The sequence below is a fragment of the Pedobacter glucosidilyticus genome, assembly GCF_002483235.1.
GTDB lineage: Bacteria > Bacteroidota > Bacteroidia > Sphingobacteriales > Sphingobacteriaceae > Pseudopedobacter > Pseudopedobacter glucosidilyticum_B.
Map to the genome: position 1 here is coordinate 57,672 of NZ_DLHN01000009.1, position 57,671 is coordinate 115,342.

Here is a 57,671-nt window from a genome sequence, read left to right on the forward strand (position 1 = left end):
ATAATGATTAAAATAGCAGCTATCAAAACCATGTGTTGAGGTAAAAGATAAACCTTAGCATTGATTTCTGTAAGAGTATGACTACTGGATTGAAATGCTAGTAAAAGCACACCTGCACTTAAGAAAATACCTCCGGTAAAAAAATATTTCTGAGCAAATTTTGAAGCCTCTTTAGCCTCTCTCCAAGAAGTATTTACACCTATCAATTTTGCCATAAAGATTCCCATAACAAACCATGAAACTAATAATAAAGCAATGTGATTGGAGGCAATAAAAAGCATTACCGAGAAGGTGAATCCCGTACACAACATCATAAAACGATTTTGATACCTAAAACCTTGAAGGTAGTTACTTGCATAGCTACTTAAAATAGCGCTAAAGAAAGTTACAGTGGTCCAAATCACCAAAGTGAAACCATTTATACGAATGAAGTTTTGATAGTCCCATTTTGGCATATTAGGAAATTGATACGCCAAATAGCCTAAATTTCCTAAAAATAAAAACCAAAATAATAAGCTGATGATGATTGGTAAATTGAATACTGATGTTTGATGAGGTTGTTTGAGGTGTTTATCCAAGATCATTTTTTTAGAGATATTGATTTTAGCGTTAAAGAAGTATCAGTACTTCTAATACGCTTGCAAATTTTAGGATTTAGATTCATAAATTTTTATTTATAATTTATATGAGAATCATTAATAGTTTTTATGATAATATGATGAAATTCAGAAAACGTCAAACGGGTTTGGATGGCTGTTAATAGGGGAGTAATAGTCTTGCCTTTTATGAAAGAGGTTATAAGAAAGCCAGAGATATATGATTATCGAACTGTAACCAAAGGAAGTTTATTAGTTTAAGAGCTTTATCTATTAAAATGACAATGAAATAGAAAGGTTGAACCCTGTGGTCCAGCCTTTTTTTGTTATTTTTGTAGCCGAGAAAATCCTCACAAACAACAAACAAAAGCACAAATAAAATCTTTATTTAAAGCAGAAAGCTTTTTTATGAGTAAGAAACCTATTGACCTTGGCGAACAAACAGAAGTAGAAGTTTATGGTGCCAGGGTTCATAATTTAAAGAATATAGATATTTCATTTCCGCGTAACCAACTGGTTGTTATTACTGGTTTAAGTGGTTCGGGAAAATCTTCTTTAGCATTTGATACCATTTATGCCGAAGGACAAAGGCGTTACATGGAGACTTTCTCTGCTTATTCTCGTCAGTTTATGGGGGGGATGGAGCGCCCTGATGTGGACAAAATATCAGGCTTAAGCCCCGTTATCGCTATAGAGCAAAAAACTACTTCTAAAAATCCTCGGTCTACGGTAGGCACCATTACAGAGATTTATGATTTTATGCGTCTGTTATTTGCCCGTGTTGGCGATGCATATTCTTATAATACCGGTGAGAAAATGGTTAAGATGTCTGAGGATCAAATCTTAAATCAGATTTTAACCCAATTTGATGGCAAGCCCATTAACATTCTAGCACCTGTTGTAAAGGGAAGAAAAGGTCATTACCGCGAATTATTTGAGCAAATTAGAAAGCAAGGCTTCTTAAAAGTGAGGGTAGATGGGGAGATTATGGACGTAACACCTAAAATGCAGGTAGACCGTTATAAAATCCACGATATTGAAACTGTTGTAGATAGGTTAATTGTTTCTCAAGATGATAAAAAGCGCTTATACGCATCCATACAACAAGCACTAAAAATAGCCAAAGGCATCATCAAAATATCAGATAAAGAGAATAATGTATATCATTTCTCTAAATATCTAATGTGCCCAAGCACAGGTATTTCTTATGACGAACCACAACCTAATACTTTTTCTTTTAACTCTCCTTACGGGGCTTGTCCGGAGTGTGATGGTTTGGGTTACGTTTTTGATGTTGATGAAGAATCTGTTATCCCTAATAAGAAATTAAGCATTTTAAATGGTGCTTTAGCTCCTTTGGGCGAGTATCGCGAGACTTGGATATTCCAAGTGATTAAAGCTTTAGGCAAAAAGTATGGTTTCTCTTTATCACAACCTGTAGAAAAATTAGGCGATGAGGCTATTCGTATTCTATTACACGGAACTGATGAATTGGTTACCGTACCTGTAGAGTACAACAAATGGAATGTTGAGAATTACCAAATAGCGTTTGATGGCATTATTAAAATGCTTGAAGAACAAAATGAAAAAAAGGGAGATGCTGCAATAGATTTAGAAGGTTATCGTATTCTGAAAACCTGTCCGGAGTGTGATGGTGCTCGTTTAAAAAAAGAATCACTCCATTTTAAGGTTGATGAGAAAAATATCTTCGAATTAGCTTCTATGGATATCAAAAACTTGAAAACATGGTTTGATGGTATTGAGGAACGACTTTCTGAAAGACAAAATGTTATCGCTAAAGAGATTTTAAAAGAAATAAGAGCCAGAATTGGCTTTTTATTAGATGTAGGTCTAGAATATCTTACCCTGGATAGAACTGCAAGAACACTTTCTGGTGGTGAAGCACAACGTATTAGATTGGCTACACAAATTGGTTCTCAGCTTATGAATGTGATGTACATTTTAGACGAACCTTCTATTGGCCTACACCAAAGAGATAACGACCGTTTGATAAAAGCTTTAAAAGATCTTAGAGACTTAAGCAATACCGTTTTGGTTGTAGAGCATGATAAGGATATGATTTTAGAAGCTGATTATGTGATTGATATGGGGCCATCTGCCGGGGTACACGGTGGTGAGGTTGTAGCACAAGGCACTCCTCAAGAGCTTTTAAAAACGCATACACTTACAGCCTCTTACCTTAACGGAGAAAAAGGTATTCATATCCCAACAGAACGAAGAGCCGGAAATGGACATGTTTTATCCCTTAAAAAAGCATCAGGTAATAACCTTAAAAATGTAAGTGTTGATTTTCCTTTAGGTAAATTGATATGTGTTACCGGTGTTTCTGGAAGCGGAAAATCTACCCTGATAGGCGAAACACTTTATCCTATTTTAAATAAGCATTTCTTTAGGGCTAAAAAGCATCCCATGCCTTACAAAGAAATTAAAGGTTTAGAACATATAGATAAAGTGATAGAAATAGATCAAACACCTATTGGGCGTACACCACGTTCAAATCCATCAACTTATACAGGTGTTTTTTCTGATATCAGAAATCTGTTTGTGGCTTTGCCAGAAGCTCAAATTAGGGGTTATAAGCCTGGGCGTTTCTCTTTTAATGTTAAAGGAGGAAGGTGTGAAGCTTGCCAAGGTGGAGGTATGAAAGTTATCGAAATGAATTTCTTACCCGATGTACAAGTGCCATGTGAAGAATGTGGAGGAAAGCGCTACAACCGCGAAACTTTAGAAGTACGCTATCGTGGTAAATCTATTTCTGATGTGCTGGATATGAGTATTGAAGATGCTGTTGATTTCTTCGAGAATATTCCATCCATATACAGAAAAATAAAAACTTTAAAAGATGTTGGCTTAGGCTATATCACCTTAGGGCAGTCTTCTACCACACTTTCTGGAGGTGAGGCGCAAAGGGTTAAATTGGCTACCGAGCTTTCAAAAAAAGATACTGGCAATACTTTCTATATTTTAGACGAACCTACAACCGGCTTACATTTTGAAGATATCAACGTTTTACTCGGCGTTTTACAACTTTTGGTTGATAAGGGGAACACCGTTTTAGTAATAGAGCATAATTTAGATGTTGTAAAAGTTGCTGATTATGTTATCGATTTAGGCCCAGAAGGTGGTTCAGGAGGTGGAAATATCGTTTTTGCAGGTACACCAGAAGGATTGGCTAAATGTAAAGAAAGCTTTACAGGTAAGTTTTTAAAAAAGGAGATGGTTAGCAACACGTTTAAGGTATCGTAAATTTTAGTAATCTTTAATAGGATATAAACTGTATGTTGTATGGAGCAAAAGGAAAAAGATATTGATAGAAATTCAACATCAGATTTTGAAAAAGCAGAGTTGGATTTACTAAGGAATGCGTTAAAAAAGTCTTATACTGAAAGATTCTTCGTCATGACCTCTTTAATGAAGTTAGATAGTATGTTTAGAAATGCTAAGATTTCTCATCAAGTCTATTTCAAAGCTGATAAAGTTTCCTAAAACCATACAGTTTGAGTAGATAAATGCTAGTAAACTATCGCCCTAAAATTATAATTACAAACATTTATAAAGAGATAGCGTTTTAAAAATAAAATCTTTAACTTGATTTAAAGATTTTTACATTACAACTATTCGCTCATGCTGAAACTGTTAAATGCTGTTCAAATAAGAGAGGCAGATAAATATACCATAGAAAACGAGCCTATCAGCTCATTAGACTTAATGGAAAGAGCTGCTCAAGCTTTTCTAAAAGTTTTTACAGAGCGCTTTACCGATAAGAAAATCAATCTAGCTGTGTTTTGTGGAAAAGGTAATAATGGTGGCGATGGTTTAGCCATAGCCAGGATGTTACTGAATGAAAATTACACTTCTGTACAGGTTTGGATAGCAGATTTTACCGAGAAATCGAGTCCAGATTTTAAATATAATTTAGAGAGTTTACAACAGCTGGATGCTCAAATATTTTATTTAACACAGGCGGCAGAATTAGAAATACAAGCTACCGATGTAGTTATTGATGCTTTGTTTGGGATTGGATTAAATGGTCCTTTAACAGATGAATATGCTAAATTGGTAAAAAAAATCAATCAATTTCCTGGATTTAAAGTGAGTGTTGATATTCCATCTGGCTTACCTGCAGAAGGACAAGTACTTGGCGATGCTATTTTTAAATCAGATTGGGTCATTACCTTTCAAAGACCCAAACTTAACTTTTTATTGCCACCATCAAGTCCTTATGTTAAAGAATGGAAGGTGGTAAATATTGGATTGGATGAAAATTTTATCGAAAGTACCTCATCTCCTTATTATTGGTTTTGGAAAAAAGACGTTCAGAAATTTATCAAACCCAGACAAGCCTTTGAACATAAAGGTTTACTGGGTAGCGCACTTATTATTGCCGGTGAGGATGAAACTATGGGTGCAGCTTTATTATGTGCCGAAGCTTGTCATAAAGCAGGTACAGGTTTAACTACAGCCTTGATACCTAAAAGTGGTTTAGCCGCTCTAAATGCTCGCGTTCCAGAGGTTATGTATGGTAACAGAAGTAAGCTTGCAGAGTTAAACTGGGAAAAATATAATGTTATAGGTATTGGTCCGGGTTTAGGTACATCTGCCGAAGCTGAAGAACTTTTGATACAAACCCTCCAGAATTTTAAAAAACCTATAATTCTGGATGCTGATGCTTTAAATATCTTAGCTAATAGGCCAGAATTATGGAAAAATATACCCCTAAACTCTGTTATTACGCCACACATGAAAGAATTTGATAGGTTGTTTAAAATACATCAAAATTGGTGGGATAGAATTGCAACGGCTTTTGAAGAAGCTGTAAACAAAAAAATATTTATCGTGTTAAAAAACAGGTATACGATGATATTTAGCCCACAAGGGATGTGCTATTTTAACTCCTCAGGCTCGCCCGCTATGGCCAGTGGGGGCATGGGTGATGTTTTAACTGGGATAATAACTAGTATGATAGCACAAGGCTACTCCGTAGATAAAGCCGTATTATTAGCTGTTTTTACTCATGGTTATGCTGGCGAACAGTTAGCTCAAAATATGTATGTTGTACCAGCAACCAGCTTAATCAAGAAGATACCCACTGTTTTAAGAGAATTGATGTAATATAAAATATGTTTCAGCAAGCCGATACAGATTTATTTTTAAAAATTGAGTTAGACCAAGTTATTCCAGATATATTAAAACGATTAGATGATGCTACCAGATCTTCTAAGGCCGCTTTCCATGAAGGATATATTGCTACCATCAACGAAAATTCACCTGAAATAAGAACGGTTGTTTTACGAAGAGTTCTTTTGGATGAGGAAGCCTTGATTTTTCATACAGATATGCGCTCGCCTAAGGTGCATCAAATCAGACAAAATCCTTACCTAAGTTGGCTATTTTATGATGCTGCTTTAAGAATTCAGGTTAGATTTAAAGCTATAGCAGAAATTCACCATCAAAATGAACTCACACAGAAGCAGTGGGAGGCCTCAAGATTAGAAAGTAGGAAATGCTATTTAGTGGAGCCTGCTCCTTCTACGCAAATTCAAAAAGTTTGGGAAGGTATTCCCGATATCGCACATCAAGATTTAACAGAACAGCTGGTAAGCAATGGTTATGATAATTTTGCTGTTATTAAAACAAGACTTATTACTTGTGATTGGCTCTTTTTAAATAGAAGAGGTCATAAAAGAGCTATTTTTAGTAAAAATATAGTAGGAAATACTTGGGAAGGTAAATGGGTGCAACCTTAAATAGCGCCCATTACCATCATTTTTTCTAAGGTTGGATTTACACTACCACCTTTAGGTTCTAAAGTAACGGCAAAAGCTTGAGCTTTATCTATCGCTTTCATTTTCTTCATGACAGCTTCTGGGTTAACTCCATCAAAAACACCTAAATCAACAGGCTTGCCATCCACCAATGCCCATAATTGATATTGATGATTTTCATCATGAGCAGGCATAGACATATTTTTCATATCTATCATAACCTTTTGTTCCTTTGGATTAAAGGCTACCAACATTTTAGATTCTGGAGAATTTGCAGTACCCTTTAGTTCTACCAGTTTAAAATCAGGATTGGTATAAATGCTTAATATTTCATTAGTGCTTTCTACCTTTTTATCCAGATAATTTACTTGGTTGGCATAATCCTGATTACTGCTTTGTAGCACAGCTAATTGCTCTTTAGATTCTTGCAAATTATTATAAAGCACAAATAAAGCAGCTATACTCATGATAAGGAGTGTAAAACAAGCCGCAAAAGAATACTTATAAAAGTTAAGTTTAGAACTGTTTAAAGGAATAACTTTAGCATTGTTATGACTAGAAAAAGTTTGCTGCTTATTATTTAAGTTAACATTAGAAATAGAAGTATTGGTATCTTCTTCGTTAAAAGTTAGTTTACTTAAGAAATTGTCTCTTAAACCTTCAGAAGGCTCAATAGCATAAGAATCTGCCAACTCTCCTAACGTTTTCTCTATTTCGGCAAGCTCAGCTTTAACCTCTGGGTAAAGCGTAGCCATCTCCTCAACCTTAAGTTTTTCCTCAGGTGAAAGATCTCCTAGAACATAAAGTTCTAGAATGCCAGATTCCATGTATGTTTTAATATCTTCCAATTATTTAAAATATTTTCTAAGTTCCATAATACCCATTCTAAGTCGGGTTTTAACGGTACCCAAAGGAATTTCTAGTTCATCTGAAACTTCTACGTGAGTATATCCCTGGAAGTAAACTAATTCAACAATCTTTTTTTGTTCGGGCTTAAGTTTCTCTACCAAATCTTTTACACCTAATAGCTCGGGCTTATATGTTGTATTCCTTTGCTCGTCTATAGCATTTACGTGGTTTTCAATATCTTGGTTTTTAGAATGATTTCTAAAATCTTTAGATCTTAGTTTATCAATAGCCAAATTCCTAGCAACATTTACCATCCATGTAAATAATCGACCTTTGGTGGCATCGTATTGGTGAATAGAATTCCAGATTTTTACCAACGTTTCCTGTAAAACATCTTCTGCAATTTCTCTATCAGCAACTATTTTAAATATAACACCAAGCAAAGAGGCGGAGTACATATCGTACAAAGCTTCTGCACCTATTGCCTTGTGTTGCTGTAGGGCTTCAATCAGTGCTGGTTCTTCCAGCGTTATTTTTTTAGTCTTAATCAATTTACCTAAGGTAGCGATGAATTTTTACAAATCAAACAAGTGTTTTTCTGCATGGTAAGACGATCTTACCAATGGTCCACTTTCAACATATTTAAAACCCATCTCCATACCAATTTGTTTGTATTTTAGGAATTGATCTGGATGAATCCAATCTACAACCGGATGATGATTTTTGGTAGGCTGTAAATACTGCCCTATAGTAACTACATGTACACCATGAGCTTTTAAATCACTCAATGTCTCAATTACATCTGCCTCTTTCTCGCCTAAACCAAGCATAATACCCGATTTAGTTCTTAAACCGAAATCAGAAATGCGTTTTAAGCACTCCATACTACGGTCATATTTGGCTTGTATTCTTACCTCTTTGGTTAATCTTCTAACCGTTTCTATATTGTGAGAAATAATTTCTGGTTTTTCTTCGCAAACTCTGTAAAGATTATCCCAAACTCCTTTAAAATCTGGAATTAAGGTTTCCATGGTGGTTTGCGGACTTTCTCTTCTGATAGCCTTAATGGTTTCTGCCCAAATGATAGAACCTCCGTCTTTTAAATCATCTCTATCAACAGAAGTGATAACAGCATGCTTAACGTTCATCAACTTGATAGAGTTGGCTACGCGGTTTGGCTCATCTGTATCCACAGCTAAAGGCCTGCCAGTTGCAACCGCACAAAAAGAACATGAACGGGTACAAATATTGCCTAAAATCATAAAAGTAGCAGTACCAGCACCCCAACACTCGCCCATGTTAGGGCAATTACCACTTTCGCAAATGGTGTGTAGTTTATGCTCGTCTACCAAGCTTCTCACATGAGCATACTCTTTTCCAACAGGAAGCTTCACTCTTAACCAGTCTGGTTTTCGTTGTACTTGGTTTGCAGGTATCACCGGTAACTCTATCATGGTTACAAAAATACATATAGTTTAATTAAAAGTTGTGTTGTTGTTCTGTAATTTATTTAAACAAATGGTGCTTTTCTTGTAAAATAATCAAAGTAAAAAGTAGTATTATTGTTTTAAAGAGTCCAATTGCTCTTATGTTTAAACGATATTGAATTTTAGATATGGCAACTTCAAAAATTATTTATAGTGGTTCATTAAGAACTACATCAACACATGTACAATCAGGCAAAGAAATTATTACAGATGCACCTATAGATAATAAAGGTAAAGGAGAGGCTTTTTCTCCAACAGATTTGCTGGCTACTTCTTTTGGTAATTGTATGATGACGATTATGGGAATAGCAGCAAGTACACATGGTATTGATTTAACAGGCTTGAGCGCCGAGGTTACCAAAGTAATGGCAGCCGAGCCTAGAAGAGTTTCAGAAATTCATGTGAATTTCGATTTCCCTTTAAAAAATCAATACTCAGATAAAGATAAAAAGATATTAGAACATGCAGCTTTAACTTGCCCAGTGCGTTATAGCCTACATCCTGATATCAAAAGAGAAGTAAAATTTAATTGGTAGATGGTTGGTTAGGTGGTAGTTTGTTAGGTTGTTGGTTGGTTAGGCGGTTAGGTCAGTGCGACGAGGAACGAAGAAGCAATCTTTTTAATATTGATTGATTTTTGAATGAGTGAAGGATTGATTTTTTAATTAGCAAAGGTTGTTGGTTGATTAGTTTATCTTTTTACTTTTCTAGGTTATTAAGCCTAAATATCGGTTAAGTCTGATATTTAGGCTTTTTTTACTTTCAACTCTGTACTTTCAACTTCCCCACTTTATTTCTCAATTCTGTTCTCCCATCTTTGCAGCATATCGGGCCCCCATTCTAAAACACCTGCTTTTTGTTCCCATTTTTGATGTTCTTGTATAAGCAGTGCAACTACTTTTGGGTGTTTTAAACGTACATCCGTAAGTTCAGTAGGGTCTTTCTTGAGGTTAAAGAGCTGCCACTCTTTGGTATTTTGTTTTACCAATTTCCAGTTTTTATACCTTACAGCTTTATTTCCTTCATGTTCCCAAAAGATATATCTTTCATGCTTATCTTTCTTTTGAAATAAAGCAGGTATTAAAGATTTTCCTTCTAATGCTAAAATCTGATTATTTTTATAAGTTTTTGGATATTGGGCATTTGCCAGCTCAACAATGGTAGGCATAATATCCATAATATGACCATTGTACGGAGATAAAGTATTAGCTTTGATTGTTTTTGGATGATAAGCTATAAAAGGACTGGTTATACCACCTTCTTCAAGATATGATTTATATAACCTAAAAGGAGTATTTGATAGGTTGGCCCAAGGTTTTTCATAAGATTGCCAACTTAAACTATCTCCGGCAGCATATTTACTGGTGTTAATTTTAAAAATCCGATCTAACAATACCCTATCTTCTGCACAAGCGCCATTATCTGATAAGAAAAAAATATAAGTATTTTCAAGCTGATTTTCTTGTTTTAAAGTCTTGATAATTTCTCCAATTCCTTTATCCATCCTATCTATCATGGCAGCATAAACAGCCATCCTATGTGTCCAATCTTTTTTTTCTGTTTCATTTACACTTTCCCATGAAGGTATTTCAGCATCTCTTTCTGGAAGCTTCGTTTTAGGCGAAATGATATGCTGCTTTATCATCTTATGGTACCTTGCTAGGCGTAAAGTATCCCAGCCTTTTAAATAGGTAGTTTCGTATTTTTTAATGTCTTCTAGCAAAGCATGTAAAGGCCAATGTGGTGCTGCATGAGCAACATATAAGAAGAATGGTTTATTAGCCTTGGTATTTTCTTTAATAAAGTTACTTGCATATTCGTTTATAGCATCTGTAAGATAATAATTTTCTCCACTTGGGTAGATGCGTTGGCTATCAATAGCAAAGGAAGACTCGTACCAACTCCCATAAGCTTTGGTACCAAAATAATTACTTACACCATTGATTAAGGAAAACGAACGATTAAAACCACGGTCTACAGGCCACTGTCCTCTGGCATTTCCGATATGCCATTTTCCGCTCATATAAGTATTATAGCCTGCATCTTTTAAAACTTCAGCTATGGTAACAGATTGATGGTTTAAATATCCTTGATAAGCAGGTATTTTTAAATCAATATCCATTTGTCCTATACCTGCTTGGTGTGGATACAATCCGGTCATTAATGAGGCTCTGGAAGGGCAACACCGGGCATTATTGTAGAACTTATTAAATTTCATTCCATTTTTGGCCAGCCAATCTAAATGAGGAGTTTGTATTTCTGAGCCATAAGCTCCTAAATCACTAAAACCCATATCATCAGCCATGATTACTATGATATTGGGTTTTTGGGCTAAAATTTTAGATGTTAATGCTACATTCAAAAAGAAAATCAAGCTCAATTTGAGCTTGATTTTAAACTTCATTATATTCATATTAAGGATTTATAATTATTTTTTGCTGATGTATTTGAACACCATCTTTGCTAATGGTTAAAACGTAAGTACCAGCTGCTAATGATGACACAGTAATATAATCGCTATTTCGGATCTTATTTTTCAGTACGATTTGTCCGGCCATATTGGTAATTTTAACCTCATGTACTTTAACAGCATCGGCTAAGTTTATAAAAATACTATCTTTTGCAGGATTAGGGCTTACCACTATAGTTGTGGTCTTTAATTTGATGCTTGTAATCTTTGAATAAGAGCTTTTCTCATCAAAATCAACTTGTTTTAATCTGTAATAGACTACATCACCAAGTACGTTACCTTTGTTAAGGTTAACATCGGTATAAGTATAGTTGTTAACAATATTACTATTTCCTGCGCCACTTATTCTTGCAACATCTTCAAAAGTTTTACCATCATAAGAACGTTGAATGATAAAGTGGCTGTTGTTTGCCTCGCTAGAAGTTTTCCAGTTGAGTACGGCTTCATTATTTAAAGATAGTTTTGCGGAGAATGAGGTTAGAGATACAGGTAAGGTAATCAAAGCGGTAATATCTCTTTTCCATCCGCCATTACCTTGAGTAGAAGTGTAAAGCCAGATATTCTCGTCTGTACTGTTTTTGGTGATACGCATTCTTCTAATTCTAGGGAAATGTATATCATCAGAAAAATCACTCCAAGTTACCGCCGTAGAAGTATTATCAGGAATGGTACCCATGAAAACACCAAATCCTTTATTATAACCAAAGGTATGCCAGCCTATAAATAATTTATCTTGATAACCTACCATATCGCCTGGATTCAAATCAGTTGTAGAGGCGTTATGCCAATTAAGAACCCTTAAACTTTCTACTGTAGCCTCAGACATGATAATATTCCAGTTGGTACCTCCATCTTTTGAGATAGCAATAGAAACACCTGTAGGCGCACCGGCAACAACATTTTCTAAATGCCCCTTTAGTGCCATATAGGTTACGCCATTGAAATCCCAAACTGTTACCTCTGGACTGTTAAAAAGTACCGGGGATGGGATACCTACGGTCAATTGCGTTGTCCAATTCCAGTTAGCGTCTATTTTTTCACCACGATAAAGCGCTCCCGGTGCCGTAGCATAAATTACATTTGAGTTATTAGGGTCTACATTAAGTGAAATAATTGAAGCAACATCAATAGCAGCTTGTGCTGGTCCGGTGGCTAAGGGCGCAGCAGTGATATCTATAATGGGTACAGTGGTAGCAGCAGTGGTACCATGCCCTCCTCCCACAACAGCATTACCTGTATAAAAAGCTTCAATATCATTGATGAGCATTACCCCGCCACCAATATTTCCGGTTGTACGGAATAAACCTAAATAAACTCTTTCGGTATTATTAGGGTCTACGGCAATATCTCTGATGGTGGCATTTGGTAATCCAGCTCTTGAGCTAGTTCCACCAGCTACATGTGCCCAAACATCCGTATTGGATGAGTTTACCAAACGTTTAGCAAACAAAGACCCTCCTGTACCTGCACCACCAAAAGCATTTGGTTGTCCATGTGCCACCACAACAGGTGTTTTGCCAGTTCCAATATTAGCAATTTCTACAGCCTCGGTTTGTGTTGTTGTTGGTTTACTGCGTGTAGCCCAAGAGATACCGCCATCCCAGCTTTCTAAAATGCCGTTATCTGCCTGGCCCTGTATGCTATAGTTATTATATCCGGTACCGTCATAATTAACGGTACAAGCTGTGCCTAAGGTTTCATAAGTTTCACTGTTAGTACCGGCATTAGAAATGGTTCTGGTGTACCTGTTTTGCCAAGCATTATTATATGGGAAGCCCGGGGTAGCTGTATTGGCATAATAATAGTTTTGTAATCCTGTAGCCCATATCCCTCTCTCGGCCCATGTGCTAGGGGTGTAATTAAAAGCCTGTACGCCAGGTATAAAATCTTCCCATCCAGGCTCATACGTAAATGCAGCTGTTGGTCCTGGGTTTACAGAACCTCTGGCATAAAACACCCTTAACCAATTATAAGAATTTAAAGTGCCACTGCTATAGTTAAAAGTTCCTTCATACAAACCTTGTCTGGCGTTTGAAGCTGTGCCGATAATAATTTTATGCTGAGTAGGGGTAGACCTTGGATCCATTTTAGGTGTCCACCAGGCGCCATTAAAAGCCGTTGTGGTAGCCCCTGTGGTAGCATTGGTTTGTCCCAAATTCCAACCATTAGTATCTAAAACCGTCCAACTACCAGAAGTTATGTTAGCAGTAGGACTTACATATAATTTTGTAGTGGTAGTAGTTTGGCTACCAGAATTATTAGGATTATCTACAGTTGCAAAACTGGCATAAATAAATTGTCCATCAGGACTAATACAAGCTCCATAGCAGTTAAAAGTACCTGTTGGCTGTGCTAGTTTAGTCCAATTTGTGCCGCTATTGGTAGATTTATAAAGCCCTGCTGCTGCACCCAAATAAAGTGTATTATTATCATTAGGATCAAAATCTAAAGAATAGGTATTTCTATAACCTGTTGCAGGCTCATATTCTAAAGAATCCCATGTTAAACCTTTGTCATTTGATCTAAAGATAAGTCTTCTGCCAGTAATCAATGAATTAGATTGTGCATTCTGAAAGCTTACTGGCACTTGATTCTTATATCTAAATCCAATGCCTGCAAATACCTGATTGACATTTGAAGGATTAACATAAGCTCTGGACAGCGGGTAGCCTGCCAGTGTTAAAGTATGCCAGTTATCCCCTTTATTATCAGAAATATGTAAGCCTCCGCAGCCTGCGGAGTAAATGCGGTTAGCATTACCGGGCTCAACGGTTATCCCAAAAGTCATGTTAAACCTCAGCTCGTAACCTATGTAAGTCCAAGATAAACCATTATTATCACTACGGTAACAGCCTTCCACATCTGATGAAAAATATACCGTACCATCAGTATTGGGGTCGGGGTCTAAACTTTGCACCTGCCCACCTGCACCGGGGTTCTGGTTAAGCCATTGTGCTTGTACCATTTGAGTTAATAGTAGGACGACAATGAGTAGTTTGAATTTAATCTTCATGAGTGTATTGTTTTAGGGTTTTTGAATGATGATTTATAAAATATATAGAGGGTCAAAAGCTAAGGTTAACTTCGGCAGATTATTTCCCAAGTTTGGTCTATAGAAATAAATAGTAATGATCGTTTAATCATAATTTAATTTTTAGATTTATTTATGGTCTTGTTTGAAGAGACCTTTAATTAATTGGTTAAATCAAAATTATGATTGTCATACATTCTCCTACTAGAACTGGTTATTAAAACACTCTCATTTGGCAAAATCTTAGTAGAATTATAAGACAAACTTTTGTAGGGAGAAGCTATGTATAAAAGCGAAATGATATTTTATGTACATATTTGATTCTAAATTGTGACAACCTTCTAAAGCTTAATTGCCTCATAAAGACACGGCATACAGTAAAAATACCCTGTTTTTTGAAAGTATGTTCGTTAATAATTAATCCGTTATCATATTTTTTTCTGATGTATTTGAATACCATCTTTGCTAAATCAATTCTTGGATTATCTCCATAGTTTAGATCCGTAAATAATTTTAATTTCTTTTCGATTTTTCATAAAATCATTATATAAATTAGGGTCATCTAGATTTAGTTTAGTGCCATCACAGTAATACTGATGTTGATTTCTAGAGCTAAATTCTGAGCCTTGAATCTCAATGATTTGTTGTTCATTATATTCATATAAAACAATACCATTCATTTCTGGGCCACCTATAAGAGACTTAAACTCCTTATTTAACCAGCTTAAGTTATTTAGAGGATTTTCGATACCACAAATACCTTTATTTTCTGTAGATTTTTCACAGGCTTGGATAGGTAAAATGAAAGAATAGGCTAAAATTATCATGTTAAGTTTAATGGCTTTCATAATTTTGTAGGATATACTGAGTATTTAAATTCTGCATGATGAACAGGTAATACTTTTTTTCATATTATATAATTTAAGGGTTAAAATTTTCTGCGAAACTAAGTTGTTGCTTATTGCTGCCATCAGCATTCATCAACCATAACCTGCCGTTTACTGCTCTTGAGTCTGTAAAAACTATTTTACTTCCATCAGGGCTCCAGTCACTGGTATAGCCACCTGTTTGGGTTAATTGCTTTTGGTTGCTTCCATCTGCATTCATTGTCCAGATTTGGGGTGCACTATTTACAGGTTGAGAGGTATAACTTATTTTATTATTCACAGAGTATTTAGGGTAATTATCTAATGCAGAATTATTTGTTAATCTTTTGGAATTACTTCCATCAGCCTCTATTGAAAAAATTTCGGAGTAATAATTCCCTACTATATATCTTGTATGATAAATTTTATTGTCTACGCCCCAGTAAGGCTTTCGGATTTCTCCGTTTAGAAGATCATAGGCTATGCGGATTTTTGTATAGTCTAATAATGAAACTTTCCATAGAAAATTCCAATTATTAGGATTCTCAATATTTGAATCATAAGCAATCCATTTACCATCCGGACTCCAAGCCGGAAAAAAATTACGGCCTTCATTAGTTATTCTGATAAGGCTATCGCCATTTAGCTTTTTCTTCCATATTTGTTCACCTTGCGAAAAAGCTATCCATTGCCCATCCGGAGACCAGGTTGGTGTTTCTGCACCTAATCCCGAGTGCCATAAACGGCTTTCTTTGCCGTCTGGTGTAATAAGCCAGATGCCATTTTTAGCAATTTCTTTATCTATGTGGTAATAAGCAATGTATTTTCCGTCTGGGCTCCATGCGGGCTGGTAGTCTATCAAACCGAAATCAAAGTTTTTACAAAAGCCTGGGCAAGGTTCTTCTGCATTGCTATTCTTGGTTTTTTTACAGGATAGGGTTGTAATACCAACTATTAAAAAAACAATTATCAGGTATTTGTTTTTCATGAGGTTTGAGGTTTATAATCTCTGACTTTATTTAAAAGCCTAACAATTCACTGGTTAAATCAAAATTATGATTGATGTCTGTTCTCCTACCATTACTCACCTTTAAAACACTATGATTTCGCAAAACACAAGTAGAATAATCTTTCAAGGTAAGCAAGCCTTAGAACTTTTATAAGCGTTAATGCGAGCCTCTATTTTAATATCTGCTAAATTCTATCAGTTATGAAGTATTTCTTTAAACTATATCGGCAAACTTTTAAACTTAGTTGTCAAGTTTCGTTTTTTTTAACATTTAAGGCGCATTTTTTGAAATAAATTTATTATTAGTTAACAACATAGAAATAGGATATACTTATTACTCGTGTTTTACAAATCCAAAGTTGATTGTTGAGTAAGCGAACTGATAATAATTTACTATCCAATAATTTTAGTTAACCATTTAATAATCAAAATCAAATGAAAATGAAAAAATTTACTTTATTGATTTACCTGTCTTTAGTGGCCGGAATTTTAAAGGCCCAAAATTGGGAGAACCTCAATCCTGGAGGTGGGGGTCAAATTCAAGGTATAACCTGTGATCCAAACATGCCGGGCAGGATGTTTTTAAACAGCGATGTTGAAGGAAGTTATAGAAGTGATGACTACGGTCTGTCTTGGACTTATACCGGGAAAGATTTGATACACCACATGTCTTTTATTACAGCCGTAGAACCCGGAAACAGCAATAGGGTTTATACAGGCGGTATTTATGGCTTACATTATTCTGATAATGGTGGGCTAAACTGGACAGTACCCAATTGGCCAATGAAAGGTTTTGCTGTAGCAACTTTAGTAGTAGATCCCTCTAATGCTAATAACATTTATGCAGGTAATAGCTGGTACATCAAAGACACACAAATTGGAAATCAAAAAGTACCAACAGAAGCTACTACAGGTACACGTAATATTTGGTTAACAAAAGATAAAGGTGCTACTTGGCAAACCATTAATTACGAGCCTGTGGATGGTTATAAGCAATGCTATACCATTACTATAGATCCAACCAATAATAATAGGCTTTATTTAGGCGCACATTCTGGTTTATATCGAAGTGTAAACGGAGGAACATCTTTTACTAAAATTTCTTTCCCATCAGGAATGGCAAGTTGCCGTGGCTTCGATATTACCCCTGATGGAAAATTTGCTTATGCGGTTTTTAGTATGGATGAAACCGTAACACCTGCACAACCTAGTGTTTATGTTGCAGAAGTTAATAATGCTTCGGATACTTGGTCTTGGACCTTAATAGCTTCCCCCTCATCTCCTAATGGTTTATATTACGGAACAGGTGTAAACACTTATTATTGGAAACCTATAGTTGACCCTAGAAGCACTGCAAGTCAGCATAAAATAATTATAGGTTGTATGAGTAGTAATGCTAACAGCTCTCAAGGTTTATTTGAATTTACCGGAACTGTAGCGGGTAGTAATGTTACTGGAGCCTGGGCTATGGTCTTTGGACAATCTGGCACCAATACTTTTAATTTTGATATGGGCTGGAATGATATAGCTCCACAAGTTAGACAATACACTTATACACCAACAACTTGGCCTGATCGTAAAGTGCTTTTAGCCAGTCAGCAGTCTTTATACTATGGCGATCCTGCCCTGCCTAACAATACCCTAGGTAAATATCAAGTTTTAAGTACGCAGTTTATTGGAACTTTTGGCAGTTACAGAACTTATAAAACAAGAGGCTTTCAATCAACCGTAAATTTTGATGGTTCTGGATATAAAAATTATGTAGTTCAGGCTATGGCCGATAACAGAGTGTTAGAAAGCTGGGATAGTGGAAATTCTTGGACACAAGAGAGTCGGCCAGGCGGAGGGCAAAATGGAGATTATGTAGAGATTATCCCAGCCAATGGGAGTAATCCAGCATTAGTTATTACAGCAGCAGGTGGTGGTTTTGGAGGTGTAAATGATGCTGCTGATGCTTCTCATTGGGGCAAATATTTATCAGACCCTGCATCTCCTAATGATACTTGGGTAAATTTAGAAGCAGGTACAAGCGGAGTAATTAGTAATACAGCCAATACCAGAGCTTATGGAGCAGCTTATAACCCACAAGACTTTAAAAATGTAGTTATTGCTACGCAAGATGGTTTAATGGAGACTACCGATATTTATGCCAGAATGGCTAATACTGGCGGGGCATTCTCTTTTATAGGCCCTCCACAAGGTACCATTTTTAAAAACGGAGACGTTTTCTTTGACCCTGATAATGGTAATGTTTTATATGCCCATACTGCAAATACCATTTATAAATTAACACGTACAGCAATTGGTCAGCCTTGGACAACCACCACCCTAACACAAGGAGCAACCAGTATGCAAGCCGGTAATTTTTATTATTGGAAAAATAATGGAACAAGCTATATGATATATTCTAATAATTCTACAGGAGGCTTGGGTCCAAGATTATTTATGTCTGTTAATGAAGGGGCATTTACCGAAATCTTAAATAGAACAGGCGTTTTGGCTGTAAATGTTGAGCCTTGGCTATCTACATGGACTAATGGAACAACCATGCATATTACTTTTAGTGGTGCTGCAGGGTTTGAAAACCAAATTTTCTTAGGTTCGCAAGTAGAAGACGGTAAACATGGTTATTGTATTCTTAAAGGTACCATAGGAACAAATAATACCGTGACATGGGAGAACTGGAGCGGCACTTTTGGTACACCAGAATTTATGGAAGTTGCCCGTTTATGGGATGGAAAAATAGTAACCCAACCTAAAGCAGATAATACACCTGCTACTTATTATTACGCAGCAACTAGAGGTGCTGGTTTGTGGAGAAGAGAAATCATTAATACTGTACCGGTGCGTTTTTCATCATTCAATCTCGAGAACTCAAATCAAGGTGTAAATTTATTATGGCAAACTTCTTCTGAAGCAAATAGTAGCCATTTTGAAATAGAAAGAGCTGGAGCAGATGGTAATTTTGTTAAAATAGGTACTGTATCTGCAAGTGGAAACTCAAACAGAATCATTAATTATCAATATCTGGATGCTAACCCTTTACAAGGAGTAAATTATTACCGACTTAAACAAATTGATTTAGATGCAGCATTCTTGTACAGTGAAATTAAAAGTATAACAGCTGGTATTGCAAAAGAAAACCTTATCGTTTATCCTAATCCTGTAGAAGATAGATTAAATGTTAAGATAGCATTAGAGCAAGGTATAAGTGCCGTAAAGATTAATAATTTAGAAGGTAAGCGAGTTTTTTCTAAACAAATAAATTTATCTAATGGGTCCATATTCAATGCTGATGTCTCTTTCTTAAAGCCAGGCATTTACTTTATAGAGATTAAAGAAATGAATGGAGAAGTAAAATTCATAAAATTTATAAAGAAGTAAGATAATTGCTTATTCATATTAGAAAGCCTTGGTAATTTATTTTCGCCAAGGCTTTTTTTATTAAAAACTTGGATGGAATATATCATGCTAAGAGATAAGAAATGAAACCAACAAAGAGTGTTCTTGCCATAAATTAGGTACTATTATCAACTCTTATATTTAAAGTTAGTAGTTGTTCTTTGTAAATCCGTAGTATCTAACCTCATGGTTTATATACCTTGATTTCAACTAATTATAAACAATTATGAAAAAATTATTATCCTCTTTGATGATGGTTTCCAATCTTGTTTTTGTATCACAAGCACAAGAATGGGAGAACCTAAACCCTGGTGGCGGAGGCCAAATACAGGGTATTACGCTCGATCCGAATACTCCAGGTCGAATGTTTTTGAATAGTGATGTAGAAGGAAATTATCGCAGTAATGATTATGGACTTTCTTGGACCTACACTGGCAAAGATCTCATCCATCACATGTCTTTTGTAACGGCCGTAGAACCTGGCAATAGTAATAGGGTTTACTGTGGTGGTATTTACGGTTTAAGTTTATCTACTAATGGTGGTTTAAATTGGTCTATTCCTAATTGGCCAATGAAAGGTTCAGCAGTAGCAACTTTAGTAGTTGACCCAAGTAATGCCAACAATATTTATGTTGGTAACAGTTGGTATATCAAAGATACTCAGATTGGTAACCAGAAAGTTCCTGTTGAGTCTACCACTGGCACACGTAATATTTGGATTACTAAAGATAAAGGTAATACATGGCAAACCATCAATTACGAACCTGTGAATGGTTACAAGCAATGTTATACCATAACTATAGATCCAACTAATAACAGTAGGGTTTATTTAGGAGCGCATTCTGGTTTATATAAAAGTACTAACGGTGGCACATCCTTTTCAAAAATTTCTTTTCCCTCAGGCATGGCAAGTTGCCGTGGTTTTGATATTACACCAAATGGCCAATTTGCTTATGCTGTTTTTACTACCGATGAAACAGTATTACCCGCACAAACAAATGTTTATGTTGCACAAGTTAACAATAGCTCAAATACCTGGGCTTGGTCTTTAATTGCCTCTCCAGCATCTTCTAATGGCTTATATTACGCTTCAGGAGTGAGTACATACTATTGGAAACCTATGGTAGATCCTCGCAGTACAGCTACACAGCACAAAGTAATTTTAGGATGTATGAGTAGTAATGCGAATAGTTCACAAGGATTATTTGAATATACAGGAGCAGTAAGCAGTAATAGTGTATCAGGAAGCTGGGCAATGGTTTTTGGACAAAGTGGTACAAATTCTTTTAACTACGATATGGGTTGGAATGCTATAGCGCCTCAGGTAAGACAATACGCTTATACGCCAACTAGTTGGCCTAGCCGTAAGGTTTTAATTGCCAGCCAGCAATCCTTATATTTTGGAGATCCTGCTTTGGCAAATAATACCTTAAATAAATATCAAGTACTAAGTACCGAATATATTGGTACATCAGGCAGTTACAGAACATATAAAACCAGAGGTTTTCAATCTACTGTAAATTTTGATGGAACTGGTTATAGAAATTATGTAGCGCAAGGTATGGCTGATAACAGAATTTTAGAGAGCTGGGATAGTGGTAATAGTTGGACGCAAGAAAGCAGACCTAACGGTGGTCAAAATTGTGATTATGTAGATATAATTCCTGCCAATGGGAGTAATCCAGCATTGGTTATTACTGCCGCTGGAGGTGGGTTTGGAGGTGTAAATGATGCAGCAGATGCATCTCACTGGGGTAAATATCTATCAAATCCGGCTTCTCCTAATGATGCTTGGGTAAGTTTAGAAACAGGTATAAGCGGACTTCCAACAGCTAATAGCCGTACTTATGGCTCAACCTACAATCCTCAGGATTTTAAAAATGTGATTATTGCCACCCAAAATGGACTTTATGAAACCAAAGATATTTATGCTCGGATGGCAGGAACTGGTGGAGCCTTTACAGCAATAGGTCCTGTCGCAGTTTCTTTTAAAAGTGGTGATGTTTGGTTTTCATCAAATGGAAACGTTTTATTTGCCTGTACAAATAATACCTTATATAAAGCAACAAGAAGTACGATAACTGGTTCTTGGTCTTTTAATACCGTCACAACTTCTCCTGCAATTACAGGTAATTTTACCTATTGGGTAGATGGTAGTACCACGTATATGTCTTACTCAAACGGAGAAAATGTGTATTTATCTGTTAATGAAGGACCATTTAGCTTAATCTTAAACAGGTCACAAACATTAGCTATAAATACAGAACCTTGGTTAGGAACTTGGACTAATGGTGATGTAATGGATTTAACTTTTAGTGGTATAGCAGGTTATAAAAAGCAAATAGTTTTAGGTTCACATGTTGAAGATGGAAAGCATGGCTATTGTATGTTAAGGGGGACAATCAATGCTAATAACACAGTAACCTGGGAAAATTGGAGTGGTACATTTGGAACACCCAATTTTATGGAAGTTGCCCGGTTGTGGGATGGAAAAATAGTAGTACAGCCTAAAGCAGATAATACAACAGGAATTTATTATTACGCTGCAACCCGCGGAGCAGGATTGTGGAGAAGAGAGCTTCCTACAACTACATCTAGTAATGTTGCCCCAACAGTTTCTATTACATCCCCAAGTAATGGTACTACATTTACACAAGGGGCTACTATCAATTTACAAGCTAATGCTTCAGATAGTGATGGTAATATCACTAAAGTGGAGTTTTTTAATGGTGCAACAAAATTAGGGGAAGATTTATCTACTCCTTATACCTTTAGCTGGACTAATATTACTTCAGGCAATTATTCCATAACTGCAAAAGCTACCGATAATAGTGGTGCTACAACAACTTCATCAGCTATAAATATTACAGTTAATGCAGCATATAGGTATTTACGGTTAACTGGATTATCCACCGTTTCCAATGATGTTACAATTCAGGACATAACATGGCTAGTAGGTGTTAATACTTATCCTAATCCAAAACTCAGCACTGATAATGGAACTATTACAGCTAATGTTGGTACTACACCTTGGAGGGCTTTTGATACCAGCTTAACTTCCGGTTGGGTGGTATTACAAAGCTTTCCAGCAATCATCACCGTTGATTTGGGTTCTGGAGTTGCAGTAGCACCAACAGGTATTCAAATAGATGCTAATTCTGCTAATCGTGGTTTCGGATCATTTGAATGTTATGGATCTAATGATAATACAACATGGACTTTACTTTACGCTGTCTCAGGATTAACTTCTGCTGACTATCCTAGTAGTGTGGGCGTATTTAATTTTGAATCAAATGGAATGATGAATAGCTTCCGGGATAAAAAATTAATACTTGAGTCGAATTCATCAGACTTAAGCCTTTATCCTAATCCTACTTCCGGACTAATAAGAATCAACTTAGCTAATCATGAAGTTGCAAAAGTTAAGGTTTACAATTTAGTTGGTAAATTAATTTACCAAGGTGAAACAAATCTTATTGATTTATCTAAAGAAGCTGACGGAATTTATTTATTTCAAGTAGAATATGATGATATCATTAAAAATTTCAAAATAATTTTAAAACATTAAATCACCATAAGGAGGATGTCTCGGAAAGCTATGTTTGCCATCTTGAAAGCTTAATATTGGCCTTGCTGGAAATTAAAGAAGAATAATAACAAGACTTTGCTTTACCAGAAACAAATTGCGATAAGAGACATCCTCATTTTTCTTCTATTAAATCTGGAAAGATCTTAATATATATTAAATATTCAGTCGCTATAATACAGCTCAACTATTCTAAATAATCCTCAAATGAAGTAAAAGTTCTGTGTTTGAAAACAGTGTAAAGTGCTGATGGTAACTAAAAGCTATTGTAAAGCCAGAACAGTATTAACCAAATAACTGTAAAGCTTTTTCAGGACAAGACAGGGGTCTTCTCCCAGACATATTCGGGAGTTCTTCGGGAAAACACCCCTATTTCCCGAACAAGTCTCGAAGAGGTCTCGAACAAGTCTGCAAAAAGACTGGCAAAAGCCAGCAAATGGCGGCAACTGACGGCAAAATCCGGCAAAATAGAACTTGTGTATTGACTTTAATTTTTCCAAATCGCATCTTTAGCAGGTGGAAATTTAAATCATCCTCCATGTGGTAAATATAGGTGTGAAGGAGCAACAAATGCTTCTTTCAATACCTTAACAGGTTTAATATGCTTTAGAAATTTAAAAAAGATTCTTAAATCATCACTTTGTGTAAGGCTATAAGCAGAGTAGTCGAAGTAGAATACCCTGCTTCGACTCTGCTTGACGTGATAAATACCATCTCGAAGACAGTATTTTTTTCTGGAAAATCACCTATTTATAATAAACCTCATTCCATCTCAATTCATTTTTGAATTGATATAAGTTGGTGTCTTTTCCTATTAAAACAAACTCAACATCAGCAATTTCTGCAAAACTTTGGATATGCTCTGCCGTTAAGTTTTGGCTGTAACAAGTATGGTGTGCGCCCCCAGCTAAAATCCATGCGGCACAACCTGTATACATATCTGGCTGTGGTTTCCATAAAACTCTTGCTACTGGTAATTTTGGTAAATCATGTTCTGGCGCAATAGCATCAACCTCGTTCACTAAAATCCTAAAACGGTTACCCATATCAACAACAGAAACGTTAATAGCAGGGCCTGCTGCCGAGTTAAACACCAAACGTACAGGATCTGCTTTACCACCAATCCCTAATGGATGAATCTCGCATTTTGGCTTAGCATCAGCAATAGAAGGGCAAATTTCTAACATATGTGAACCTAAAACCTGAGGATTAGCTGGATCAAAATGGTAGGTATAATCTTCCATAAAAGAATTACCGCCTTTTAAACCAGTACCCATCACCTTCATGGTGCGTACTAAAGCAGCTGTTTTCCAATCGCCCTCGCCGGCAAAACCAAAACCTTTTGCCATTAACCTTTGAGAAGCTATACCAGGCAATTGCTTCATGCCATGTAAATCTTCAAAAGTATCTGTAAAAGCAGTAAAACCACCATCAGTTAAAAAGCGTTCTAAACCTAACTCTATTTTAGCTGCATCTCTTAATGATTGATGTTGCGCACCACCTTTCAGTAAGCTCTCCATCAACTGGTAGCTATCACCATATTCTTGAATAAGCTTATCTACTTCTGCATCAGAAACGGTATCAATAACTTTTACCAAATCACCAATACCATAACCGTTTACTTGGTAGCCAAATTTAATTTCTGCCTCAACTTTATCGCCATCAGTAACCGCTACATAACGCATATTATCACCAAAACGGGCAACTTTGGTTTGGTTAGAGTCTTTCCAGGCAGCGGCAACACGAGCCCAATCGCCAATTTGAGCGATGACATTTTCATCTTCCCAATGGCCAACTACAACTTTACGGTTGATACGCATACGCGAAACCATGAAACCAAACTCTCTATCCCCATGGGCACTTTGATTAAGGTTCATGAAATCCATATCTATATTAGCCCAAGGAATATCACGATTGAACTGTGTATGTAAGTGTAGCATGGGTTTTTGCAATACTTTTAAACCACCAATCCACATTTTGGCCGGCGAGAAAGTATGCATCCAAGCAATAATACCAATACAATTATCGGTTACGTTTGCCTGTTGGCAGATGTTAAAAATCTCATCTGGAGATTTCACTGTAGGCTTAAAAACTACCCTTACCGGGATAGTAATTACTTTGTTTAATGATTCTGCAATAATTTGCGAATGCTGTGCTACTTGCTTTAGTGTTTCTTCGCCATATAAATCTTGGCTACCTGTAATAAACCAAAGCTCAAATTTTTTTAAATCTATCATTTTTGATGTTTTTGCCTCACCCTAAATCCCTCTCCTCCTAGGGAGTCCCGTTGGGACGAAGGAGAGGGACTTCCATGGCTTGTATATTATTTATAATTTGTTTAATAAATTCTATTGTCTAGTATCTAACTATTGCCCATAATAAGAGCCTTCGCCATGCTTACGGTCGTAATGTTTGTTAATTAAAGCGTCTTTTAATTTTGGCACTTGCGGATTAATTTGCTCTGTTAAATACGCCATACGAGCTATTTCTTCTAAAACAGCACTGTTATGCACAGCTTTATCAGCCGTTTTACCCCAAGTAAAAGGTGCGTGGTTTCCTACCAGAATCATCTCTACATCGCTATTACTTAAGCCTCTTTCTTTTAAGCAATTGATGATTTGGAAGCCTGTTTCATATTCGTAATTACCTTTAATCATTTCATCACTCATTGGCGGAGCACATGGAATATCGCAAGTGGTATAATCTGCATGGGTAGTACCATAAATTGGAATATCTCTTTGAGATTGCGCCCAAGCTGTGGCGTAAGTAGAATGCGTATGTACAACGCTATTGATATTATCCCAATGCTTGTATAAAACAGCATGTGTTTTAGTATCTGATGAAGGTCTTAAATCTCCGGCAACGGTATTCCCATCAAAATCTACAATCACCATTTGCTCTACCTTTAGTTTGGTATAATCTACCCCGCTAGGTTTAATCGCAAAAACACCTAAATCTCTATCTGCAACGCTTACATTTCCAAAAGTAAAAATCACCAGATTTAACTCGGGTAAACGCATATTAGCTAAATAAGCCTCTTCTTGTATTTTTCTATATTTATCCATTTTTATCGGTTTTCAGTTACCGGTTATGTAGTTTAGTTACCTTCTATAAAAGCTCCCATCGCTTTATATTTTTCGTATCGAGCTTGGTAAAGCGCAACATTTTCTTGATTAGGGAAATATTCATCGCTAAAACCATGTCCCATAGCTTCCATAGCATTTTCTACAGTTGGATAAAATCCAGCTACAGTTGCTGCAAACATTGCTGCACCTAAAGCACAAGTTTGGTCCGATTGATGGATTCTGATGGGCATATTCATCACATCAGCCATTACTTGCATAATGTAAGCCGATTTTTTAGCTACACCACCTAAACCAATTAAGCCTTTAACAGGGATGCCTTGCTCTATAAAACGATCTACAATTTTCTTTGCACCAAAGCAAGTAGCCTCTACCAAAGCTTTAAACATGGCAGGCGCATCAGTACCTAAATCTAAACCCCAGAAAGCTCCTTTTAATTCTTGATTAGCATCAGGTGTTCTTCTTCCGTTTAACCAATCTATCGCTAATTCATCTTTCACATCAAGCGGCAGGGCTGCAGCAGCCTTACTAAGTTTAATGATGATTTGCTCGTTATATTCTTCTCTTAACTTTTCTTTTTGCTCATCAGAAATGGTATTTGTATCAGCTAATATTTGCTCTAATGGCCATTTTAACATTTTTTGGAACCATGCATAAGCATCGCCAAAGGCAGACTGACCAGCTTCTAAACCACTCATGCCTGGGATGATAGAACCATTTACTTGTCCGCAAATACCTTTCACTAATTTACCAGTCATCTCAGCAGAAGGAGCTACCAACATATCGCAGGTAGAAGTTCCCATTACTTTACTTAAATGATAAGGCTCTATTTGCCCACCTACAGCACCCATGTGTGCATCAAAAGCTCCAATTCCGATTTTAACATCAGTACTCAAACCTAATTTTTGAGCCCACTCTGCACTAAGTGTACCAGCAGCTTCTGAAGCTGGTAAAACTTCTTGAGAAACTCTTTCTCTTAAACCTTTTAAAAGAGGATCTAAAGAGGTAAAGAATTCTTCTGGCGGAAAACCATTAAATTCTTCGGCCCAAAGTGCTTTGTGACCAGCCGCACAAACGCCTCTTTTTAATGCTGAGACATGTTGAGCACCAGTTAATAAAAACGGAATCCAATCGCAATGCTCTACCCAAGAAAAAGCAGTATTTTTTATGCTTTCATCAACCCTTAAGGTTCTTAATATTTTAGCCCAAAACCATTCTGAGGAGTAAATACCACCAACATATTTTAAGTAATTGGTATCAAATTTTTCTGCGTGTTTATTTATCTCAGCAGCTTCTTTTAATGCGGTATGGTCTTTCCAAAGGATAAACATCGCATTGGGGTTTTCTGCAAACTCTGGTGTTAAAGCCAAAGGCACACCCTGCTCATTAACTGCGACAGGCGTAGAGCCTGTAGTATCAATAGAAATTGCTTTTACTTGTTGTGCTATTTCAATACCCACTTGGCTAAGGCAAGATGTTATGGTATGTTCAAGACCTTCTACGTAATCTAGCGGGTGTTGCCTGAATTGGTTTTGAGCAGGATTACAATATAATCCTTTCTTCCATCTAGGATAATAAAAAACAGCTGTTGAACAAATAGTTCCGTTAGAGGCATCTACCAAAACAGAACGTACAGAATCTGTTCCATAATCTACCCCGATAACATATTTACCTTGACTCATCATTAAAGACTTTGTGATTTATAATTGAGTGTGCAAAATACAATTTATTTTATTAAGTGTAAAAATAACATTTATATATTTTTCTAAGCATTATTAACTTCTAAAAAGCAATTTTTTAAAAAAGATTTAGGTTTTGATAATTATCAGTAAAAGTTAAGATGTTACTATAAGTGTTAAAATCAGCAGGCTCGTGTAAGGTAGTAAGCACAACACTTTTCATATTGGCACTTTGTGCTGCTTCAACACCTTTTGGCGCATCTTCAAAAACTACGCAAGCGCTTGGCGATACCCCTAAAAGTTCTGCTCCTTTTAAAAAAGTTTCTGGATGTGGTTTACTTAAAGCAACATCATTGGCACTTACAATAACCGGGAAATATTCGCGGATATGTAGATTATCCAAAATAAAATCAATATTAAAAGGTATAGCCGCAGAGCCAATAGCCATTTTGATACCTTTTGATTTAGCTTTTTCTAAATAATCTCCCAAACCATCAATAAGTTTCATGTGTGCTTTATACTCGGCTTGGTAGCGTTGTTCTTTTTCCATAGAAAGCTTATTCATTTGCTCTTGAGTGAAATAGCCTTTACCAAAAACACGCTCTAGCAATTCCTGGTTTTTGCCGTACATCTGTAAAACGGTTTCTTCAAAAGTGATATCGGCTTTTAAATCGTTAGTTAAAATATCATACCATGCTCTGGCATGAAACTGCATATCATCTATAATGGTTCCGTTTAAATCAAATAAATAAGCCTGATACTCCATATCTCAAAAATTTTAAAAGGCTAATTTAAGCTTAAGGTTTAAATTAGAAGATATTGTTCTGTAAAATTGAAAGAATTAATTAGTTTTGCATCCCCCGAGAGGGAAAATAGGAGAGGTGTCTGAGTGGTCGAAAGAGCAAGCCTGGAAAGTTTGTATACTGGCAACGGTATCGTGGGTTCGAATCCCACCTTCTCCGCACAATTTTAAAAATTAGCCTTTAATGTAATGTTAGAGGCTTTTTTTATTGGAGTTTTAATTTAATGATGCAACTAGTGGTGAATTGTTTGCTTAAATAGCAGTCTACTTGAGCCAATGAAGATGATTAATCGGCTTAATAGTTTTATCCCATTACCATAATTATATTTGTACCATTGTACCTCAAAAACATTTACTTGAATTAAGTCTACCCTTATATTGAATCTTTTAAAGCCCTTTACTTTATAGCTAATGAGTACTTTTAAAATTTAAACTTATTTCACCCTTGTATAAATTTATATTTTTGAGTGAGGAATCATTATTGCAGAAGGCGCTGGGCGGTCAGTTAAATATCAATTAGCAATATCATAGTTTATTTACTTTATATAAATACAATTTTATCTTTATCCAATTATAAAAGATGAAAAAGAAAATATTTGCGTTAGTACTATTTTTAGGAGTTGTTGCTACAAGTTTTGCTCAATATCAAGTTAAAGGTAGGGTTTTAGATTCCCTGAGTAAATCTCCCATAGAATATGCCAGTATTGGGGTGTTTAGTGCTGCTGATGCTAAAGTTGTAAACGGTAAAATTACTGATGAAAAAGGTGCTTTTAATATCACAGGCTTAAAAGCAGGAACATATGATCTTAAGATAGATTTTATAGGCTATCAGTCTAAAAGCATCAAAAATATCAAGCTTGATGCTACTAAAACCATAGATTTTGGCATCATCTTACTCAAAGGAACAGAACAATTATTAAGTGAAGTAAAAGTTGAGGGTAACCGCAATAATCCCATCAATAAAATAGATAAACAAATTTTTAAGGCCGACCAATTTGAATCTGCCAAGGGTGGTACCGCTATAGATGTGATTAGAAATATGCCTTCTATCACGGTTAATGGCGAAGGAGATATTAGGTTAAGAGGTTCAACTGGTTTTTTAATTTTATTAAATGGCAAGCCAGTACAAACAGATGCAGCTACGTTACTGAATCAAATTCCGGCAAACGCCATAGAAAACATAGAAATTATTACGGCGCCATCTGCTAAATATGATGCCGATGGGAAATCAGGAATCATTAACATCACTACCAAAAGAGGTGCTGGAGATGGCTTATCTTATGTGGTGAATATCAATGGAGGTTTACCTAGTGTTGATGATTATAACAATAAAGAAAAACCTAAAAGATACGGGGCAGATGCTACTTTGAATTACCAAAAGGATAAATGGGAACTTTCCTTTGGTGGTAGCTATCAGCAAAATGATTTGGCTGGCCAAAGGGTAGGAGATGTGAATACTACGATTGGAAATAGGTTTACCACATTCCCTTCCATAGGCGAGCGTAGCTTTGATAGAACTAATTACTCGGCAAGAGCATCTTTAACTTACACTCCTGATAAAGCAAATACTTTTAATGCAGGTTTTTATGCTGGCCAAAGGAAGCAGTTTAGGCAGGCGGATATCAATTATAATAATCGTACAACGGATATTAACACAGGAAATATCATCAACGAGTTAGCTTATTATAATGCCAATTTGGTACTTAGACAAGGGAATTTTGTTTTAGGTAACCTAGATTATATGCATAGCTTCAAAAATAAATCGACCTTAACTTTATCTGGTTTGTATGAGCATGCCAGACTTGAAGGCTTCACCAAAAACAGTAATCTCAATCTTAATGATTATACCGATACCATTCAATATGTCCTCAATACCGGTACTAGTCCGCTAGATGCAGTAAGGTTAAAAGTGGATTATGCTATCCCTATAGGTAAAGGAAAGTTAGAAAGCGGTTATCAATTAAGGTATCAAAAACAAACAGGTAGTTTCCTGTATCAGGAGGCTATTTTGAGTACAGGACAATTTACAACAGTACCAGAGTTTAGCGATGATATTAATGTTATCAATAACATCAATGCTTTTTACACGCAATACGCAGCAAAAGTAGGTAAATTAGAATATATCGGAGGTTTACGTTACGAGTATGCCACACGTAGCTTTAAAGCGGATAAAATTTTAAACCCTATTGATTTAAATTTATCTAACTTTTTTCCATCGCTAAACTTTCTTTACACCTTTGATAAAGGCTATAAACTGAAAGGTGGTTTTAGCAGAAGGGTGCAGAGGTCTACCAATAACGAGTTAAATCCTTATGCAGAAAGGGAACATTCTGAAACTTTGGAACAAGGAGATCCAACCATCCTTCCGGAGTTTATTAATTTAACGGAGTTTGGTTTGATGAAGGATTTTAATAACGGTTCTTTTTTCGCTACTTTATACAATCAGCAAATTACCAATGTGGTAAACCGGGTTAATAGCGTTTATGCTGATACCGTTTTAAATAGGGTTTATACTAACGCAGGCGATGCCACTTTATGGGGTGTAGAAAGCGGATTAAACGTAAAACCTATGAAATGGTGGACAGCCTACTTAGGCGTAAATATTTACGATTACCAAATAAAAGGAGCACTATTTAATAATACAGTAGCCGTAAGTAATTCTGGATTGGCTTATTCTATCAATACCAACCATAGTTTTAGTGCAGGTAAAAATACCAGCATACAGTTTAACCTTAATTATTTATCAGAACGTCCAACTGCCCAAGGCGAGGATTCTAGATTTATAGTACCTAATTCATCAGTAAAGCAAAGTTTTTTAAATGGCAGGTTAACAGCGAGCCTACTTTGGCAAAACATGAGTTTAGGTGTAATTAATACTAATGAACAGCGCATTACCACCCGAGGTAGAGATTTCTTTACCACAACCAATTATATTCATGAGAAGGATATCTTCATGATCAACCTTAGCTTTAACCTAAACCCTTTAACCAAAAAGCTGAAACTGCCTAGCAGCGAGTTTGGGGAGAGAGAGTTTTAAGTTTTAAAGACATCGACAAAAAATAAGCGATAAATTATTGCAGATATAAATATTTATATTTTACTTTGTATTTCAAAGTACTTTTAAATGAAAGAAAAATATCTAGAAGATATCAAAGAAATTAAGGAAATCATGAACCGCTCAACACGGTTTATTTCTTTAAGTGGCTGGTCTGGTGTTTCTACTGGTTTAATAGCATTGGCTGGTGTTACAGCTTATTTTATCATTTTCCAAAAACAGAACTGGTTAATAGAACAACCTGTAAGTATAAATGCTACCAACTTATTGTATTTATTACTTATTGCTGTGGTAACACTGGTGCTATCTATTGGCTCGGCTATTTTCTTCACCAAGCAAAAAGTCATAAAGGAAAAGCAAAAAATTTGGGATCAGCAAAGTAAAAGATTGTTGGTTAATTTATCTATTCCTTTAGTTACTGGTGGCTTACTTTGCTTATTGCTTTTATTTAAAGGATTTATAGGGTTTTTGCCAGCATTAACACTTATTTTTTATGGCTTAGCGCTTATCAACGCAAGTAAATACACTTTGCCAGAGCTCAGAAACTTGGGCTTATTGGAGATTGTTCTAGGATTAATAGCTATACAATTTATAGCATATAGCCTTTTGCTATGGGCTTTAGGTTTTGGAGTTATCCAAGTTATTTATGGTTTAATTGTCCAAAAGAAATATACATAGTGAAGGAAGTCTTAAAAGATTTAGACAAAGCATTTGAAAACAGAATTCGGTTGGGGATTATGTCTGCCTTGGTTGTAAACGATTATATAGATTATACTTCCCTAAAAGAGCTTTTGGATGTTACTGATGGTAATTTAGCTAGCCATTTAAAATCTTTAGAGAAATGTGGTTATATAAGCTATGAGAAAGCGTTTGTAGACCGGAAACCCAATACCAACTACTTGGCAACAGAAAAAGGTAAAGAAGCATTTATCAAACATATAAAAGCAATAGAGCAACTTCTTAGATAATATCAACAAAAAATAAATTTTAAGATTATGAAAACGAAAAGCTTAATCATTATTTTAGGGGTAGTGGGGGCAATATTGCTTATCCCATTCATCGCTATGCAATTTACTTCAGAGGTAGATTGGTCTTTGTCTGACTTTGTAATTATGGGAGTATTACTAATAGGAACAGGTTTATTAATAGAACTGGCTACTAGGAAAATAAAAACAAATTCTAAAAGATTAATTGTTCTAGGTGGCATTCTGCTAGTTTTTTTCCTGATTTGGGCAGAATTAGCAGTAGGTATATTTGGGTCTCCTTTTGCAGGGAGTTAAGTTTATCAGCTATAATTATAAAAAAGGTGGTTTAGAAAATCTAAACCACCTAAACATATATACTGATTGGCTGAAATTAAGCTAAATCAAAACGGTCAAGATTCATTACTTTATTCCATGCGGCAATAAAGTCTTTAACAAATTTTTCCTGTCCATCTGCGCATCCATAAACTTCGGCAATAGCTCTTAATTCAGAGTTAGAACCAAATATTAAGTCTACTCTTGTACCAGTCCATTTTACTTCACCAGTTTTACGGTCTTTACCTTCAAAAACATTTTTAGCATCTGTTATGGCTTGCCATGTTGTACCAAAGTCTAAAAGATTTACAAAGAAATCATTAGATAATACTTCAGTACGGTTGGTAAATACTCCATGTTTAGAACCATCAAAGTTTGCATTTAATACGCGTAAACCTCCAACTAAAGCTGTCATTTCTGGTACAGTAAGTGTTAAAAGTTGTGCTTTATCTACCAATAATTCTTCTGGCGAAGCCGTATGATGAGTTTTCAAGTAGTTACGGAAACCATCAGCATGGGGTTCTAATACTGCAAATGAATCAACATCTGTTTGTTCTTGCGAAGCATCTGTACGACCCGGAGTAAATGGGACTTCAACGTTGAAACCAGCATTTTTAGCAGCTTGTTCAACAGCCGCACATCCTCCAAGTACAATTAAGTCAGCCAGAGAAACTAATTTTCCATCAGTTTGTGCTGCGTTAAAGTCTCTTTGTATTTGCTCTAGTTTATCTAATACTTTAGCTAATTGTGAAGGATTGTTTACCTCCCAATATTTTTGAGGCGTTAAGCGGATACGAGCGCCATTAGCTCCACCACGTTTATCAGAACCTCTGAAAGTAGAAGCAGAAGCCCAGGCTGTAGAAACCAATTCAGAAGTGCTTAGTCCTGATGCTAATATGTTAGCTTTTAGGGAAGCAATATCCTGACTATCAATTAATTTATGAGTAACAGCCGGAACTGGATCTTGCCAAATTAATTCTTCGGCAGGTACTTCTGGACCTAAATACCGAGATTTTGGTCCCATATCACGGTGAGTTAATTTAAACCAAGCTCTTGCAAAAGCATCTGCAAATTCATCAGGGTTTTCATAAAAACGTCTTGATATTTTTTCGTAGGCTGGGTCTATACGTAAAGCCAAATCTGTAGTTAACATAAAAGGAGCATGTTTTTTGGCTGGGTCATGCGCATCTGGCACAGTACCTTCGCCAGCCCCATTTTTAGGTTTCCATTGGTGCGCTCCGGCAGGGCTTTTTGTTAATTCCCACTCAAAACCAAAAAGGTTTTCAAAATAGTTATTGCTCCATTGTGTAGGTGTAGTGGTCCAAGCACCTTCTAAACCACTGGTAATGGTGTCTCCACCTTTTCCAGTGCCGTAAGTATTTTTCCATCCTTGGCTTTGCTCTTCTATACCAGCTCCGGCAGGTTCTTTACCTACATATTTGCTAGGGTCAGCAGCTCCATGTGTTTTACCAAAGGTATGTCCGCCAGCTATCAAGGCTACTGTTTCTTCATCATTCATCGCCATTCGGGCAAATGTTTCGCGTATATCACGAGCAGAAGCTAATGGATCTGGATTGCCATTAGGACCTTCAGGATTTACATAAATTAAACCCATTTGTACGGCAGCTAGTGGATTTTCTAAATGACGGTCACCAGTATAACGTTTATCACCTAACCACTCGGCCTCAGAACCCCAATAAATATCTTCTTCTGGTTCCCATACATCATCACGGCCGCCACCAAAACCAAAAGTTTTGAAACCCATAGATTCTAATGCGCAGTTTCCTGCTAAAATCATTAAATCTGCCCAAGAAAGTTTCTTGCCATATTTTTGTTTGATTGGCCAAAGTAATAATCTGGCTTTATCAAGGTTAGCATTATCTGGCCAGCTATTTAGTGGTGCAAAACGTTGTGTTCCTGCTCCTGCACCGCCTCTTCCGTCAGCAATACGATAAGTACCGGCACTATGCCATGCCATACGAATAAAAAACGGGCCGTAATGACCATAATCTGCCGGCCACCAATCTTGCGACGTAGTCATCAACTCATATATATCCTGTTTAACAGCGTTAAGATCTAAAGATTTAAATTCTTCGGCATAATTAAAATCTTTATCCATTGGGTCAGACAGGGTAGAGTGCTGACGAAGAATATTTAACTTTAATTGGTTAGGCCACCAGTCGTTGTTTCTGGTACCACCACCTGCACTTTTTCTTATGGCTCCACTAGAGAAAGGGCATTTTGCTGCACCACCCTCATTAACATCTGCTAAGGTTGTTTTTAAATCTTTTTTTTCTTCCATTACAATAATATTTATGTATAATTTATAATTTTCTAAACTCTAAATTAGGCTTAATGGCAGGATAATTTTCATCTATATTTATGATATTAATATTGCAAAAATCTATAAGACATAAAAAAGGTTTTAGTAATTTACTAAAACCTTTTGATTTAATTAAAACCTTCGAACATTTTAATATTTCGCCATTCTACAGTGGCTTCTTTATCGTTTTCTAGCTTACCGTAAGCGCCAAATTTGAAATAATAGTCGCCGTCTGCTGGTCCATGAACATATTCATTATATAATTTGCTCTGATCTCCAAGGTAGATATACACTTTATTTTCCTTTCTAAAATGAACAACATTTACTTTAAGCCATTTATTAGTCTTATCATTATAATCGGCAAAAACGTTTGTTAGAGGTGTAAACGTACCTACTCTATCCACGCTTGGGGGTACTACTAGTGTTCCTTTATCATCTTTCTTAGTGTTAAAAATTAACACTTTAAAGCCAGATTGTTTCATGTTTTGCCACACTTGGCAGATATGATGAGAGCTAAGTATCCCGTCTATAAATCTTACTTCGCCTTCAAATTGATAAATACCATCTTCCTTATATTTGCCATTCATCTGTATTTTCATTTCAGATCTTCTGGCTTTTGGATCTGCCCCGATGGTAAATCTGTGGATAGCATCTGTATAATCATTAGTTTTATTCTTATAAGTATATTTACAAAGATTTGCTGCAATGTCTTGATTAGCTTTTAATGTATCCCAATCAAATCTGTCCATTTTTTGAGCGTTTTGCAATTGTAATACTAAATCAGGATTTTGTATTTTATTCCATTTAACACCTTTAAACTTTACTTGGGCGAATGATGCTTGAGTTAAGCAAAACACGCATGTAAATAAAAATAAGCTTGATTTTAAAATTTTTGTTTTCATCGTTTAATTAAAATTGGTTTTGAGAAGTCACAAAATAACTATTCAACCAATTAATTAATTAAGTTTACTTACCTTTTTAATAAGGTAATTTTGCAGTCCACCGGGCATTTCCCAGCTTACTTGCGAACCTTCCTGATAGCCTAAAACAGCTATCGCCATAGGGCTAAATACCGAGATTTTATGCGCTTTCATATTGGCTTCTTCTAAAGGTACAATTTGGAAAGAAAATGTTTTCTTGCTCACCATATCTTCTATAGTTACATGTGTATACAAGCCAATAACGTTTTCTGGAAGGCTACCTGTTTTAATGATGGTTGCATGTTTAAGTTCTTCCATTAATTTTTGCTTATTATAATCAGAAAGCACAGAAGTTTTATAGTGTTTCTCTAATAATTGATGTTCTTTTAAACCTAATATTAATTTTTCTTTTGTCATGTCTTTATTTTTTTATGTAATCCAGTAAGGTTTTAATAATATAATAGCTGCCTATACTAAGCATATAGCACTAATAAGTTATCATTATAAAAACCATATAAACTATTTAATAATTTATACCGCCCCATAAAAAATTATGGGGCCTAAGAAATAAAGGCTTTATTTGAAGAAAGTAAGAAGAAGTTAAATAGAAATAAATTTCTCTTACTTGGTAAGGATGTAATTTTTTTAAAAAAAGTAATTTCTGAACAAAGATTAATCATCATAAACATAAGAATTAGTAAAAAAACAGTTTAAGGTAGCCCCTTAAGTTTTTTGATGTGGGGCTTAGATGATAAAGTCTTTAGAAGAATAAAACGACGTAAAAGATGTACACGATAAGCCATCGCCTAAAAACATAGGTGCATTGGTATATGCTAATGAAATGTTTTGTAGAAGATAAATCATGATCAACTTAAAATCATTGTTTTTTAACAAATATAAAGAATTAGATAACAATCAGCAATTTTTATTAATTTTCCATCATGGCTTCAGTACTTATTGTATTCGCACATCCGGTATACGAGAAATCTAGGGTGAACCGTTTTTTGGTTAAATCTGTAAAAGGGTTAAAACAAGTTACTTTTCATGATTTATATGAGCTTTACCCAGATTTTGATATAGATGTTAAAAGGGAACAAAAAATATTAGCCAAGCATGATATTATTGTGCTACAACATCCTTTTTATTGGTATAGCATGCCTCCACTTTTAAAGCAATGGTTAGATTTGGTATTAGAATATGGTTGGGCTTATGGTAAAGAAGGCATCCAACTGAGAAATAAAAAGTTATTTAATGCTATAACTACAGGAGGTACTTTTGAAGCTTATCAGAAAGAAGGTCATAATCGTTACACCATTACAGAGCTTTTGTACCCTTTAGACCAAACTGCTTTTTTATGTAAAATGACTTATTATCCGCCTTTTGTTGTGCATGGTACACATAGGCTTTCTGAGTTGCAAATACAACAATTTGCCCAAGACTATCAGCAAGTGATTATTGGCTTAAGGGATGGTTTATTTCAGGAAGATGATTTAGTAAGCGCAACATATATGAACAATGTGATTGATAAACCTTACCAGCTCTAGTTATGGAAAAATCTTTTCTATTTCAGGCAATTGTATATCTAGCCTCGGCAGTTATTGGTGTTAACATTGCAAAAAGGCTAGGTTTAGGGACTGTTTTAGGCTATCTGTTAGCTGGAGTTGTAATTGGTCCTTTTGTGTTGGGTTTTGTTGGCGAGGAAGGCAAAGACATCATGCATGTATCAGAATTTGGTGTGGTTATGATGCTTTTTGTTATCGGTTTAGAGCTTGAACCTAACTTACTATGGCGTATGCGAAGATTGGTAATTGGTTTGGGTGGTATGCAGGTGTTTTGTACCACTATTGCCATTAGTTTTGCAGCATATTTTTTGGGGCAAAGCTGGCAAGCGGCTTTAGCTATCGGGGCAACACTTTCTTTATCATCAACAGCTATAGTTATGCAAACGCTTAGCGAGAAAGGTTTGCTTAAAACTTCGGCAGGTAATTCGTCATTTGCAGTATTGTTATCTCAGGATATAGCCGTTATTCCTTTATTAGCTATTTTCCCAATATTAGCTACAGAAGTTATTCATCAAGAAAGTACAAGCTTAATCAGTAGTTTTTCTGGCTGGCAACAAACTTTGATTGTATTAGGTGCTATTGCCATCATTATTGTGGCAGGTAGGTATATTGTAAGTCCTGTTTTTAGGTGGGTTGCCAAAACCCGCCAAAGAGAATTATTTATGGCTACAGCACTTTTATTGGTGTTTTTAATTGCAGAATTAATGATTGTAGTAGGTTTAAGCCCTGCTTTAGGTACTTTTTTAGCTGGTGTGGTATTAGCAAATAGCGAGTTTAAGCATGAATTAGAGAGTGATATTGATCCTTTTAAAGGCTTATTGCTAGGCTTGTTTTTCATTTCTGTGGGGTCTACCATAGATTTTGGTTTGGTAAGAGATAATTTTCTAATTGTAATTGCTCTAGTATTAGGTTTGATGTTCCTAAAAGGTGTTATTTTATATGTTTTAGGAAAATCTTTTGGGTTAAAAGGCGATCAGAATATGTTGTTTGCCGTTTCATTAGCACAAATGGGCGAGTTTGCTTTTGTACTTTTCTCTTTTGCAGGCCAGTATGCACTTATAAATGCAGAGGATATAGATTTATTAATTGCCATTGTAGCTTTAAGTATGGCATTAACACCTTTATTTTTTGTTGCAAATGAAAGGTTAATCTTACCTAGATATTTTACCAAAGAAAAATCTAGCAGAACAGCCGATGAAATTCATGATAAAAACCCTGTAATTATTGCTGGTTTTGGTAGGTATGGTAATATTGTTGGACGTTTTTTAAGAGCAAACGGAGTATCTGCAACGGTATTAGATAACGATTCTGATAGGGTAGAATTATTAAGAAGATTTGGTTATAAGGTTTATTATGGCGATGCTTCGAGGTTTGATTTAATGAAGGCTGCCGGTGCTGAAACTGCTAAAATTATCATCATTGCGATGGATACACCACAACAATGTTTAGAAATGGTAGCTATGGTGAAAAAGAATTTTCCGCATCTTAAGATATTGTCCAGAGCCTATGACCGTAATGATTCTTTTGATTTGATGGAATCTGGTGTTGATTATATTTATCGCGAAACGCTTGATTCTTCTTTACGTTTAGGCGCAGATGCTTTACAAATGATTGGTTTTAGGGCTTACCAAACACATAGGGCTGCCCGCACTTTTTTGAAGCATGATGAGCGTGTGCTTTCAGATTTAATTAAGCATAGGCATGATAGTAAGTCTTATATCAGCGTTGCTAAAGAAAAGATAACAGAACTTGAAGAACTGATTTTAAGAGATATTAAAGACGAAGGCATTTTAGAAAGAGATAGCGGCTGGGATAGCGAAAAGCTAAGGATAGACGCTAAATCTTAAATTGTTTTCATCTTCTTAATAAGACCTTCAATAACTTTAGGAAAGTGTAGATGTTCTAACTGCTGCCCTTTAAATTTTATCATTTCTAAATCATCTCCAGCTTCAATCTTAAATCTTGATTGATGGATAACTTCACCATCATCAAAATGTTCGTTTACAAAATGTATAGTGATACCAGATTCAAGCTCTTTATTTGCTAAAACAGCAAGATGTACTTTATCTCCATACATGCCTTTGCCACCATATTTTGGCAATAATGAAGGATGTATATTGATGATTTTATTTGGAAATGCTTTTAATAAATTTTCTGGAACTAACCATAAAAAACCAGCAAGTACAATTAAATCAATTTGTAGATTTTTGAGTAATTGGACTACATCATCGGTATCTCTAAATTCTTTTTTATCAAAAATATGAGACGGAATTTCAAAATTATCAGCTCTTTGTAGAACGTAAGCATCGGGGTTATTGGTTAAAACAATAGCAACTTCTGCATCATTACTTTTTTTGAAATACTCCATGATTTTTTGGGCGTTAGAACCCGAACCAGAGGCGAAAATAGCTATGCGTTTCTTCAAAACTTTTTAATTTTTGTATCAAAGATAAAAGTTTGAACGTTTTTTAGAAATCATTATGAAGAAACTTAAAATTTATAGGTAAACACAAATAAAAAATGTTTGTTGATTGTAAATTATTTGTGGTTAACAAGTTTTCTAATTTCATTTTAATGTTAATTAGGGAACTTGTCTTTTAAGTGCTAAAAAATTATCAATGAATATATTAATTGTTGAAGATGAATTTGATGTTCTTAAAGTGATAAAAAAGGCACTTGAGCAAGAATATTATACGGTTAGTGTCGCTATGGATGGCAATATGGCTTTAAAAATGTGTCGCGAGCATCATTTTGATTTAGTCTTGCTTGATATTATGTTACCAGAAAAAAATGGTATTGAAGTTTGCAAAAAACTAAGGAGTGAGGAATATCCTGTACCTATTTTAATGTTGAGTGCCCTAGATTCAACAGAAAACGTGGTTACCGGTTTAGATGTGGGTGCAGATGATTACCTGGCAAAACCTTTTAAATTGGTAGAGCTTTTGGCTCGTATAAAAGCTTTGCTAAGAAGAAAGAAAGCTGTTTTACCTCAAGAAAATGCTGTTATCAAAATTGCTGATTTAGAATTTGACCCGGAAGCCAGAAGTGTTTTTAGAAATGGGGAAGCTATAAATTTAACTGCTACAGAGTATAGGCTTTTAGAATATTTCATCAAAAACAAGAAAAGGGTATTATCCAGAATAGATATTTTAGAAAATGTTTGGGATGTTACTTATGATTTAGGAACCAATGTAGTAGATGTTTATGTAAATTACCTAAGGAAAAAAATTGATAAAAACGCCACTCAGAAGCTCATCCACACTAAGGTAGGTATGGGTTATATTTTTAATGATGAGTATGCGTTTTAAGCGACAAATAACCCTGGCTTTTACTGGTTTAACAGCATTAATTTTTCTGATGATTGGTTTGATGATGTATTTCTTAACAGAGAAATATACACGTCAAGAATATTTTACTCGATTAAAACTACGCTCAGAAGTAGCTGCAAAATCAAGGTTTGGAGCAAGTAAATTAAGCAATACCATTTATCGGGAAGTAAGAAAACAGCATTTACAGGTTTTACCAGATGAGAAGGAATACATTATTAAAGTAGAAGGTGGAAAGCCTATTCTTCATGCTAAAGAAAATCTTCCATCCGTACTGATTAGGAAAGTTATACAAAGTAATTACGCCGAGTATACACAGTATGGAACTTATTTTGTAGCTACCCTTTATAAAAATAGCCCAGAAGAAACTTATATAGTAGCCATAAGTGCTACAGACCCAGTTGGTAAACAAGATTTGCAAAGACTAAAATTTATTTTATTGTTTTGCTTTTTAGTGATGAGTTTATTGGCCTTTATCATTGGAAATTGGTTTGCAACACGTTTTACCAAGCCTCTTTCTAAAATGATAAGGAAAGTGAATAACATTAGTGCCTATAATCTTGACTTACGTTTAGATCCATCAAAAAAAGCAAAAGGAGAAATGGAAGAGTTAGCTATTACTTTTAACAATATGCTAGATAGGTTAGAAACAGCTTTCCAAATTCAGAATAACTTTGTAAGCAATGCTTCGCATGAATTAAGAACTCCGTTAACCGCAATTTTAGGTGCAGCAGAATTGGCGCTTATGAATCCGCAAGGAGAGAATAAAGAAGCCTTAGAGCTGATTTATAAACAAGCCTCAAGGTTAAATGACATCATCAATGGCTTATTAAAATTAGCGCAGTCTGGTTATAATTATAAAAAGCAGTTAAACGATGTTATTAGGTTAGATGAATTATTGCTATCTATTATTGATGATTTAAATGTTACCAACCCTGATAACCGCGTACAACTTGATTTTTCTGAACTGCCAGAACAAGCTTCTGATTTAGCGCTTTTTGGTACAGAGCCTTTGCTAAGATTGGCTATCAATAACATCATCCAGAATGCTTGTAAATATTCTGATAATAAGCCTGTTTTAGTTAAATTATCCACTTTAAAAGATAAGATTTGTGTACGTGTATCAGACCAAGGTATTGGTATTCCGCAAAAAGATTTAGAACATATTTTCGAGCTTTTCTTCAGAGCGTCTAATCATGGTGATAGAATGGGCTTTGGCTTAGGGCTGCCACTTTCTTATCGAATTTTTAAAGTGCACCAAGCTATTTTAGACATACAATCTGTAGAAAGTAAAGGAACAGATGTGTATGTATACTTCCATAAAAAGTCTTAAGCTAAGCAGTGTTTAGGAGGTTTGTCTTCCTCAGATTAAAATCTTCTAATATTAAAAATGGCTTTGAAACTTGCTTTTTAGCTTGTTTAAACCATTTCTATTTATAAAACCGCTTTAAAATTTAATGAGTTTCTAATTTGTTTAATCATTTTATAATTCCTGTTTAAATCTGTTTTAAGTGTTGTAACAGATATTTATAAAAAAGGATAATGATTATGAAAGCAATCAAGAATATTTTAGTTCCAACCAATTTAACCGTAGGCTCATTAAGTGTGGTGCAATATGCTTTACACCAATTCAAAGGTTATGCCTTTAATATTACATTACTGCATGTTTTACCTTTACCAGATTCTATTTCAGATTTATTGATGTTATCAAGAAAAACTGATGAAAATGAACATATTCCATCAGAATTTCATGAGGCTGTACAAAGGCTTACTTTATTATTTCCACTTCGTATATCAAGCATCAAAATAGAGCATCAATATGGGTTATCTACTTCTATTTTAGCACAAATCATCAGTAACAAAGAAATAGATTTGATTTTACATTGTAAAACAGCTTTTAAAAGTGCCGCCAATAGTGATGAGCAAAAACTATTAAAATTATTAGACGAGAGTGCTTATCCAGTAGTGTATGTTCCGGAAGTTCCACTAGCCGATACGCCTAAAACCATCAGTTTTATTTTAGAAGAGAATGTTAACTGTGTAGCCATTCTAAAAAATATGCTTGACCAATTGTTGGTACAAGCCCAAACAGAAATAAGATTGATAGCCGCTATGCCTATAACTAAGGTTGCAACCTTAATAGCTCAGTTTAAAAACGAAGTAGATAAAGGGAAGCTTTTTGGTACTTATAAGTTTTCTATACACATGTTGCAGGGAGAAAATTATGAAGAGTCGGTAATGCAGTTTACAGAAGATTTTGAAGTTGATATGATTTTTCTTTTAAAAAAGAAGACATTTTTAAACAGATATTTTATCAACCAACATATCCTAAACCAAACACTTAAACAAGCAAGAATTCCATTATTTACGTTAGCTTAAAAAAAGGAGGTTATTATGTTGTTAAAAAGTAAAGTGCCCATTACTTATATATTCGGAAAAATTAAATTTGAGATTTTATTTGTTGCTTTTTATGCTTGTATCATTAGTATTTTAAGTAGTAATTACCATATTCAGAAATTTTCTTTACCTATAGCCGTACCTATGATTGTTGGGACAGTAATTTCTTTATTATTGGGTTTTAGGTCTAACCAAGCTTATGACCGTTGGTGGGAAGCTCGTATTATTTGGGGAGCTATCGTTAATGACTCAAGAACACTTGCCAGACAATTACTTTCTTTTTTTAAGGATCCGGATTATTCTGTAGAAATTAATCTTTTTCAAGAACGTTGGATAAAAAGACAAATGGCATGGTGTTATTGTTTAGGCCAAAGTTTAAGAGATAAGGACCCCGACGCAGGTTTACACAAATATTTAAGTAAACGAGATATGGTTTTTATCAATCATCATGACCATAAACCAAATGCTATTTTACAACTACACGCTAGAGATTTAAAATATGCACTAGAACGGGGATGGATAAATAGCTATCAGCAAGTGGAAATAGATAACACCTTAACTAAATTATGCGATGCCATGGGAAAATGCGAACGTATCAAAAAAACTGTTTTTCCTACCACTTATGGGATGTATATCCATTTTTCTATTTATTTTTTTGTACTGCAGTTACCATTTTCATTGATGGATTTTTTTGGGATTTACCAAATACCTGTAACTATTGCACTAGCTGCTACTTTCTTTTTGATAGAAAAAATGGCTGTTCATTTACAAGATCCATTTGAGAATAAGCCTACGGACACGCCTGTAACAAGTATTTCTAAAACCATAGAACGTAATTTATGGCAAATGTTGAGCGAGCGGGAGATACCCACTTATAAAACAGAATCTAAAGATTTTTATATTTTGTAGTCTTATCGAAATTAAAATAATACTTCTTTTTTTATTTGTAAGCTATCTCGAAAGGGGTAGCTTTTTGTTTTTTTTAGTTTTATGGATATGTAAGATAGGGTATAGGTTTTGGGGATGATTTTTAGATTTCAAGAAATTCGATAAAATCGAAAGCCGATGATTGTATCGTTATTTAACAAGCACTGCCCTTGCAACCTAAACCCGGTTGAAGCGGCATCCCCGGAACGACCATCGGGAGTGGAGGGATATAGTGGAAAACGGGACTAGCGGTACAAAATAATAACGCAACTGCTTTTCAAAAAAAACAGCCCCAATTTTTGGAGCTGCTTTCTGTAGATTTTTTAAACGTTTTTAGCTAACCAATCGCCAACTTCGCTGGTTTTGTAAGCTTTGTTGCTTCCGGCTAAATCTTCTGTAACGATGCCTTCTGCTAAAGATTTATTAACAACATCTCTGATAGCGGCTGCTTCTGCATGTAAACCAAAAGCGTCTTCAAACATCATAGCGGCAGATAAAACTGTTGCCAATGGGTTTGCAATGTCTTTTCCTGCTGCTTGTGGGTAAGAACCGTGGATAGGCTCGTACAATGAAGTATGTAAGCCTTTAGATGCCGATGGCATTAAACCCATAGAACCTGAAATTACAGAGGCCTCATCAGTTAAAATATCACCAAAAAGGTTTTCGGTAATTAAAACATCGTAAGAGTTTGGCCACTGTACTAAGCGCATAGCTACGGCATCAACAAACTCGTAACTAACGGTTACTTCTGGATAATCTTTTTCCATATCCTGTACGGTTTCTCTCCATAAGCGAGAGCTTTCTAGAACGTTTGCTTTATCTACACAGCATAATTTTTTGCTACGTGTCATGGCTATTTCAAAGCCTAATTTTGCTAAACGCTGAATTTCTGCTCTAGTGTATGTACAAGTATCAAAAGCGGTATTGCCATTGTCTTTTCTGCCTCTTTCTCCAAAGTAAATTCCGCCAGTTAACTCGCGTAAGATGATTAAATCTGTACCTTCTATACGTTCTCTTTTTAACGGAGAGTTATCTATTAAAGAAGGGAAAGTAAAAGTAGGACGAACGTTTGCAAATAAGCCTAATTTCTGACGCATTTTTAATAAACCTTGCTCAGGGCGAACGGTAGCTTTAGGATCATTATCGTATTTTGGATGACCAATAGCACCAAATAAAACAGCATCAGCAGCCATACAAACTTCGTGTGTACTATCTGGATAAGGCTCTCCACAATCATCAATAGCGCAAGCACCTGTTAAAGCAGATGTCCAATTGATTTCGTGGTTAAACTTGGTAGCAACAGCATTTACTACTTTAACAGCCTGGTCTACAACCTCAGGCCCAATTCCGTCTCCCGCTAAAAGGGCGATATTTAATTTCATATTTTGAGTAATTAGTATTGAGTATAAAGTATAAAGTATAAAGATGCTTACCTTTTACAAAGTCTTTTTACTTAGTACTTTTTTCTTGCTACTTAAATTATATTTAACATTTTTTGTGTCGCTTTAATGGCACATACAGTTTGGTCTGAGTCTAAACCACGTGTTTTAAAGCTTTTTTTATCGGTTTCCCATGTAATAATGGCTTCGCAAAGTGCATCAGAATCACTTCCTGGGGCGATTCTTACGGCATAATCTACTAGTTTTGGTAATTGTCTTTTCTTTTTAGCATAAACCTTATTTAAGGCATTCATAAAAGCATCAAACTGTCCATCACCTTGTGCATTTTCTTCAAAATGTTCTCCTTCAATAGAAACTGCTATAGTTGCAGAGGGGCGTAAACCTTTAGCATGTGTTAAAACGTAAGATTGTACGGTAACTTTTTCTTCATAAAGTTTACTATCCAAAACATCAGAAATGATATAAGGAAGGTCTTCTTTGGTAACGGTTTCCTTTTTATCTCCAAGTTCTATAACGCGTTGGGTAACCTTTTTTAAATCTTCATCATTAAGTTTTAAACCTAATTCCTGAAGATTTTTCTCAATATTGGCTTTGCCAGATGTTTTGCCTAAAGCATAAGTACGTTTCCTGCCAAATCTTTCTGGTAATAAATCATTAAAATAAAGGTTGTTTTTATTGTCGCCATCAGCATGGATACCGGCTGTTTGGGTAAACACATTATCTCCTACAATAGGCTTATTTGCTGGTATTCTGATGCCCGAAAATGTTTCTACCAGTTTACTTACTTTAAAAATGGAAGACTCTTTTAAAGAGATTTTTACCTCTGGCAGAAAATCGTTAATAACAGCAACGGCACTTGCCATAGGTGCATTTCCGGCTCTTTCGCCCATACCATTTACAGTTAAATGTAAACCATCTATACCTGCTTTTACGGCTTCTAAAACATTGGCGGTACTTAAATCGTAATCATTATGAGCATGAAAATCAAAATGAATGCTTGGATATTTTGATTTTAGCTCGGTAATGTAACCATACGTTTCTGAAGGAGTTAACACACCTAAAGTATCTGGTAGAAGTACTCTTTTGATAGATTGCTGGCTAAGGAAATCTAAAAACTGAAAAACATAGTCTTTAGAATTACGCATGCCATTACTCCAATCTTCTAAATAAACATTGGTTTCTATCTGATGTTGAGTTGCTAAAGTTATAACTGCTGCAATTTCATCAAAATGTTGTTGGGCGGTTTTTTTAAGTTGATGTGTTAAATGATTTAAAGAGCCTTTAGTTAGCAAATTTTGAACTTTTACACCTGCATTTAACATCCAATTGATTGATACACCGTTATCAACAAAAGAAAGTACTTCTATACGATTGGTATATCCGTTTTGGCTTGCCCAATCCATAATAGCTTTTACAGCTTGAAACTCGCCATCTGATACACGGGCAGAAGCAATTTCAACTCTGTCTACATGAAGTTCCTCCAGTAATAGCTGGGCAATCGTAAGCTTTTCAGAGGCGGAAAATGAAACTCCTGAGGTTTGTTCACCATCGCGGAGTGTAGTATCCATTATTTCTATTTTCCTGTTTACCATGTAAATGTTTTTTTGTTGATGATTGTTATTTCTATAAATCTATTTTAGAAAACGAGGCTGTCTCAAATTACCACTTTGTGTCAGGCTGAGCGGAGGCGAAGCCTTTCTGTGTATATCAGAGAACATTTCGACTCCGCTCAATGTGACAAATATGATTTTTTAGACAGCTTTGTTTTAAACAAGTTTATCAAAAACAGTGTGTTTTTATAATGGAAGATGCGTGGCAAATTCCTGAATTTCTGATTTTATGTTTTGTAGATAATCAATATCATCAAAACCATTCATCATATTTTCTTTTTTGTACGAGCTAATATCAAAGCTTTCTTGTTCTCCGGTTGATGTTAAAGTAATGGTTTGTGCCGGAAGATTAATTTCTAATGCTGTTTTTGGATCTGCCGCAATAGCTTTAAAGATTTTATCTAAAAACTCTGGACTTACCTGCACTGGCAAAACACCAATATTTAAGCAGTTATTTTTAAAAATATCTGCAAAGAAGCTAGAAACTACAGCTCTAAAGCCATAATCGTAAACAGCCCAAGCAGCATGCTCTCTTGATGAACCCGAACCAAAGTTTTTACCACCTACTAAGATTTTACCGCTATAAGTTGGGTTATTTAAGACGAAATCTGGTTTAGGAGTATTATCTGGGTTGTATCTCCAATCTCTGAAAAGGTTATCGCCAAAGCCTACACGTTCTGTAGCTTTTAAGAAACGAGCTGGTATAATTTGGTCAGTATCAACATTCTCTATAGAAAGTGGAACTGCACTGCTTTTTAATATGTTAAATTTATCGTATGCCATTTTTTTAGTTTTTTAGTTGTTAGTTTGTTGGTTTGTTAGTCTTTAAAGACTGATAACAAATTTTGAAACTATTCCTAAATGATATATTACTGTTAGTTTTTAGGTTATTAGATTTAATTGGACAAACCAACTAACAACCTAACCATCTAACCAACTAGTTCTTCCATTAATTCTCTCGGATCTGTTACTTTACCTGTAACCGCTGCTGCTGCCGCAACTAATGGGCTTGCTAGCATGGTTCTTGAACCTGGTCCTTGACGGCCTTCAAAGTTTCTGTTTGATGTACTTACTGCATATTTACCTGCAGGAATTTTATCATCATTCATTGCTAAACAAGCAGAACAACCTGGTTGACGTAGCGTAAATCCAGCCTCAGTTAAAATATCTAAAATACCTTCTTCTTTTATTTGAGACTCAACAATATGAGAACCTGGTACTAACCATACGGTTACATTTTCTGCTTTTTGTCTTCCTTTAACAACAGATGCAAAAGCTCTGAAATCTTCTATTCTACCATTGGTACAGCTTCCTACGAAAACATAATCAACAGGTTTACCTATCATAGAATCGCCTTCATTGAAACCCATATAGTTTAAAGATTTCTCATAAGTTTCTACACCACCTTCTACTTGTTCAGCATCAGGGATTTGGTTAGAAATACCAATACCCATACCTGGGTTGGTACCATAAGTAATCATCGGTTCAATTTCAGAAGCGTTGTAAACTAACTCTTTATCAAACACTGCATCAGCATCTGTTTTAAGAGTTTTCCAATATTCCATTGCTTTGTCCCAAGCTTCACCTTTTGGTGTAAACTCACGACCTTGGATATAATTGAAAGTAGTTTCGTCTGGAGCTATCATACCACCACGAGCACCCATTTCTATACTTAGGTTACACACCGTCATACGACCTTCCATACTCATTTTTTCGAAAACCTCACCAGCGTATTCTACAAAATAACCTGTTGCGCCAGAAGTAGTTAATTTAGAAATGATGAATAAAGCAACGTCTTTAGGCGTAACACCTCTGCTTAAAGTACCATTGATGGTGATTCTCATTTTCTTTGGTTTTGGTTGCATGATACATTGCGTAGAAAGTACCATTTCTACTTCAGATGTACCTATACCAAAAGCGATAGCACCAAAAGCACCATGAGTAGAGGTATGCGAATCTCCACAAACTATAGTTGCACCTGGTTGGGTAATACCATACTCTGGCCCAACTACGTGAACGATACCATTTTTTTGATGACCTAAACCCCAGTGAGAAATACCATATTCTTTAGAGTTAGCCTCTAAAGCTTTTAGCTGGTTTGCTGATAATGGATCTGCAACTGGTAAATGTTGGTTAATAGTAGGCGTGTTATGATCTGCCGTAGCAAAAGTACGCTCAGGATATAAAACTTTAATACCTCTGGTTTTTAATCCTAAGAAAGCTACCGGGCTGGTAACTTCATGGATTAAATGACGATCGATAAATAGAACATCTGGACCGCCTTCTATCTTGCGAACCACATGTTTATCCCACACTTTGTCAAACAATGTCTTGCTCATCTTATTATAATTTTATTTGTTTTCTAATCTTAAGGCCTTATCAATAATTGCAATAAGGCAAATTTAAATTTTATATAAATTTATTTATAGCATCTAAATAAGCATTTGCAGATGCTTTTACGATATCAGAACTGAAACCGTAACCTGCATAGTATTTATCGCCATATTTAACTCTCATATTTACTTTACTAACATCATTACTTCCACCATGTATAGCATCAATATGAAACTCTTTTAAAGTAACTTCTTTTTTAATGATGCTATCCATAGCTTTTATGGTAGCGTCTACCGGGCCATTTCCTGATGCTACAGCTTCATACACTTTTTCATGAATTTCTAGCTTTACCATAGCGGTAGGAATTAGAGGGTCGCCACACATTACCTGTAATAATTTAATGGTGATACCATCTTTATAATTACGCTCGGTACCATCGCCCATTAATAATAATAAGTCATCATCTTTGATTTCTTTTTTACTATCAGCAAGTACTAAGAAACGCTCGTAAACTTCATCTAAGTTTATTTTTTCAATTAAATATCCTAAACGCTCTAAATGGTGTTTAAGCGCATGCCTACCACTTCTTGCTGTTAAAATAATCTCTGATTGGTCTATACCTACATCCTCAGGATTGATGATTTCATAATTCTCTCTGAATTTTAAAACACCATCTTGATGAATACCCGAACTATGTGCAAACGCATTTTTACCAACAATAGCTTTGTTTGGCTGTACTGGCATACGCATCATACGGCTAACCATTCCGCTTAATTCGTAGAATTTTTTGCTATTGATATGGGTATAATATCCTAATTGGTGGGTTTTTAATATCATAGCAACTTCTTCTAATGAAGTGTTACCCGCTCTTTCGCCAATACCATTAATGGTACATTCTACTTGGCGAGCACCGTTTTGGATGCCGGCAATAGAATTTGCTGTTGCCAAACCTAAATCGTTATGGCAGTGTACAGAAATTATAGCTTGGTCTATATTCTTAACATTCTCTTTTAGGAAACGAATTTTAGAGCCGTACTGGTCTGGTAAACAATAACCATTAGTGTCTGGGATGTTTACTACTGTAGCACCTGCTGCTATTACAGCCTCTATCATTTGGGCAAGAAAAACTACATCTGCTCTTCCGGCATCTTCTGCATAAAACTCAATATCTTCAACAAATTTCTTTGCATATTTTACAGCAGCAACACCACGTTCCAGAATATCCTCGCGGGTACTGTTAAATTTGTATTTGATGTGCATGTCTGATGCACCAATTCCAGTATGTATTCTTGGTCTTTTGGCATGCTTTAAAGATTCTACAGCAGCATCAATATCTTTTGTATTAGCTCTAGTTAAAGCACAAATAATAGGCTCTCTTACTGCTTTAGATAATTCTACAACGCTTTGGAAGTCTCCCGGACTTGAAATAGGGAAACCAGCCTCAATAACATCAACACCTAAGATTTCTAGCTCTTTTGCAATCTCTATTTTTTCTGATGTTGTTAATTGACAGCCAGGTACCTGTTCACCGTCTCTCAAAGTGGTGTCGAAAATGTAAATTCTATTCGGGTCGTGTAACATATTCTTTTGTTAGCTTCATTTATCTTATACAAGATGAAATGAATTTTTTTATTCTCTTTTTATATCGATAACGCAAAGCTCAGCGCATCTGAAGCCTTGTGTTTTTTACTTTCTTTATCTATTTTTTCTATCAAGATAACTTCTCCGTTATCTAGAACAATCTTTTTTTCTAAGCAGTTGGGTAATTGCGATTCAAAATGACCAACATAAATTAAAGTCATACCATTACTGCAAAGCTCATCAACCAATTGGTTAAAATGTTGCGTTTGTTGTTTATCTAAACCTTGGCATGGCTCATCCAGAATTAATAATTCTGGGTTTTTAATGATGGTTCTTGCCAATAAAACCAATCTTTGTGCGCCTAAGGGTAAGGTGTTTAAAAGTCTATTTTTTTCTTCGGTTAAACCGAAATATTCAACTAGTTCATCTACCAAAATACTTTTAGAATAGGGGAGTTGTCTAAATAAACCTACCGAATCATAAAGACCAGAAGCAACGCTTTCCCATACAGTTGCTGACGCATCAAAATACCAATGAAACTCTGGAGAAATTAGACCAATATGTTGTTTAATATCCCAAATGCTTTCTCCGCTACCTCTTTTATTACCAAATAAGTATAAGGTATTGGCATAAGATTGAGGATGATCTCCGTTTATTAAACTTAATAAGGTTGATTTACCCGAACCATTATGTCCTTGCAATAACCATTTTTCGCCAGCTTTAACTTCCCAGCTAACATTTTTTAATACTTTTTTATCACCATAACTAATTTGGATATTTTCCATTTTAGCTATTTGCTGTGAGCTATAAACTGGCGATGTTCTTAAAAAAGTTGGTATGGTTTTGTTTTCCCTTTGGGGGATGAATTGCTGTAAATCAATTTTCGTATTTACGGTTACCAATTTTTTGTTTACAATGGTAGCAAAACGGTTGATTGACGATGGTAAATCATCATCATTACTGATTAAGATTAAAGTTACACCTGCCGATGCAGCTTCATCTAAAAGAAGGTTTAAGCTTTTTCTTGATTTAAAATCTAATCCTGTATAAGGCTGATCTAAAATAAGTACTTGAGGTTTTAACCATAAAGCCTTAACCAGTTGTAATTTCTTATGCTCGCCGCTAGAAAGCTCTATAAGTTGCGAGTTTTGTAGAGATGAAAAATTGAAAATTTCTAAGATTGGTTCAACATCATCAATACTTAAATGATTTTCTTTAGCGTAATAAGCAAGTTCTGCTTTTACAGTTAAAGTTTCTTTTGCTTGTTGGCTGGTATAGCGTTGCTGATAATAAAAATTAGCAACTCCTTCTAAATTTTTAAACTGATACCAGCTTTCTACCAACAAAACTTTTGCAGTTAGCTTATTTGTATCGTTAAAATTGATTTTAATATTGCCAGATGCGGCTAATAAGCCAGCTATCACTTTTGCTAAGGATGTTTTGCCGTTACCGCTTTCTCCATCTAATAACCAGTTTTCTCCAGAAAGGATAGTCCAATTCAAATCCTGTAACACCAGAGATTGCTGGTATTGCAAGTTTAAATTTTGGATATGGACGACTGGTTGTGACATAAATTTCACCATTAAATCCCCTCTCTTTCGGAGAGGGGACTTGTGGACAGAATAAAATTCAACTTTTTTAAATTAATTAATATTTAGCACTCATTTTATTCCCTCTGCTTTGGAGAGGGTTAGGGTGAGGCTTTTTATTAAGCTGTTTTAATAGCTTTCATAGCTGTCATTGCTTTACGCAATTTTACACCTACAACTTCTACTTGGTGGCTACGTAAAATTTCATTGATTTCTACCAATCTTCTGTTATCTACAGAACCATCTTTACCTTCATTGAAGTTTTTACCTACTAAGTCTGTATTAACTTTCTTCATGAAATCAGCTAATAAAGGCTTACAAGCTTGGTCAAACAAATAGCAACCATACTCAGCAGTATCAGAAATTACACGGTTCATCTCAAATAATTTTTTACGAGCGATGGTATTTGCAATAAGTGGAGTTTCGTGTAAAGACTCGTAGTAAGCAGATTCTGGTTTAATACCAGCCTCAACCATAGTTTCAAAAGCTAACTCAACACCGGCTCTAACAAAAGCAACCATTAATAAGTAATTATCAAAGTACTCTTGCTCGCCAATTTTAACATCTCCAGCTGGAGTTTTTTCAAAAGCAGTTTCACCTGTTTCTGCTCTCCAAGCTAATAAGTTTTTATCGCCGTTAGCCCAATCTTCCATCATGATACGGCTAAACTCGCCACTCATAATATCATCTTGATGCTTTTGGAATAAAGGACGCATAATGTCTTTTAATTCTTCTGAAACTTCAAAAGCCTTAACTTTAGCAACATTGCTTAAACGATCCATCATACCAGAAACGCCACCATGTTTTAAAGCCTCAGTGATAACTTCAACACCATATTGTACCAATTTAGAAGCGTAACCAGCATCAATACCTTTTTCAATCATTTTATCGAAAGAAAGGATAGAGCCAGTTTGTAACAAACCACAAAGAATAGTTTGCTCGCCCATTAAATCAGATTTTACCTCCGCAACAAAAGATGATTTTAATACACCAGCTCTGTGGCCACCAGTACCTACGCAATAAGCTTTTGCTTGTGCTAAACCTTTTCCTTCTGGATCATTTTCTGGGTGTACAGCAATTAGGGTAGGTACACCAAAACCTCTTACATATTCTGCTCTAACCTCGCTACCAGGGCATTTTGGCGCAACCATAATAACGGTAATATCTTTACGGATTTGCATGCCTTCTTCTACAATATTAAAACCGTGAGAATACAATAGGGTAGAACCTTGTTTCATTAATGGCATAATTGCATTAACAACCGCAGTATGTTGCTTGTCTGGTGTAAGGTTAACCACTACATCTGCAGAAGGGATTAACTCTTCATAAGTACCAACTTTAAAGTTGTTTTCTGTAGCGTTTTTCCAAGAGTCACGTTTGCTTTCAATTGCTTCTTTACGTAATGTATAACTTACATCTAAGCCGCTATCTCTTAAATTTAAGCCTTGGTTTAAGCCTTGTGCGCCGCAACCTACAACTACAATCTTTTTCCCTTTTAAAGCATTTACACCATCTGCAAACTCAGCATTATCCATGAATTCGCAAACGCCTAATTGGTTTAGTTTTTCTCTAAGAGGTAAAGTATTAAAATAATTTGCCATTGTTTTTTGTTTTTATGTCCGAAGTTGGAAGTCCGCAGACTGTACCAAGTTCGTTCTTTATATATGTTTGTTTATTGTTTCTATTTTTTACTTAATGCTTATGACTTTAGTCTTCTGACCTCGGTCTGCCGACTTTAAACTACATCGTAAACACCTTATCGCCATTATTTAGATATTCATTCTCTGCTGCTGGCTCTCCGGGTTCGCGGTTTTCAAATTGTTTAAGTTTGGTATGGAAACCATCGCTAGCTTTTATAATAGCTACACGGGCACTTCTTACAAATTCTATTAAACCATATTGTTGTAATACTACCACTAAAGCATCCGTTTCTTCTCTATGTCCGGTAGTTTCAAAAACGGTGTAATCTTTACGGATAACTACTGCTCTTGCACCATATTCACGTAATAAACGCTCTACACTTACATGCTCTGCAATAATTTCGGTTGGTACTTTGTAAAGAGCAAGCTCTTGCCAGATAACATCTTCATTGGTATTGTAGTATACTTTTAATACTTCAACTTGCTTTTCTAGCTGACGAGCAACTTTTCTTACCACCTCTTCAGTTTCGTTTATCACGATGTTAAAGCGATGAATACTTTCTACCTCAGAAGGTGATGTGTTTAAGCTTTCGATATTCAGTTTTCTTCTACTAAATATAATTGCTATCCTGCTCAGTAAACCAACCTGGTTTTCGGTATAAACAGTGATGTTAAATTCCTTCTTTTCTAATTTTGATTCCATGATTTTTTAAATTGAAGGTTTACTTAAGCCTGATTTCACTAACACTACAGCCTTGTGGAACCATAGGGAATACATTATTTTCTTTAGTTACCATAACTTCTAAAAGGTATGAGCCTTTATGATCAAGCATGGTTTTTAAAGCGTCTTTTAGTTCTGCTCTTTCAGATATTTTTTGTCCGTCTATGTAGTAACTTTTTGCAAGGGCTACAAAATCCGGACTGGTAATGTCAACAAATGAGTATCTTCTATCGTGGAAAAGCTCTTGCCATTGTCTTACCATCCCTAAGAACTGATTATTCAAAATCATGATTTTTACATCAATACCACTTTGCATAATAGTACCTAGTTCTTGTAAAGTCATTTGGAAACCACCATCACCAATAACAGCTACTACGGTTTTTTCTGGTGCGCCAAACTTAGCTCCAATAGCTGCCGGTAAAGCAAAGCCCATAGTGCCTAAACCACCGCTGGTAATATTACTTCTGGTATGATTAAATTTAGCATAACGGCAAGCTACCATTTGGTGCTGGCCCACATCTGTTACGATAATAGCGTCTCCGTTAGTTAATTGGTTAAGCTGATTGATCACCTCGCCCATGGTTAACTCTCCACTTTGAGGATTAATTTCAGCATCGATACACTGAGCAAACTCTTCTTTAGAATAATTATTAAACTTAGCTAACCATTCTTCATGTTTGTTTTCTTTAACTAAAGCAGTTAATAAAGGTAAAGTCTCTTTACAATCTCCCCATACCGGAACATGAGCTTTCACATTTTTGTCAATTTCGGCAGGGTCAATATCTAAGTGGATAACCTTAGCTTGTTTAGCATATTTATCTAAACGACCAGTAACACGGTCATCAAAACGCATCCCAATAGCAATTAAAACATCGCATTCATTGGTTAAAACATTTGGGCCGTAATTACCATGCATACCTAACATCCCAACATTTAAAGGATGGTCTGTAGGGATAGCACCTGCACCTAAAATTGTCCAAGCGGCAGGAATGCCTGTTTTCTCAACAAAAGCTTTAAACTCTTGTTCGGCATTACCCAATAATACACCTTGGCCGAATAAAACAAAAGGTTTTTTAGCTTCATTGATTAAAGCAGCAGCTTGCTCTATATAATTATTTCTAACTATAGGTGTTGGTCTGTAACTTCTGATATGATTACACTTTTTATAACCTTGGTAAGCAGTTAATTGTATTTGTGCATTCTTTGTAATATCAATAAGTACTGGTCCTGGTCTGCCTGTTTTAGCAATATGAAATGCTTTTGCTAGTACCTCAGCAATTTCAGAAGCATCAGTTACCTGATAATTCCATTTGGTAACAGGTGTAGTGATATTGATAACATCAGTTTCTTGGAAAGCGTCTGTTCCTAAAAGATGCGCAAATACTTGTCCAGTGATACATACCATTGGCGTACTATCAATTTGTGCATCAGCTAAACCCGTAATTAAGTTGGTAGCACCTGGTCCGCTAGTGGCAAATACAACACCTACTTTCCCTGATGTACGGGCATAACCTTGTGCAGCATGTGTTGCACCTTGCTCATGGCGAACCAGAATGTGTTTTAATCTATCCTGATAATCGTATAAAGCATCATAAATAGGCATAATTGCTCCTCCTGGATATCCAAAAATGGTATCAACACCTTCGGCAATTAAACCGTTTAATAAAATTTCTGAGCCTTTAAGCTGTTCTACAGTGATTGCTGTCTCTTCTTCAGAACTCATCAGTAACGCATCCTTCTGTTGCATTTTTTACAAGTTTAAAATATTTATACAATACCCCGCTTTTTACCGGAGGCTCTGGTTGTGTCCATTTTGCTTTTCTTGTAGCTAATTCTTCATCAGACAGCATCACATTAATGGTATTTTTAGTAGCATCAATTTCAATAATGTCATCATCATTAATCAAAGCGATATTACCACCTTCAAATGCTTCAGGAACAATATGACCTACTACAAAACCATGTGTACCTCCAGAAAATCTACCATCAGTAATTAATGCTACTGAAGAACCTAAGCCTGCACCAAAAATGGCAGAAGTTGGTTTTAACATTTCTGGCATACCTGGTCCACCTTTTGGCCCTACATAACGGATAACTACTACATCACCTGCTTTAACTTTTCCTGATGATATACCTTCAATAAGTGCCGACTCTCCATTAAAAACTCTTGCTGGTCCAGAGAAACGTTCACCTTCTTTACCTGATATTTTAGCAACACTACCTTGAGTAGCAATATTGCCATATAGCATTTGTAAGTGACCGGTAGTTTTTATTGGGTTTTCTATAGGGAAAATAATTTTCTGCTCATCAAAGTCAAGGTCTTTAGCTTCGGCAACGTTTTC

At 35.6% G+C, this 57,671-nt stretch carries 43 protein-coding genes and 1 tRNA gene (2 of these 44 cut by a window edge); 18 read left to right on the forward strand and 26 right to left on the reverse strand.

The window, feature by feature from the left end; all coding sequences use genetic code 11:
* Positions 1-584 carry the beginning of a proton-conducting transporter membrane subunit gene (locus tag B2745_RS01965; RefSeq protein WP_414691917.1) on the reverse strand. Its footprint begins 874 nt before the window's first position, so only the first 584 of its 1,458 coding nucleotides appear in the window; the start codon lies at positions 582-584; its stop codon lies beyond the left edge, outside the window.
* Between the two features lie 420 nt (positions 585-1,004).
* Here B2745_RS01965 and uvrA point away from each other — a divergent pair, with 420 nt between their 5' ends.
* From uvrA to B2745_RS01985, 4 genes are all read left to right on the forward strand, one after another.
* Positions 1,005-3,863, forward strand: a complete 2,859-nt coding sequence (gene uvrA / locus B2745_RS01970) for an excinuclease ABC subunit UvrA (RefSeq protein WP_304062987.1) — start codon at positions 1,005-1,007, stop codon at positions 3,861-3,863.
* Positions 3,864-3,902: 39 nt separating this feature from the next.
* Entirely contained in the window at positions 3,903-4,103 is a 201-nt protein-coding gene (locus tag B2745_RS01975; protein WP_304062989.1) for a hypothetical protein, read from the forward strand.
* Positions 4,104-4,241: 138 nt separating this feature from the next.
* Positions 4,242-5,729 (forward strand): NAD(P)H-hydrate dehydratase, encoded by a 1,488-nt coding sequence (locus tag B2745_RS01980; RefSeq protein ID WP_304062992.1) that lies wholly within the window; start codon positions 4,242-4,244, stop codon positions 5,727-5,729.
* An 8-nt stretch (positions 5,730-5,737) separates the two neighbouring features.
* Complete coding sequence (locus B2745_RS01985; RefSeq protein WP_304062995.1) at positions 5,738-6,364, forward strand: pyridoxamine 5'-phosphate oxidase family protein; 627 nt, start codon at positions 5,738-5,740, stop codon at positions 6,362-6,364.
* On the opposite strand, the gene B2745_RS01990 is transcribed toward B2745_RS01985, so the two are convergent.
* The 3 genes from B2745_RS01990 to lipA are packed head-to-tail and all read right to left on the reverse strand — an operon-like array spanning position 6,361 to position 8,685.
* Entirely contained in the window at positions 6,361-7,209 is an 849-nt protein-coding gene (locus B2745_RS01990) for an anti-sigma factor (RefSeq protein ID WP_304062999.1), read from the reverse strand. The two genes, B2745_RS01985 and B2745_RS01990, sit on opposite strands and share 4 nt — an antisense overlap.
* Positions 7,210-7,230: 21 nt before the next feature.
* Complete coding sequence (locus B2745_RS01995; RefSeq protein ID WP_304063001.1) at positions 7,231-7,782, reverse strand: RNA polymerase sigma factor; 552 nt, start codon at positions 7,780-7,782, stop codon at positions 7,231-7,233.
* A gap of 24 nt (positions 7,783-7,806) precedes the next feature.
* The gene (gene lipA / locus B2745_RS02000; RefSeq protein WP_304063004.1) at positions 7,807-8,685 is read right to left on the reverse strand and encodes a lipoyl synthase; all 879 of its coding nucleotides are present in this window, start codon (positions 8,683-8,685) and stop codon (positions 7,807-7,809) included.
* Positions 8,686-8,846: 161 nt separating this feature from the next.
* Here lipA and B2745_RS02005 point away from each other — a divergent pair, with 161 nt between their 5' ends.
* The gene (locus tag B2745_RS02005) at positions 8,847-9,254 is read left to right on the forward strand and encodes an OsmC family protein (protein WP_304063007.1); all 408 of its coding nucleotides are present in this window, start codon (positions 8,847-8,849) and stop codon (positions 9,252-9,254) included.
* 254 nt (positions 9,255-9,508) lie between these two features.
* On the opposite strand, the gene B2745_RS02010 is transcribed toward B2745_RS02005, so the two are convergent.
* The 4 genes from B2745_RS02010 to B2745_RS02025 all read right to left on the reverse strand — a co-directional run bounded on the left by B2745_RS02010 (position 9,509) and on the right by B2745_RS02025 (position 16,073).
* The gene (locus B2745_RS02010) at positions 9,509-11,122 is read right to left on the reverse strand and encodes an arylsulfatase (protein ID WP_304063009.1); all 1,614 of its coding nucleotides are present in this window, start codon (positions 11,120-11,122) and stop codon (positions 9,509-9,511) included.
* A 10-nt stretch (positions 11,123-11,132) separates the two neighbouring features.
* Positions 11,133-14,201, reverse strand: coding sequence for a T9SS type A sorting domain-containing protein (locus tag B2745_RS02015; protein ID WP_304063012.1), 3,069 nt, complete (start codon positions 14,199-14,201; stop codon positions 11,133-11,135).
* A gap of 500 nt (positions 14,202-14,701) precedes the next feature.
* Positions 14,702-15,067, reverse strand: a complete 366-nt coding sequence (locus tag B2745_RS02020) for a hypothetical protein (RefSeq protein WP_304063015.1) — start codon at positions 15,065-15,067, stop codon at positions 14,702-14,704.
* A gap of 73 nt (positions 15,068-15,140) precedes the next feature.
* The gene (locus B2745_RS02025; protein WP_304063018.1) at positions 15,141-16,073 is read right to left on the reverse strand and encodes a TolB family protein; all 933 of its coding nucleotides are present in this window, start codon (positions 16,071-16,073) and stop codon (positions 15,141-15,143) included.
* 462 nt (positions 16,074-16,535) lie between these two features.
* On the opposite strand from B2745_RS02025, the gene B2745_RS02030 reads away from it, so the two are divergent.
* On the forward strand, positions 16,536-19,478 hold the full coding sequence (locus tag B2745_RS02030) for a T9SS type A sorting domain-containing protein (RefSeq protein ID WP_304063021.1): 2,943 nt from the start codon (positions 16,536-16,538) through the stop codon (positions 19,476-19,478).
* Between the two features lie 244 nt (positions 19,479-19,722).
* Positions 19,723-23,064 carry an Ig-like domain-containing protein gene (locus B2745_RS02035; RefSeq protein ID WP_304063023.1) on the forward strand — a complete coding sequence of 1,114 codons (3,342 nt, stop codon included), beginning with the start codon at positions 19,723-19,725 and terminating at the stop codon, positions 23,062-23,064.
* Positions 23,065-23,828: 764 nt separating this feature from the next.
* Here B2745_RS02035 and araA read toward each other — a convergent pair.
* From araA to B2745_RS02055, 4 genes are all read right to left on the reverse strand, one after another.
* Positions 23,829-25,319, reverse strand: a complete 1,491-nt coding sequence (araA, locus tag B2745_RS02040) for an L-arabinose isomerase (RefSeq protein ID WP_304063026.1) — start codon at positions 25,317-25,319, stop codon at positions 23,829-23,831.
* Between the two features lie 129 nt (positions 25,320-25,448).
* Positions 25,449-26,147, reverse strand: a complete 699-nt coding sequence (locus tag B2745_RS02045) for an L-ribulose-5-phosphate 4-epimerase (protein ID WP_304063030.1) — start codon at positions 26,145-26,147, stop codon at positions 25,449-25,451.
* A 32-nt stretch (positions 26,148-26,179) separates the two neighbouring features.
* On the reverse strand, positions 26,180-27,847 hold the full coding sequence (locus tag B2745_RS02050) for a ribulokinase (protein ID WP_304063033.1): 1,668 nt from the start codon (positions 27,845-27,847) through the stop codon (positions 26,180-26,182).
* A gap of 115 nt (positions 27,848-27,962) precedes the next feature.
* The gene (locus tag B2745_RS02055) at positions 27,963-28,610 is read right to left on the reverse strand and encodes an HAD family hydrolase (RefSeq protein WP_304063036.1); all 648 of its coding nucleotides are present in this window, start codon (positions 28,608-28,610) and stop codon (positions 27,963-27,965) included.
* Between the two features lie 109 nt (positions 28,611-28,719).
* Here B2745_RS02055 and B2745_RS02060 point away from each other — a divergent pair.
* The 5 genes from B2745_RS02060 (at position 28,720) to B2745_RS02080 (ending at position 32,981) form a co-directional block, all read left to right on the forward strand.
* Positions 28,720-28,806, forward strand: a tRNA-Ser gene (locus B2745_RS02060).
* A 420-nt stretch (positions 28,807-29,226) separates the two neighbouring features.
* Complete coding sequence (locus tag B2745_RS02065) at positions 29,227-31,683, forward strand: TonB-dependent receptor domain-containing protein (protein WP_304063040.1); 2,457 nt, start codon at positions 29,227-29,229, stop codon at positions 31,681-31,683.
* A gap of 87 nt (positions 31,684-31,770) precedes the next feature.
* The gene (locus tag B2745_RS02070) at positions 31,771-32,379 is read left to right on the forward strand and encodes a hypothetical protein (protein ID WP_304063043.1); all 609 of its coding nucleotides are present in this window, start codon (positions 31,771-31,773) and stop codon (positions 32,377-32,379) included.
* A complete protein-coding gene (locus B2745_RS02075) occupies positions 32,379-32,669 on the forward strand; it encodes a winged helix-turn-helix domain-containing protein (protein ID WP_304063046.1) in 291 nt (96 codons plus the stop codon). Before B2745_RS02070 ends, B2745_RS02075 begins: the two co-directional genes overlap by 1 nt.
* Positions 32,670-32,696: 27 nt before the next feature.
* Complete coding sequence (locus B2745_RS02080; RefSeq protein ID WP_304063049.1) at positions 32,697-32,981, forward strand: hypothetical protein; 285 nt, start codon at positions 32,697-32,699, stop codon at positions 32,979-32,981.
* A 76-nt stretch (positions 32,982-33,057) separates the two neighbouring features.
* On the opposite strand, the gene katG is transcribed toward B2745_RS02080, so the two are convergent.
* The 3 genes from katG to B2745_RS02095 all read right to left on the reverse strand — a co-directional run bounded on the left by katG (position 33,058) and on the right by B2745_RS02095 (position 36,659).
* A complete protein-coding gene (katG, locus tag B2745_RS02085; protein WP_304063050.1) occupies positions 33,058-35,301 on the reverse strand; it encodes a catalase/peroxidase HPI in 2,244 nt (747 codons plus the stop codon).
* 149 nt (positions 35,302-35,450) lie between these two features.
* A complete protein-coding gene (locus B2745_RS02090) occupies positions 35,451-36,224 on the reverse strand; it encodes a hypothetical protein (RefSeq protein ID WP_304063052.1) in 774 nt (257 codons plus the stop codon).
* 54 nt (positions 36,225-36,278) lie between these two features.
* The gene (locus B2745_RS02095; protein WP_304063054.1) at positions 36,279-36,659 is read right to left on the reverse strand and encodes a GreA/GreB family elongation factor; all 381 of its coding nucleotides are present in this window, start codon (positions 36,657-36,659) and stop codon (positions 36,279-36,281) included.
* A gap of 524 nt (positions 36,660-37,183) precedes the next feature.
* On the opposite strand from B2745_RS02095, the gene B2745_RS02100 reads away from it, so the two are divergent.
* Positions 37,184-37,786, forward strand: coding sequence for an NAD(P)H-dependent oxidoreductase (locus tag B2745_RS02100; protein WP_304063057.1), 603 nt, complete (start codon positions 37,184-37,186; stop codon positions 37,784-37,786).
* Positions 37,787-37,788: 2 nt separating this feature from the next.
* Positions 37,789-39,651, forward strand: coding sequence for a monovalent cation:proton antiporter-2 (CPA2) family protein (locus B2745_RS02105; RefSeq protein WP_304063058.1), 1,863 nt, complete (start codon positions 37,789-37,791; stop codon positions 39,649-39,651).
* Here B2745_RS02105 and purN read toward each other — a convergent pair.
* Entirely contained in the window at positions 39,648-40,229 is a 582-nt protein-coding gene (purN, locus tag B2745_RS02110) for a phosphoribosylglycinamide formyltransferase (protein WP_304063061.1), read from the reverse strand. The genes B2745_RS02105 and purN overlap by 4 nt on opposite strands.
* 193 nt (positions 40,230-40,422) lie before the next feature.
* Between purN and B2745_RS02115 the strand changes: the two genes are divergently transcribed.
* From B2745_RS02115 to B2745_RS02130, 4 genes are all read left to right on the forward strand, one after another.
* Positions 40,423-41,112: a response regulator transcription factor gene (locus B2745_RS02115; RefSeq protein WP_304063063.1), complete on the forward strand. Its 690-nt coding sequence runs from the start codon at positions 40,423-40,425 to the stop codon at positions 41,110-41,112.
* Positions 41,102-42,463 (forward strand): sensor histidine kinase, encoded by a 1,362-nt coding sequence (locus B2745_RS02120; protein WP_304063066.1) that lies wholly within the window; start codon positions 41,102-41,104, stop codon positions 42,461-42,463. The genes B2745_RS02115 and B2745_RS02120 overlap by 11 nt, the downstream gene beginning before the upstream one ends.
* Before the next feature lie 215 nt (positions 42,464-42,678).
* Positions 42,679-43,509 (forward strand): universal stress protein, encoded by an 831-nt coding sequence (locus tag B2745_RS02125; protein ID WP_304063069.1) that lies wholly within the window; start codon positions 42,679-42,681, stop codon positions 43,507-43,509.
* 15 nt (positions 43,510-43,524) lie between these two features.
* Positions 43,525-44,436: a bestrophin family protein gene (locus B2745_RS02130; RefSeq protein ID WP_304063072.1), complete on the forward strand. Its 912-nt coding sequence runs from the start codon at positions 43,525-43,527 to the stop codon at positions 44,434-44,436.
* A 341-nt stretch (positions 44,437-44,777) separates the two neighbouring features.
* On the opposite strand, the gene leuB is transcribed toward B2745_RS02130, so the two are convergent.
* From leuB to ilvD, 10 genes are all read right to left on the reverse strand, one after another.
* Positions 44,778-45,836 carry a 3-isopropylmalate dehydrogenase gene (gene leuB, locus B2745_RS02135; protein ID WP_304063074.1) on the reverse strand — a complete coding sequence of 353 codons (1,059 nt, stop codon included), beginning with the start codon at positions 45,834-45,836 and terminating at the stop codon, positions 44,778-44,780.
* A 92-nt stretch (positions 45,837-45,928) separates the two neighbouring features.
* Positions 45,929-47,446 (reverse strand): alpha-isopropylmalate synthase regulatory domain-containing protein, encoded by a 1,518-nt coding sequence (locus B2745_RS02140; protein ID WP_304063077.1) that lies wholly within the window; start codon positions 47,444-47,446, stop codon positions 45,929-45,931.
* A gap of 204 nt (positions 47,447-47,650) precedes the next feature.
* Positions 47,651-48,247 (reverse strand): 3-isopropylmalate dehydratase small subunit, encoded by a 597-nt coding sequence (leuD, locus tag B2745_RS02145; RefSeq protein WP_149074828.1) that lies wholly within the window; start codon positions 48,245-48,247, stop codon positions 47,651-47,653.
* A 146-nt stretch (positions 48,248-48,393) separates the two neighbouring features.
* Positions 48,394-49,803 carry a 3-isopropylmalate dehydratase large subunit gene (gene leuC, locus B2745_RS02150; protein ID WP_304063080.1) on the reverse strand — a complete coding sequence of 470 codons (1,410 nt, stop codon included), beginning with the start codon at positions 49,801-49,803 and terminating at the stop codon, positions 48,394-48,396.
* Between the two features lie 70 nt (positions 49,804-49,873).
* Positions 49,874-51,379: a 2-isopropylmalate synthase gene (locus tag B2745_RS02155; RefSeq protein WP_304063082.1), complete on the reverse strand. Its 1,506-nt coding sequence runs from the start codon at positions 51,377-51,379 to the stop codon at positions 49,874-49,876.
* A 59-nt stretch (positions 51,380-51,438) separates the two neighbouring features.
* A complete protein-coding gene (locus tag B2745_RS02160; protein WP_304063085.1) occupies positions 51,439-52,950 on the reverse strand; it encodes an ATP-binding cassette domain-containing protein in 1,512 nt (503 codons plus the stop codon).
* A 137-nt stretch (positions 52,951-53,087) separates the two neighbouring features.
* Positions 53,088-54,569 (reverse strand): ketol-acid reductoisomerase, encoded by a 1,482-nt coding sequence (ilvC, locus tag B2745_RS02165; RefSeq protein ID WP_304063088.1) that lies wholly within the window; start codon positions 54,567-54,569, stop codon positions 53,088-53,090.
* Positions 54,570-54,708: 139 nt separating this feature from the next.
* The gene (gene ilvN / locus B2745_RS02170) at positions 54,709-55,311 is read right to left on the reverse strand and encodes an acetolactate synthase small subunit (RefSeq protein ID WP_026903843.1); all 603 of its coding nucleotides are present in this window, start codon (positions 55,309-55,311) and stop codon (positions 54,709-54,711) included.
* A 19-nt stretch (positions 55,312-55,330) separates the two neighbouring features.
* Positions 55,331-57,052 (reverse strand): biosynthetic-type acetolactate synthase large subunit, encoded by a 1,722-nt coding sequence (ilvB, locus tag B2745_RS02175; RefSeq protein ID WP_304063157.1) that lies wholly within the window; start codon positions 57,050-57,052, stop codon positions 55,331-55,333.
* Positions 57,042-57,671, reverse strand: partial view of a dihydroxy-acid dehydratase gene (gene ilvD, locus B2745_RS02180; protein WP_304063091.1) — the end only. 1,050 nt of this gene lie beyond the right edge of the window; the window shows 630 of its 1,680 coding nt (coding positions 1,051-1,680); its start codon lies off the right edge, out of view; it ends in the stop codon at positions 57,042-57,044. Before ilvD ends, ilvB begins: the two co-directional genes overlap by 11 nt.

Bases quoted from the DNA above. Each gene is read 5' to 3' on its own strand.
- uvrA (WP_304062987.1), top strand. From the start codon at position 1,005: ATGAGTAAGAAACCTATTGACCTTGGCGAACAAACAGAAGTAGAAGTT.
- B2745_RS01975 (WP_304062989.1), top strand. From the start codon at position 3,903: ATGGAGCAAAAGGAAAAAGATATTGATAGAAATTCAACATCAGATTTT.
- B2745_RS01980 (WP_304062992.1), top strand. From the start codon at position 4,242: ATGCTGAAACTGTTAAATGCTGTTCAAATAAGAGAGGCAGATAAATAT.
- B2745_RS01985 (WP_304062995.1), top strand. From the start codon at position 5,738: ATGTTTCAGCAAGCCGATACAGATTTATTTTTAAAAATTGAGTTAGAC.
- B2745_RS01990 (WP_304062999.1), bottom strand. From the start codon at position 7,209: ATGGAATCTGGCATTCTAGAACTTTATGTTCTAGGAGATCTTTCACCT.
- lipA (WP_304063004.1), bottom strand. From the start codon at position 8,685: ATGATAGAGTTACCGGTGATACCTGCAAACCAAGTACAACGAAAACCA.
- B2745_RS02005 (WP_304063007.1), top strand. From the start codon at position 8,847: ATGGCAACTTCAAAAATTATTTATAGTGGTTCATTAAGAACTACATCA.
- B2745_RS02010 (WP_304063009.1), bottom strand. From the start codon at position 11,122: ATGAAGTTTAAAATCAAGCTCAAATTGAGCTTGATTTTCTTTTTGAAT.
- B2745_RS02015 (WP_304063012.1), bottom strand. From the start codon at position 14,201: ATGAAGATTAAATTCAAACTACTCATTGTCGTCCTACTATTAACTCAA.
- B2745_RS02020 (WP_304063015.1), bottom strand. From the start codon at position 15,067: ATGAAAGCCATTAAACTTAACATGATAATTTTAGCCTATTCTTTCATT.
- B2745_RS02025 (WP_304063018.1), bottom strand. From the start codon at position 16,073: ATGAAAAACAAATACCTGATAATTGTTTTTTTAATAGTTGGTATTACA.
- B2745_RS02030 (WP_304063021.1), top strand. From the start codon at position 16,536: ATGAAAAAATTTACTTTATTGATTTACCTGTCTTTAGTGGCCGGAATT.
- B2745_RS02035 (WP_304063023.1), top strand. From the start codon at position 19,723: ATGAAAAAATTATTATCCTCTTTGATGATGGTTTCCAATCTTGTTTTT.
- araA (WP_304063026.1), bottom strand. From the start codon at position 25,319: ATGATAGATTTAAAAAAATTTGAGCTTTGGTTTATTACAGGTAGCCAA.
- B2745_RS02045 (WP_304063030.1), bottom strand. From the start codon at position 26,147: ATGGATAAATATAGAAAAATACAAGAAGAGGCTTATTTAGCTAATATG.
- B2745_RS02050 (WP_304063033.1), bottom strand. From the start codon at position 27,847: ATGAGTCAAGGTAAATATGTTATCGGGGTAGATTATGGAACAGATTCT.
- B2745_RS02055 (WP_304063036.1), bottom strand. From the start codon at position 28,610: ATGGAGTATCAGGCTTATTTATTTGATTTAAACGGAACCATTATAGAT.
- B2745_RS02065 (WP_304063040.1), top strand. From the start codon at position 29,227: ATGAAAAAGAAAATATTTGCGTTAGTACTATTTTTAGGAGTTGTTGCT.
- B2745_RS02070 (WP_304063043.1), top strand. From the start codon at position 31,771: ATGAAAGAAAAATATCTAGAAGATATCAAAGAAATTAAGGAAATCATG.
- B2745_RS02080 (WP_304063049.1), top strand. From the start codon at position 32,697: ATGAAAACGAAAAGCTTAATCATTATTTTAGGGGTAGTGGGGGCAATA.
- katG (WP_304063050.1), bottom strand. From the start codon at position 35,301: ATGGAAGAAAAAAAAGATTTAAAAACAACCTTAGCAGATGTTAATGAG.
- B2745_RS02090 (WP_304063052.1), bottom strand. From the start codon at position 36,224: ATGAAAACAAAAATTTTAAAATCAAGCTTATTTTTATTTACATGCGTG.
- B2745_RS02095 (WP_304063054.1), bottom strand. From the start codon at position 36,659: ATGACAAAAGAAAAATTAATATTAGGTTTAAAAGAACATCAATTATTA.
- B2745_RS02100 (WP_304063057.1), top strand. From the start codon at position 37,184: ATGGCTTCAGTACTTATTGTATTCGCACATCCGGTATACGAGAAATCT.
- B2745_RS02105 (WP_304063058.1), top strand. From the start codon at position 37,789: ATGGAAAAATCTTTTCTATTTCAGGCAATTGTATATCTAGCCTCGGCA.
- B2745_RS02115 (WP_304063063.1), top strand. From the start codon at position 40,423: ATGAATATATTAATTGTTGAAGATGAATTTGATGTTCTTAAAGTGATA.
- B2745_RS02120 (WP_304063066.1), top strand. From the start codon at position 41,102: ATGCGTTTTAAGCGACAAATAACCCTGGCTTTTACTGGTTTAACAGCA.
- B2745_RS02125 (WP_304063069.1), top strand. From the start codon at position 42,679: ATGAAAGCAATCAAGAATATTTTAGTTCCAACCAATTTAACCGTAGGC.
- B2745_RS02130 (WP_304063072.1), top strand. From the start codon at position 43,525: ATGTTGTTAAAAAGTAAAGTGCCCATTACTTATATATTCGGAAAAATT.
- leuB (WP_304063074.1), bottom strand. From the start codon at position 45,836: ATGAAATTAAATATCGCCCTTTTAGCGGGAGACGGAATTGGGCCTGAG.
- B2745_RS02140 (WP_304063077.1), bottom strand. From the start codon at position 47,446: ATGGTAAACAGGAAAATAGAAATAATGGATACTACACTCCGCGATGGT.
- leuD (WP_149074828.1), bottom strand. From the start codon at position 48,247: ATGGCATACGATAAATTTAACATATTAAAAAGCAGTGCAGTTCCACTT.
- leuC (WP_304063080.1), bottom strand. From the start codon at position 49,803: ATGAGCAAGACATTGTTTGACAAAGTGTGGGATAAACATGTGGTTCGC.
- B2745_RS02155 (WP_304063082.1), bottom strand. From the start codon at position 51,379: ATGTTACACGACCCGAATAGAATTTACATTTTCGACACCACTTTGAGA.
- B2745_RS02160 (WP_304063085.1), bottom strand. From the start codon at position 52,950: ATGTCACAACCAGTCGTCCATATCCAAAATTTAAACTTGCAATACCAG.
- ilvC (WP_304063088.1), bottom strand. From the start codon at position 54,569: ATGGCAAATTATTTTAATACTTTACCTCTTAGAGAAAAACTAAACCAA.
- ilvN (WP_026903843.1), bottom strand. From the start codon at position 55,311: ATGGAATCAAAATTAGAAAAGAAGGAATTTAACATCACTGTTTATACC.
- ilvB (WP_304063157.1), bottom strand. From the start codon at position 57,052: ATGAGTTCTGAAGAAGAGACAGCAATCACTGTAGAACAGCTTAAAGGC.